This window comes from Streptomyces sp. NPDC028298 (assembly GCF_055565895.1).
The window spans coordinates 78,484-130,378 of the sequence record NZ_JBVHTL010000001.1 but is presented as its reverse complement, the minus strand read 5'-3'; the positions used below and the strand labels follow the sequence as shown (position 1 = coordinate 130,378).

50 protein-coding genes and 1 tRNA gene (1 of these 51 cut by a window edge) are annotated in these 51,895 nt (G+C 71.6%); 30 read left to right on the top strand and 21 right to left on the bottom strand.

Annotated features, from left to right (window positions below; genetic code table 11):
- Positions 1-235: 235 nt before the first annotated feature.
- Positions 236-961: a siderophore-interacting protein gene (locus tag ACZ4TO_RS00595; RefSeq protein ID WP_385037409.1), complete on the bottom strand. Its 726-nt coding sequence runs from the start codon at positions 959-961 to the stop codon at positions 236-238.
- A 134-nt stretch (positions 962-1,095) separates the two neighbouring features.
- On the opposite strand from ACZ4TO_RS00595, the gene ACZ4TO_RS00590 reads away from it, so the two are divergent.
- Entirely contained in the window at positions 1,096-1,725 is a 630-nt protein-coding gene (locus ACZ4TO_RS00590; RefSeq protein ID WP_468022973.1) for a GNAT family N-acetyltransferase, read from the top strand.
- 93 nt (positions 1,726-1,818) lie between these two features.
- A complete protein-coding gene (locus ACZ4TO_RS00585) occupies positions 1,819-3,204 on the top strand; it encodes a DUF3500 domain-containing protein (RefSeq protein ID WP_468022972.1) in 1,386 nt (461 codons plus the stop codon).
- A 108-nt stretch (positions 3,205-3,312) separates the two neighbouring features.
- Here the strand turns inward: ACZ4TO_RS00585 and ACZ4TO_RS00580 are convergent, their stop codons facing one another.
- Positions 3,313-4,629, bottom strand: coding sequence for a cytochrome P450 (locus ACZ4TO_RS00580; protein WP_382784595.1), 1,317 nt, complete (start codon positions 4,627-4,629; stop codon positions 3,313-3,315).
- A 30-nt stretch (positions 4,630-4,659) separates the two neighbouring features.
- Positions 4,660-6,015 carry a glutamine synthetase family protein gene (locus ACZ4TO_RS00575; RefSeq protein ID WP_382784598.1) on the bottom strand — a complete coding sequence of 452 codons (1,356 nt, stop codon included), beginning with the start codon at positions 6,013-6,015 and terminating at the stop codon, positions 4,660-4,662.
- Positions 6,016-6,379: 364 nt separating this feature from the next.
- Between ACZ4TO_RS00575 and ACZ4TO_RS00570 the strand changes: the two genes are divergently transcribed.
- The 8 genes from ACZ4TO_RS00570 to ACZ4TO_RS00535 all read left to right on the top strand — a co-directional run bounded on the left by ACZ4TO_RS00570 (position 6,380) and on the right by ACZ4TO_RS00535 (position 14,355).
- A complete protein-coding gene (locus tag ACZ4TO_RS00570) occupies positions 6,380-6,568 on the top strand; it encodes a ferredoxin (protein WP_326783586.1) in 189 nt (62 codons plus the stop codon).
- 5 nt (positions 6,569-6,573) lie between these two features.
- Positions 6,574-7,782: an NAD(P)/FAD-dependent oxidoreductase gene (locus tag ACZ4TO_RS00565; protein WP_468022971.1), complete on the top strand. Its 1,209-nt coding sequence runs from the start codon at positions 6,574-6,576 to the stop codon at positions 7,780-7,782.
- A gap of 22 nt (positions 7,783-7,804) precedes the next feature.
- On the top strand, positions 7,805-8,611 hold the full coding sequence (locus ACZ4TO_RS00560; RefSeq protein ID WP_385037426.1) for an acetoacetate decarboxylase family protein: 807 nt from the start codon (positions 7,805-7,807) through the stop codon (positions 8,609-8,611).
- A 40-nt stretch (positions 8,612-8,651) separates the two neighbouring features.
- Positions 8,652-10,115, top strand: coding sequence for an aldehyde dehydrogenase (locus tag ACZ4TO_RS00555; RefSeq protein ID WP_451075222.1), 1,464 nt, complete (start codon positions 8,652-8,654; stop codon positions 10,113-10,115).
- Entirely contained in the window at positions 10,108-11,043 is a 936-nt protein-coding gene (locus tag ACZ4TO_RS00550) for a 3,4-dihydroxyphenylacetate 2,3-dioxygenase (RefSeq protein WP_468022970.1), read from the top strand. Before ACZ4TO_RS00555 ends, ACZ4TO_RS00550 begins: the two co-directional genes overlap by 8 nt.
- A 9-nt stretch (positions 11,044-11,052) precedes the next feature.
- On the top strand, positions 11,053-11,898 hold the full coding sequence (locus ACZ4TO_RS00545) for a fumarylacetoacetate hydrolase family protein (RefSeq protein ID WP_451075224.1): 846 nt from the start codon (positions 11,053-11,055) through the stop codon (positions 11,896-11,898).
- A 202-nt stretch (positions 11,899-12,100) separates the two neighbouring features.
- Positions 12,101-12,724, top strand: a complete 624-nt coding sequence (locus ACZ4TO_RS00540; protein ID WP_382784615.1) for a TetR/AcrR family transcriptional regulator — start codon at positions 12,101-12,103, stop codon at positions 12,722-12,724.
- Between the two features lie 170 nt (positions 12,725-12,894).
- Positions 12,895-14,355, top strand: coding sequence for an APC family permease (locus ACZ4TO_RS00535; protein WP_382784617.1), 1,461 nt, complete (start codon positions 12,895-12,897; stop codon positions 14,353-14,355).
- Positions 14,356-14,472: 117 nt separating this feature from the next.
- Here ACZ4TO_RS00535 and ACZ4TO_RS00530 read toward each other — a convergent pair whose 3' ends face one another.
- On the bottom strand, positions 14,473-15,183 hold the full coding sequence (locus tag ACZ4TO_RS00530) for a type 1 glutamine amidotransferase (RefSeq protein ID WP_468022969.1): 711 nt from the start codon (positions 15,181-15,183) through the stop codon (positions 14,473-14,475).
- Positions 15,184-15,301: 118 nt separating this feature from the next.
- Between ACZ4TO_RS00530 and ACZ4TO_RS00525 the strand changes: the two genes are divergently transcribed.
- Both ACZ4TO_RS00525 and ACZ4TO_RS00520 read left to right on the top strand, forming a co-directional pair.
- Positions 15,302-16,792 (top strand): aldehyde dehydrogenase, encoded by a 1,491-nt coding sequence (locus ACZ4TO_RS00525; RefSeq protein WP_468022968.1) that lies wholly within the window; start codon positions 15,302-15,304, stop codon positions 16,790-16,792.
- Positions 16,789-17,499 carry a gamma-glutamyl-gamma-aminobutyrate hydrolase family protein gene (locus ACZ4TO_RS00520; protein WP_468022967.1) on the top strand — a complete coding sequence of 237 codons (711 nt, stop codon included), beginning with the start codon at positions 16,789-16,791 and terminating at the stop codon, positions 17,497-17,499. The genes ACZ4TO_RS00525 and ACZ4TO_RS00520 overlap by 4 nt, the downstream gene beginning before the upstream one ends.
- Positions 17,500-17,624: 125 nt before the next feature.
- On the opposite strand, the gene ACZ4TO_RS00515 is transcribed toward ACZ4TO_RS00520, so the two are convergent.
- Complete coding sequence (locus ACZ4TO_RS00515) at positions 17,625-18,197, bottom strand: MarR family winged helix-turn-helix transcriptional regulator (RefSeq protein ID WP_382784628.1); 573 nt, start codon at positions 18,195-18,197, stop codon at positions 17,625-17,627.
- A gap of 119 nt (positions 18,198-18,316) precedes the next feature.
- On the opposite strand from ACZ4TO_RS00515, the gene ACZ4TO_RS00510 reads away from it, so the two are divergent.
- The 4 genes from ACZ4TO_RS00510 (at position 18,317) to ACZ4TO_RS00495 (ending at position 21,184) form a co-directional block, all read left to right on the top strand.
- Positions 18,317-18,389, top strand: a tRNA-Trp gene (locus ACZ4TO_RS00510).
- Positions 18,390-18,494: 105 nt separating this feature from the next.
- Positions 18,495-18,896, top strand: a complete 402-nt coding sequence (locus tag ACZ4TO_RS00505) for a YciI family protein (RefSeq protein ID WP_385037440.1) — start codon at positions 18,495-18,497, stop codon at positions 18,894-18,896.
- Positions 18,893-20,170 carry an RNA polymerase sigma factor gene (locus ACZ4TO_RS00500; protein ID WP_468022966.1) on the top strand — a complete coding sequence of 426 codons (1,278 nt, stop codon included), beginning with the start codon at positions 18,893-18,895 and terminating at the stop codon, positions 20,168-20,170. The genes ACZ4TO_RS00505 and ACZ4TO_RS00500 overlap by 4 nt, the downstream gene beginning before the upstream one ends.
- Before the next feature lie 93 nt (positions 20,171-20,263).
- Entirely contained in the window at positions 20,264-21,184 is a 921-nt protein-coding gene (locus ACZ4TO_RS00495) for a phytoene/squalene synthase family protein (RefSeq protein ID WP_468022965.1), read from the top strand.
- A 42-nt stretch (positions 21,185-21,226) separates the two neighbouring features.
- On the opposite strand, the gene ACZ4TO_RS00490 is transcribed toward ACZ4TO_RS00495, so the two are convergent.
- Complete coding sequence (locus ACZ4TO_RS00490; RefSeq protein WP_468022964.1) at positions 21,227-21,787, bottom strand: DUF6817 domain-containing protein; 561 nt, start codon at positions 21,785-21,787, stop codon at positions 21,227-21,229.
- A 123-nt stretch (positions 21,788-21,910) separates the two neighbouring features.
- Here ACZ4TO_RS00490 and ACZ4TO_RS00485 point away from each other — a divergent pair, with 123 nt between their 5' ends.
- From ACZ4TO_RS00485 to ACZ4TO_RS00470, 4 genes are all read left to right on the top strand, one after another.
- The gene (locus tag ACZ4TO_RS00485; RefSeq protein ID WP_385037453.1) at positions 21,911-22,489 is read left to right on the top strand and encodes a DUF4240 domain-containing protein; all 579 of its coding nucleotides are present in this window, start codon (positions 21,911-21,913) and stop codon (positions 22,487-22,489) included.
- A 191-nt stretch (positions 22,490-22,680) separates the two neighbouring features.
- Complete coding sequence (locus ACZ4TO_RS00480; protein ID WP_468022963.1) at positions 22,681-23,727, top strand: hypothetical protein; 1,047 nt, start codon at positions 22,681-22,683, stop codon at positions 23,725-23,727.
- A 22-nt stretch (positions 23,728-23,749) separates the two neighbouring features.
- Positions 23,750-24,955 (top strand): hypothetical protein, encoded by a 1,206-nt coding sequence (locus ACZ4TO_RS00475; protein ID WP_468022962.1) that lies wholly within the window; start codon positions 23,750-23,752, stop codon positions 24,953-24,955.
- 271 nt (positions 24,956-25,226) lie between these two features.
- Complete coding sequence (locus ACZ4TO_RS00470; RefSeq protein ID WP_468022961.1) at positions 25,227-26,588, top strand: beta-1,3-glucanase family protein; 1,362 nt, start codon at positions 25,227-25,229, stop codon at positions 26,586-26,588.
- A 58-nt stretch (positions 26,589-26,646) separates the two neighbouring features.
- Here the strand turns inward: ACZ4TO_RS00470 and ACZ4TO_RS00465 are convergent, their stop codons facing one another.
- Positions 26,647-28,254: an FAD-binding oxidoreductase gene (locus ACZ4TO_RS00465; RefSeq protein ID WP_468022960.1), complete on the bottom strand. Its 1,608-nt coding sequence runs from the start codon at positions 28,252-28,254 to the stop codon at positions 26,647-26,649.
- Positions 28,255-28,324: 70 nt separating this feature from the next.
- On the opposite strand from ACZ4TO_RS00465, the gene ACZ4TO_RS00460 reads away from it, so the two are divergent.
- The 4 genes from ACZ4TO_RS00460 (at position 28,325) to ACZ4TO_RS00445 (ending at position 33,989) form a co-directional block, all read left to right on the top strand.
- Positions 28,325-28,999 carry a TetR/AcrR family transcriptional regulator gene (locus ACZ4TO_RS00460; protein WP_468022959.1) on the top strand — a complete coding sequence of 225 codons (675 nt, stop codon included), beginning with the start codon at positions 28,325-28,327 and terminating at the stop codon, positions 28,997-28,999.
- 235 nt (positions 29,000-29,234) lie between these two features.
- Positions 29,235-30,716: an extracellular catalytic domain type 1 short-chain-length polyhydroxyalkanoate depolymerase gene (locus ACZ4TO_RS00455; RefSeq protein ID WP_451075238.1), complete on the top strand. Its 1,482-nt coding sequence runs from the start codon at positions 29,235-29,237 to the stop codon at positions 30,714-30,716.
- A gap of 186 nt (positions 30,717-30,902) precedes the next feature.
- On the top strand, positions 30,903-32,348 hold the full coding sequence (locus tag ACZ4TO_RS00450; protein ID WP_468022958.1) for a 3-hydroxybutyrate oligomer hydrolase family protein: 1,446 nt from the start codon (positions 30,903-30,905) through the stop codon (positions 32,346-32,348).
- Positions 32,349-32,477: 129 nt separating this feature from the next.
- Positions 32,478-33,989 carry a serine/threonine-protein kinase gene (locus ACZ4TO_RS00445; protein ID WP_468022957.1) on the top strand — a complete coding sequence of 504 codons (1,512 nt, stop codon included), beginning with the start codon at positions 32,478-32,480 and terminating at the stop codon, positions 33,987-33,989.
- Between the two features lie 12 nt (positions 33,990-34,001).
- Here the strand turns inward: ACZ4TO_RS00445 and ACZ4TO_RS00440 are convergent, their stop codons facing one another.
- The gene (locus tag ACZ4TO_RS00440) at positions 34,002-35,246 is read right to left on the bottom strand and encodes an MFS transporter (protein ID WP_468022956.1); all 1,245 of its coding nucleotides are present in this window, start codon (positions 35,244-35,246) and stop codon (positions 34,002-34,004) included.
- Positions 35,247-35,406: 160 nt separating this feature from the next.
- Between ACZ4TO_RS00440 and ACZ4TO_RS00435 the strand changes: the two genes are divergently transcribed.
- A complete protein-coding gene (locus ACZ4TO_RS00435) occupies positions 35,407-36,369 on the top strand; it encodes a LysR family transcriptional regulator (RefSeq protein WP_468022955.1) in 963 nt (320 codons plus the stop codon).
- A 20-nt stretch (positions 36,370-36,389) separates the two neighbouring features.
- On the opposite strand, the gene ACZ4TO_RS00430 is transcribed toward ACZ4TO_RS00435, so the two are convergent.
- On the bottom strand, positions 36,390-37,259 hold the full coding sequence (locus tag ACZ4TO_RS00430; RefSeq protein WP_382784669.1) for an SDR family oxidoreductase: 870 nt from the start codon (positions 37,257-37,259) through the stop codon (positions 36,390-36,392).
- 148 nt (positions 37,260-37,407) lie between these two features.
- Positions 37,408-37,938 carry a hypothetical protein gene (locus ACZ4TO_RS00425; RefSeq protein ID WP_468022954.1) on the bottom strand — a complete coding sequence of 177 codons (531 nt, stop codon included), beginning with the start codon at positions 37,936-37,938 and terminating at the stop codon, positions 37,408-37,410.
- 156 nt (positions 37,939-38,094) lie between these two features.
- On the opposite strand from ACZ4TO_RS00425, the gene ACZ4TO_RS00420 reads away from it, so the two are divergent.
- On the top strand, positions 38,095-38,616 hold the full coding sequence (locus ACZ4TO_RS00420) for a hypothetical protein (protein WP_468022953.1): 522 nt from the start codon (positions 38,095-38,097) through the stop codon (positions 38,614-38,616).
- A gap of 147 nt (positions 38,617-38,763) precedes the next feature.
- On the opposite strand, the gene rph is transcribed toward ACZ4TO_RS00420, so the two are convergent.
- A complete protein-coding gene (gene rph / locus ACZ4TO_RS00415) occupies positions 38,764-41,400 on the bottom strand; it encodes a rifamycin-inactivating phosphotransferase (protein WP_468022952.1) in 2,637 nt (878 codons plus the stop codon).
- A 298-nt stretch (positions 41,401-41,698) separates the two neighbouring features.
- The gene (locus ACZ4TO_RS00410; RefSeq protein WP_451075245.1) at positions 41,699-42,826 is read right to left on the bottom strand and encodes a MerR family transcriptional regulator; all 1,128 of its coding nucleotides are present in this window, start codon (positions 42,824-42,826) and stop codon (positions 41,699-41,701) included.
- Positions 42,827-43,047: 221 nt separating this feature from the next.
- Here ACZ4TO_RS00410 and ACZ4TO_RS00405 point away from each other — a divergent pair, with 221 nt between their 5' ends.
- Together ACZ4TO_RS00405 and ACZ4TO_RS00400 are read left to right on the top strand one after the other, a co-directional pair.
- Positions 43,048-43,488, top strand: coding sequence for a hypothetical protein (locus ACZ4TO_RS00405; RefSeq protein WP_382784685.1), 441 nt, complete (start codon positions 43,048-43,050; stop codon positions 43,486-43,488).
- A 28-nt stretch (positions 43,489-43,516) separates the two neighbouring features.
- Positions 43,517-44,020: a hypothetical protein gene (locus ACZ4TO_RS00400; RefSeq protein ID WP_468022951.1), complete on the top strand. Its 504-nt coding sequence runs from the start codon at positions 43,517-43,519 to the stop codon at positions 44,018-44,020.
- 40 nt (positions 44,021-44,060) lie between these two features.
- Here the strand turns inward: ACZ4TO_RS00400 and ACZ4TO_RS00395 are convergent, their stop codons facing one another.
- The 3 genes from ACZ4TO_RS00395 to ACZ4TO_RS00385 are packed head-to-tail and all read right to left on the bottom strand — an operon-like array spanning position 44,061 to position 45,698.
- Positions 44,061-44,366 carry a hypothetical protein gene (locus tag ACZ4TO_RS00395; protein WP_451075247.1) on the bottom strand — a complete coding sequence of 102 codons (306 nt, stop codon included), beginning with the start codon at positions 44,364-44,366 and terminating at the stop codon, positions 44,061-44,063.
- Positions 44,367-44,406: 40 nt separating this feature from the next.
- Positions 44,407-45,105, bottom strand: coding sequence for a VOC family protein (locus ACZ4TO_RS00390; protein ID WP_468022950.1), 699 nt, complete (start codon positions 45,103-45,105; stop codon positions 44,407-44,409).
- A 50-nt stretch (positions 45,106-45,155) separates the two neighbouring features.
- Positions 45,156-45,698 carry a MarR family winged helix-turn-helix transcriptional regulator gene (locus tag ACZ4TO_RS00385; protein WP_468022949.1) on the bottom strand — a complete coding sequence of 181 codons (543 nt, stop codon included), beginning with the start codon at positions 45,696-45,698 and terminating at the stop codon, positions 45,156-45,158.
- A gap of 39 nt (positions 45,699-45,737) precedes the next feature.
- Between ACZ4TO_RS00385 and ACZ4TO_RS00380 the strand changes: the two genes are divergently transcribed.
- Positions 45,738-46,661 (top strand): EamA family transporter, encoded by a 924-nt coding sequence (locus tag ACZ4TO_RS00380; protein ID WP_468022948.1) that lies wholly within the window; start codon positions 45,738-45,740, stop codon positions 46,659-46,661.
- A 136-nt stretch (positions 46,662-46,797) separates the two neighbouring features.
- On the opposite strand, the gene ACZ4TO_RS00375 is transcribed toward ACZ4TO_RS00380, so the two are convergent.
- Complete coding sequence (locus ACZ4TO_RS00375) at positions 46,798-47,514, bottom strand: VOC family protein (protein ID WP_468022947.1); 717 nt, start codon at positions 47,512-47,514, stop codon at positions 46,798-46,800.
- A gap of 155 nt (positions 47,515-47,669) precedes the next feature.
- Between ACZ4TO_RS00375 and ACZ4TO_RS00370 the strand changes: the two genes are divergently transcribed.
- On the top strand, positions 47,670-48,575 hold the full coding sequence (locus ACZ4TO_RS00370) for a hypothetical protein (protein WP_468022946.1): 906 nt from the start codon (positions 47,670-47,672) through the stop codon (positions 48,573-48,575).
- On the opposite strand, the gene ACZ4TO_RS00365 is transcribed toward ACZ4TO_RS00370, so the two are convergent.
- The 5 genes from ACZ4TO_RS00365 to ACZ4TO_RS00345 all read right to left on the bottom strand — a co-directional run.
- Positions 48,553-49,470: a phosphotransferase gene (locus tag ACZ4TO_RS00365; RefSeq protein ID WP_468022945.1), complete on the bottom strand. Its 918-nt coding sequence runs from the start codon at positions 49,468-49,470 to the stop codon at positions 48,553-48,555. The two genes, ACZ4TO_RS00370 and ACZ4TO_RS00365, sit on opposite strands and share 23 nt — an antisense overlap.
- Before the next feature lie 47 nt (positions 49,471-49,517).
- The gene (locus ACZ4TO_RS00360; protein WP_468022944.1) at positions 49,518-49,835 is read right to left on the bottom strand and encodes a DUF6221 family protein; all 318 of its coding nucleotides are present in this window, start codon (positions 49,833-49,835) and stop codon (positions 49,518-49,520) included.
- A gap of 68 nt (positions 49,836-49,903) precedes the next feature.
- Positions 49,904-50,347 (bottom strand): hypothetical protein, encoded by a 444-nt coding sequence (locus tag ACZ4TO_RS00355; RefSeq protein WP_468022943.1) that lies wholly within the window; start codon positions 50,345-50,347, stop codon positions 49,904-49,906.
- Complete coding sequence (locus tag ACZ4TO_RS00350; protein ID WP_382784712.1) at positions 50,344-51,159, bottom strand: bestrophin-like domain; 816 nt, start codon at positions 51,157-51,159, stop codon at positions 50,344-50,346. Before ACZ4TO_RS00350 ends, ACZ4TO_RS00355 begins: the two co-directional genes overlap by 4 nt.
- 207 nt (positions 51,160-51,366) lie before the next feature.
- A protein-coding gene (locus tag ACZ4TO_RS00345; RefSeq protein WP_468022942.1) for a hypothetical protein crosses the window boundary here: on the bottom strand, positions 51,367-51,895 show its 3' portion. It continues 233 nt past the right edge of the window; only the last 529 of its 762 coding nucleotides appear in the window; the start codon falls outside the window, past its right edge; it ends in the stop codon at positions 51,367-51,369.

The following is a 51,895-nucleotide window of genomic DNA, read 5'->3' as shown; positions in this document are numbered from 1 at the left end:
CGGAACGGGTGGCCCGCGCCGCCCGCGCCGAGCCTGCTGCGCCCCCGCCGCCCGCGCCACACCTGCTGCGCCCCCGCTGCCCGCGCCGCGCCTGCTGCGCCCGAGCCTGCTGCGCCCCCGCTGCCCGCGCCGAGCCTGCTGCGCCGACTGCGTCTGCTGCGCCCGCTGCGCCCGCGCCCGCTGCCCCCGCCCCGCGCCCGCGCCGCACCGGCCGCCCCCCGTCCCCCGCCTGGACTCAGCCCGCCCGCCAATACCCCAACGCGTTCACCCGCTGCTTCGGTACGGACAGCTCCTTGCGGACGTGTGCCGACAGCGCGCGGGTGGTCGCCGTGTCGCACGCGATCCACACGTACGGCTGCGGGCTCTCCTTCAGCACCTCGGGCAGGGCCGCCTTCACCTCGTCGACCAGATGGCGTCCGGCATCCCTGCGCGCCACCTGTCGTACGTCGTGGTGCGGGGCGGCCCGGTAGGGCAGCCCCTCCAGGCTGCCCTCGAACCAGATCGTCGCGGGAACCGGGCCGAGCGCCGTGAGCAGGGAGTTCAGGGCCGGCAGCGAGGCGGGATCGGCCACGGCGACGACATGCGAGGGCGCGGGTTCGGGATGTTCGAATCCCGTGCCCTGCACCGTCGCCTCGATGGTGTCCCCCGGCTTCGCCGCCCTGGCCCAGTCGCTCGCGCAACCCTCGTGCAGGGCGAACTCCAGACTGAAGGTGCCGGCCGCCGGATCGGCGTCGACGAGGGTGTACGCCCGCTGGTGCGGCTTGCCCGCGTTGTCGAACCACAGCCGCACCCACATCGTCGGGTGGACGCCGGTCACCGCCAGCATGCCGCCGTCGGTGAAGCGGACCCGGCGGTACTCCGCGGTGACGTCCTCGGCGCCCGTCACGGTGAACACGTAGTCCTTCGCCCGCAGCAGTTTGAGAACCGCGCCTTCCCAACCCCGCCCCTGCGCCTGCCCCATCGCGTCCTCACCCTTCGTACGACCGCACCCTGTCCATCAGTTAGGTGAGCCTAACCTAATATGACCGCGTGACGCACAGGGTGATCACAGGAAAGCGCCGGGCGCACCCGTGGCCGGCTGAACGAGGGAGACCGATGTCCGACACATACGCCACGCGTGCCGCCCTGCACGAGCAGATCGTCGACGGCTACGGCACCGTCCGCGTCCTGCCCATGGACGCGGAGTTCGACGGTCCCGTGGTCCACGACTGGGTCGATTCGGACCGGGCCGCGTTCTGGGGCATGAGAGGCCTGACGAGAGATCAGGTGACCGCGATATACGCCCACATGGAGACTCTCGACACCCATCACGCCTACCTCCTCGTGAAGGACGGTGAGCCGGTCGCGCTGCTCCAGACGTACGAGCCGGCGGCCGACCGGGTCGGCGAATGCTATCCGGCCGAACCCGGTGACATCGGCGTCCACCTGCTGCTCGCGCCGGCCGGACCCGGCGGCGGGCGTCCCGGCTGGACCACGGCACTGCTGAGCGCGGCCGCGTCGTACGTCCTGCTGGGCCTGGGACGCGACCGCGTCGTGGTCGACCCCGACGTGCGCAACGAGCGGGCCATCGCCCGTTTCCACCGCCAGGGATTCACCCCGGGCCCCGTGGTCGTACTGCCGGAGGTCGACCTCCCGGACGTCCGGCTCCCCGAGAAGCACGCCCAACTCGCCTTCCTCGCACGGGAGACGGTCTTCCCCGGAAGCGTTCTGGACCGGTCGGCCTGAGCGCGTGCCGTCGCACAGGGCCGTCCCCGATTCCTATGTCATGCACAGGCCGTTGCTACGGAGTGGCAAAGTGTTGACGAAATCGTTGGGGGCATGGTCAACGAAACCCACGGACACAAGCCGCGTACTGAGGCGGCCCATCGGTCGCGCCGCTGGTTCATGAACAAGGCCCTGCTCACGGGGGGCGTCTCCGCCGTCGCGGTCATGGGCGGCTGGGCCGCCTCCTCGGCCGGTGCCGAAGAGACCGGCGACGAGGCGGCGGCCGCGGACGCCACGGCGAGCGCGTCCCCGTCGGGCCCGCCGCCCGGCGGCGGCTTCGGCCGGACGATCGCGTACGACGACTTCGTCGGCGTCACCACGGACGGCACGGTCCTCGGCGACCTGTACGCCGTCCACTCCACCGGCGTCTCCACCGTCCCGGTGGTCCGCGCCGCGCAGGCCTTCGTCGCCTCCCTCACGGCCGAGCAGAAGGCGGCCACCCTCTTCGACGTCGACTCCGACCAATGGCTCGACTGGACGAACGTCGACTCCAACGACCGCGACGGGGTCGCCCTGCGCGATCTGACCGAGAAGCAGTACGCGCTCGGCATCGGACTGCTCAGGGCGTCCCTGTCGGCCCGCGGTCTCCGGCAGGCCGACAACATCCGCAAGCTCAACCAGTTCCTCGGCGAGTACGAGGGGGACACGTCGAAGGCGCTCAACGAGGACGCCTACTGGTTCACCGTCATGGGCACCCCCTCGGCGACCGGGGCCTGGGGCTTCCAGTTCGAGGGCCACCACCTCGTCATCAACTACTTCGTCCTGGGCGACCAGGTCGTGATGACCCCGACGTTCATGGGCTCCGAGCCGACGAAGATCACGTACGAGGGGAAGAAGTACCACCTGTTCCGGGAGGAGACCGTCGCGGGCCTCGAACTCCTCCGCTCCCTGGACGACACCCAGCTCGCCCAGGCACTGTCCACGGCCGAGAAGTCCGGCACCGACCTCCTCGCGGGCGCGGGCCAGGACAACGCGGTCATCCCCTACGCCGGGGTCAGGGGCACGGCCCTGAACCGCCGGCAGCGGCGTCTGCTGCTCGACCTGGCCGAGGTGTACGTCGGCTATCAGGACGAAGGGCACGCGCGGGTGCGGCTGCGCGAGATCGAGAAGCACCTCGACGACACGTACTTCCACTGGATCGGCGCGTACGACGACGACTCGGCGTTCTACTACCGCGTGCACAGCCCCGTCGTGCTGATCGAGTACGACGCCGAGTCCCCGCTCGGCTACCACGAGAGCGACGGCGCCGGCTCGGCTTCGCCCTCGGCCTCCGAGTCCGCCTCGGCCTCGGCGTCCGCCTCCGCGAGCGCGGGGCCCGGCGGACCGGGCGGACCCCAGGGCACCCCGACCCAGCAGCACATCCACACCATCGTCCGCACACCCAACGGCAACGACTACGGAGTGGACCTGCTCAGGCTCCACCTGGACACGGATCACTGACGACGGCTTCCCGCACGGCTGTCCCCCGGCCCGTGGGGCGGGGGGACAGCCGTGTCATGTGCGTCGTGCGGAGTGGGGATCGCGGAGCGCGGTCTGCGGGCGGCTTCGTCAGGCGAGCGTGACCTCGACCGGGAGCTTCTTGATGCCGTTGACGAAGTTGGACAGGACGCGGGGCGCGTCGCCGGCCAGCCTGATGTCGGCGATCCTCGGGATCAGCTCCTCGAACATGATGCGGATCTCGGTGCGGGCGAGCAGGTTGCCCAGGCACAGGTGAGGGCTGCCCTTGCCGAAGGTGATGTGGTCGTTGTTGGTACGCGTCACGTCGAAGTCGTACGGGTTGCCGAAGACCTCCTCGTCACGGTTGCCGGAGGCGAACCACATGACCACCTTGTCGCCCTCCTTGACCTGCTTGCCGCCGAGTTCGACGTCGCGGGTGGCGGTGCGGCGGAAGTGGTAGACGGGGGAGGCCCAGCGCAGGAACTCCTCGACGGCGCCCGGGATCAGGGACGGGTCGTCCTTGAGGCGGGCGAGCTGCTCGGGGTGCTGGAGGAGCGCCAGCATCGAGTGCGAGATGGTGTGGCGGGTGGTCTCGTTGCCCGCGACGACCAGGAGCAGGAAGTAGTTGTCGAAGTCCTGCTCGGTCAGCGGGATCCCGTCGCGCGGAACGGTGTTGACCAGCTTGGAGACCAGGTCCGTACCGTTGCCGCCGCGGCGCTGCCGGGCCAGTTCCCGTCCGTACTCGAAGACTTCGAGCGAGGCGGGCGAACGGAACGGCAGGTCGCGGTACTTGTCGCTCTCCGCGCTGTGCAGCAGCACGTCCGCGTAGTCGGGGTCGGTGTTGCCGATGATGCGGTTGCCCCAGTCGATGAGCTGCTGGTTGTCCTCCGGCGGCACGTCGAGGAGACGGGCGAGGACGTTGATGGGGAAGTCGGCTGAGACGTCGGCGACGAAGTCGAAGGAGCCCTTGGCCAGGGCCGCGTCCAGGGTCTGCGCCGTCAGACCGCGCAGGAAGTCGCTGTAGCTGTTGATGACGCTCGCGCCGAACTGGCGCTGGATGACGCTGCGCATGGCGCGGTGGCGGACCCCGTCGAGCTCCAGGATGGACGCCCGCTTCTTGATCTGGTCGTCGTCCAGCTCTTCGAGGTTGACGAACTTCGAGGAGGTGAACGTCTCCGCGTCACGGTCCACGGTGGCGATGTCCGCGTGCCGGGTGACCGCCCAGAAACCGGAGTTGGGGGCCTCCTCGGGCTGCCAGTGCACCGGGTCCTCGTGGCGCAGCGTGTGGAACATGCGCCACGGCTTGATGCCGTCGGCGAAGTTGTCGAGATTCGCCAGGTCGACCTCTTCGAGCGGCAGCGGCTCGGCGAGGGCGGCGCGCAGTTCGGCCTGGGTGGTGGGCGTGGCGGGAACGGTGGGGCTGGTCATGGTGGTTCTCCTGGGCCGGGCTTCGAAGGGTCAGAGGTGGTAGGCGTACTCGGTGAACTCCCAGTCGGTGACGTGCCGCCCGAAGCGCTCGACCTCGTCCCGCTTGTAGGTGAGGAAGGACGCGACGAAGTCCTTGCCGAGGATGTCGGTCAGTGCGGTGTCCGCCTCCAGGGCGTCCAGCGCGGCGGCCAGGTTCGTGGGCAGCAGGGCGGAGCGGGCGGTGTCGTAGCCGTAGCCCTCCAGCGGCGCCTCGGGCTCCTCTCCGGCCTGCACGCCGAGCAGCGCGGCGGCGATGGTTCCGGCGATCAGCAGGTACGGGTTGGCGCTGGCGTCCCCGAGCCGCAGTTCGAGGCGGGCCCCCGAGCCGCGCTCCGGCGGGATGCGGACCATGGCGCTGCGGTTGTCGAGCCCCCAGTCGATCAGCCAGGGCGCGAGGGTGTCGGGTCCGAAGCGCTTGTACGAGTTCACGGTGGGGTTCGCGAGGGCGGCGAGCGCGGGCGCGTGGGCGAGGATGCCCGCGATGGCGTGGCGGGCCGTCGCCGAGAGACCGTGGGCGCCCGACGGGTCGTCGAAGGCGTTGTGGCCCTCGGTGTCCTCGCAGGACAGGTGGAGGTGGAAGCCGGAGCCGCCGGCGTCGCCGAAGGGCTTGGCCATGAAGGTGGCGAGGTTGCCCTCCTGGCGGGCGAGCTCCTTGACGGCGGCCTTGAAGCGGAAGGCGCGGTCGGCCGCGTCCAGGGCCGCCGAGTGGGTCAGGTTGATCTCGTACTGGCCGCCGTCGAACTCGTGGTTGCCGGTGACTACGCCGAGGCCGAGATCGCGCAGCATGCGCAGGGTGCGCAGCAGATGGTTGCCGGGGTCCGCGCGCAGTCCGGCGGTGTAGACGGCGCCGGTGGTCTCCGGGGCGCGGCGCCAGCCGGTGGGCCTGTCGGGCGCGGGCTCCAGCAGGAAGTACTCCAGCTCGGGTCCGACGACCGGACGCAGCCCGTGCTCGGCGCACCGGGCCAGCACGGTCCGCAGCAGGTCGCGCGGTGATTCCGGCGCGGGGGCCGAGGTCGCCGGGTCGGTGACCTCGCCGAGGCAGGTCGCGACGCCGGGCTCCCACGGCAGCACGGCTGCGGTGGACAGGTCGGGGCGTACGGTCACGTCGGGCAGTCCGGCGTCCAGGCCGCCCGCGACGGGGACCACGTCGCCCTGCGGTGTCGTGTGGTAGACGGCGCGGCAGAAGGCCAGTCCGTGCTCGCCGGCCGACGGCAGGTGGTCGAGCAGGACGTCACGGGCGCGGTCGGTGCCGATCAGGTCGGGATAGACGACCCGGACCACGTCGACGCCCTCGGCGGCGAGCCGCTCCATGTGCCGGCGGATCTCTGGGGTGTCGGATGCGCTCACCGTTGTCTCCTTGGCGGAAGGGTGGGGTGTCCCCGTGGTCTGAGGCCGGGGACGCGTGGTGTGCAGAGAAACGGAAGCCGGGGTGCGGGGGAGGAGAGTCGAACCCCGAGTCGGTCGTTTGAATCCGAACGGTATGAGTCGCATTCAGGTCCCGCAAGGGGTCGGCGGTAAGAATTTATCCACCTGGACAGGTATTGACCAGGGTCGAACGGCTTCCTATGTTGTTTGAAGCCAAACGAGTCGGGGATGCGGTTCCGCGAGGTCCCGCATCCCCTTGGCCGAGGGGCCCGGTCCGACATCGGTCGGGCCCCTCTCTTCCCCTTCCCTCCCTGCTCCGACGCCCGTATCCACAGGAGGACCGGCCATGAAGGTCGTCGTCGACATGATCAAGTGCCAGGACCACGGCCAGTGCGTCTTCGCCGCCCCCGACGTCTTCTCGATGGACGACGACGGCCACCTCGCCTACGTCTCCGACGTGGACGAGGCGCTGCGCGACGAGGTCGAGGAAGCCGCCGACGTGTGCCCGCTCCAGGCCATCCGGATCGAGGGCTGATCCCGATGACGGGACACGTCGTCGTCGCCGGCGCCTCGATGGGCGGTCTGCGCGCCGCCGAGCAACTGCGCGCGGCGGGCTGGACCGGCGCCGTCACGGTCGTCGGCGACGAGCCGCACATGCCGTACAACCGGCCCCCGCTCTCCAAGGAAGTCCTCGCGGGCAAAGCCTCGTTCGAGTCCCTCGCCTTCACCCCGAAGGCGGCCGCCGCCGACGTCGCATGGCGGCTCGGGACGCGGATCACCTCGGCCCGCCTGGACGAACGCGTCGTCGAACTCGCCGACGGCGAGGTGATCCCGTACGACGGACTGGTCGTCGCCACCGGCATGCGCCCCCGCCGGCTCCGGTGCCCCGGCCCGCTCGTCGGACGCCACACCGTACGCACCCTCGCCGACGCCCAGATCCTGCGCGACGCGCTGATCCGGCCCGGAGCGCGGGTGGTCGTCGTCGGCGCCGGATTCATCGGCTGCGAGGTCGCCGCCACCGCCGTGGGACTCGGCGCGGCAGAGGTCACGGTCGTCGACCCGCTGCCCCTGCCCATGGTGGGACCGCTCGGCGAACTGCTCGGCGGCGCGCTGCTCAAACGGCACGAGGAGCGCGGAGTGCGCTTCGCGCTCGGAGCGGGGGTCGCCGGGTTCGAGGGCGGACAGCGCGTCACCGGAGTCGTCCTCGGCGACGGCACGGTCCTCCCGGCCGACGTGGTCGTGGAGTCGGTCGGCTCGGTCGCCAACACCGAGTGGCTGGACGGCAACGGCCTCGACCTGACCGACGGCGTCCTCACTGACGAGCACCTGCGCGTCGGCGGCCGCCCCGAGGTCGTCGCGGTCGGCGACGTCGCCCGCTTCCCCAACGCCCGCTACGACGGCGCGCCCCGCCGGGTCGAGCACTGGTCCATCCCCACCGACACCGCCAAGCACGCCGCGAAGGTCCTCGCCGCCCATCTCGACCGCAGGGAGGCCGAGTTGGCTCCCTTCGCGCCGCTGCCCACCTTCTGGAGCGACCAGCACGAGTTCCGGCTCCAGTCCTTCGGCTCGCCCCTGCTCGGCAAGGACGACGTGCGGATCCTCGAAGGCGACCCGGACGGCGACGTCGTGGTCGGCTACCACGCCGGCGACCTGCTGGTCGGCGTGGTGGCCCTCGGCGGCCAGGCCGCCGCGCAGCGCGCGGCCCGCTACCGCGCCCACCTGCTGAAGCAGCCCGCCCTCACCGCGTAACGAAGCGTAAGGAATCCCCGCTATGTCCCCTGTCCGTGGCTTCTTCCACCCCAAGACGGCCGGCGGCACCTCGTCGCTCGTCCCGTCCCCGCCGTGGCGCTACTCGGGCGACCTGCTCACCGTCGAGTACCGCACGGACCCCGCCCGCGTGCGTGAACTCCTGCCCGAACCGCTGGAGTTGGCCGACGAGGACCCGGGCGCGGTCGCGCTGATCTGGGCCGACTGGCAGTCCTGCTCCGGCTCCGGCGAGGAACTGCTCGACCCCGTCCTCGCCCAGTACAAGGAGGCCTTCGCGGTCGTCCGCTGCAAGTACCGGGGCCAGACCTACACCCGCTGCGTGTACATCTGGGTCGACAAGGACTTCGCCATCGCCCGCGGACTGCACCAGGGCTACCCGAAGAAGCTCGGGTCGATCCACCAGACCCGCCCGCACCCCTACGGCCCGGCCCCGCGCATCGAGGCCGGCGCCCGCTTCGGCGCCACCCTCGCCGCCGCCGACCGGCGCCTGGCCCAGGCCGTCGTCACCCTGCGTGAACCGTCCGAGACCAACGGCTTCGTCAACAGCCACCCCATGGCCCACCACCGCTGGCTGCCCTCCATCGAGAAGGGCAAGGGCCTCGCGCTCGACGAACTGATCGAGTCCGGCGCCGCCTCCTTCGAGGGCGGACAGGCCTGGACCGGCGACGCCGAGCTGGAACTGTTCGAGGCGCCCACCGAGGAACTGGCCCGGCTGGAGATCCGCGAGCCGATCGCCGCCTACTACCGGCAGGTCGGCGTCGTCTGGGACGGCGGACGCCTTCTGGAGTCCGGCACCTCCGGCGCCGAGTGACCGCGACCACCGTACCCACCACAGGACTTGGAGTCCGGACATGACCGAGCACACCCTCACGGTGGCCGGGGTCGCCGTCGACACCCGGCACTGGATCGGCGGCGAACGCGTCGCCTCCGCCGAGACGTTCACCGACGTCTCACCGATCGACGGCAGCGTCCTCGGCGAGATCTCCCGGGGCACCGCGGCGGAGGCCGAAGCCGCCGTCGCCGCCGCGAAGGCCGCCTTCCCCGCCTGGGCCGCCACCCCCCGCGCCGAGCGGGCCCGCATCCTGCACGCCGTCGCCGACGGCGTGGAGAAGCGGATCGAGGACCTGGCGATCGTCGAGACCACCGACAACGGTGCCCTCCTGCGCTCGCACCGCCGAGGCGTGATGCCGCGCGTGGCCCACAACTTCCGCTTCTTCGCCGACTGGCTCCTCAGCCTGGACCACGAGGACTTCGAGACCCGCGGCCACACCAACCACGTGAGCTGGGACCCGGCGGGCCCCTCGGTGCTCATCACCCCCTGGAACGCCCCGCTGATGCTGTCGACCTGGAAGGTCGCCCCGGCCCTCGCCGCCGGCAACACGGTCGTCCTCAAGCCCGCCGAATGGACCCCGCTGACCGCGTCCCTGCTCGCGGACATCGCCGCCGAGGCCGGACTGCCCGCCGGCGTCCTCAACATCGTCCAGGGGTACGGCTCCGAGATCGGCGACGCCCTCACCTCGCACCCCGACGTGCGCCGCATCAGCTTCACCGGTTCCGTGCCGACGGCCCAGCGGATCACCGCGTCGGCGGCCGCGAACCTCACCCCGCTCAGCCTCGAACTCGGCGGCAAGTCACCGCTGCTGGTCTTCGCGGACGCCGACCTCGACCTCGCCGTCGACCTCGCCGTGGAGCAGTACGACAACGCGGGCCAGGTCTGTCTCGCCGCCACCCGCATCCTGGTCGAGGTGTCCGTCGCGGAGGAGTTCACCCGCCGCTTCGCGGAGAAGGCCGCCACGATCGTGCAGGGCGACCCGCGCGACGAGGCCACCGACATCGGCCCGAACATCCACGAGCGCCAGCTCGAGAAGATCGACGGATTCGTGCGGCGGGCGATCGACGCCGGCGCCCGCGCGGTCGTCGGCGGCCACCGGGGCGAGGGCCAGTACTACGCGCCGACCCTCCTCACCGACGTCGCCCAGGACTCCGAGATCGTCCAGGAAGAGGTCTTCGGACCCGTCCTGACCCTCCAGACCTTCACCACCGAGGACGAGGCGGTCCGCCTCGCCAACGACACCCGCTTCGGGCTCGCCGCCACCCTCGCCACCGGCGACCGGGACCGCGCCGAACGCGTCACCCGGCAGCTCGTCGCCGGGACGGTCTGGGTCAACTGCTTCTTCGTACGCGACCTCCAGGCACCCTTCGGCGGCTCCCGGCACTCCGGCGTCGGCCGAGAGGGCGGCACCTGGAGCTTCGACTTCTACTGCGACCTGAAGAACACCGTGACCGCGCCGAAGGGATGGAAGGACCATGGGTGAGATCGTCGGGGCGGGACTGCTCGCACACGTCCCCACCATCGTGCTCCCCGAGGAGACCCGGCTGGAGCTGAACGAGGGCAAGGAGATCACCCTCGTCACCGGTCTGGAACAGCTCCGCGGGGACGTCTTCGACCGCGACGACTACGACACCGTCGTCGTCCTCGACTCGCACTGGGCCACCACCGTCGAGTTCGTCGCCGCCGCCCAGCACCGCAGGGCCGGCCTGTTCACCTCCGAGGAACTGCCGCGCGGCATGAGCCGCATGCCGTACGACTATCCCGGAGACCCCGAACTCGCCCACAACATCGCGAAGTTCGCGGACAAGCACGGCACCTGGATCACCGCGATCGACGACGACTACCTGCCCGTCTACTACGCCACCATCAACCTCTGGAAGTTCCTCGGAGAGGGACTGCCCGACAAGCGGTGGGTGACCATCGGGGTGTGCCAGACCGGCGACATGGAGGACCACCTGCGCCTCGGCCGGGCCCTCGCCGACGGCATCGCCGCCACCCCCGGCCGCCGGGTGCTGATCATCGCCTCGGGCGCCCTGTCGCACACCTTCTGGCCGCTGCGTGAACTGCGCGACCACGAGTCCAGCGACCCGGCGCACATCTTCACCCCCGAGGCGCGCGAGGCCGACCTGGAGCGCATCGCCTGGTTCAAGGAGGGCCGCCACGACAAGGTCCTCGACACCATGGACGAGTTCTGGAAGTACAAGCCCGAGGCCAGGTTCTTCCACTACCTGATGATGGCCGGCGCCCTCGGCGAACAGGCCTGCGTCGCGAAGGCCCGCCAGTACGGCTCGTACGAGAACTCGATCGGCACCGGCCAGGTCCACCTCTGGTTCGACCGCCCCGCCGACGGCTGGACCGGCGCGGGATCCCCCGCTGCCGCCGCACCCCACAACCCGCACCGACGTTCCTAGGAAGCCGCCATGCCCGAATACCGCCGCATCCTCCTCGACGGCGCCGCCGTCCAGGTCACCGTCGACGGGGACGAACTCGTCGCCGGGGACGGCCGCCGCGTCAAGACCGAGGAGGCGCAGCACCTTCCGCCGGTGGTGCCCTCCAAGGTGATCGCCGTCCACCTCAACCACCGCAGCCGCGTCGACGAGTTCGGGATCACCCTGCCCGACACCCCGACGTACTTCCACAAGCCCACCTCCTCCCTCAACTCCCACAAGGGCGCCATCGTGCGTCCCGAGGGCTGCAAGTGGCTCAACTACGAGGGCGAGGTCGCCATCGTCATCGGGCGGACGGCACGCAACATCTCGCCGGCCGAGGCGGGGGAGTACATCGCGGGCTACACCGTCGCCAACGACTACGGCCTGCACGACTTCCGGGACACCGACGCCGGCTCCATGCTCCGCGTCAAGGGCTCCGACACCCTGTGCCCGCTCGGCCCCGGCCTGGTCACCGACTGGGACTTCCGCGGCAAGAGCCTGCGGACGTACGTCAACGGCGAGGTGGTGCAGGACGGTTCGACCGACGAGATGCAGTGGGACATGCACTACCTCGTCGCCGACATCGCCCGCACGATCACGCTGTACCCCGGCGACGTCCTGCTCTCGGGCACCCCGGCCAACTCCCGCCCCGTGCAGCCCGGTGACGTCGTCGAGGTCGAGGTCGAGGGCCTGGGTCGGCTCACCAACCACATCGTGACCGGCCCGACCGCGATCCGCGCCGACGTCGGCGCCCAGCCCACCGAGTCCGAAGAGGTCCTGTCCACCGCGCTCGGCGGGGACTGGGAGTTCCGCGGAATCCGCCCGCCCCGGCGCTGATGCGGGCGACGCGACCGCGCCGTACCGGGTGTCACGGAGAAGGACGCCCGGTACGGCGCCCCAGCCCCAGCCCCAGCCCGGGCCCTCGGGGCGGGTACGCCGACACGGGCGGGAGCGGGTTCGCCGGCGGGCCCGCGGACCGGTTCCCGGCCCCGGTCTGGCCTGTGCCGGGCCCCGTGAACAGGCGGGTAGGGTCGCAGCCATGACCGAATCCGCCGAGACCCCCGAGGCCCGCAAGCCGCGCCGGCGCATGAACTACGGAGAGGGCCGCGAGGCCCTGCTCAACGCCGCCGTGCGCGTCGTGGCCAGGGGCGGGCTGCGCAGGCTCACCTACCGGGCCGTGGCGGAGGAGGCCGGCACCACGCACGGACTGGTCGTCCACCACTTCGGCTCCCGCGACGCGCTCATCGAGGAGGCCGTCGCGCACGCGATCCGCACCTCCCTCGACACCAGCGCGCTGGAGCCCGGCACCGGCAAGGTCGAGGACTTCTCGGTCGGAGTGTCCGACATGGTCACCGCCGACCCGGACATACAGTCCTTCCAGTACGAACTCCTGCTGGAGGCCAGGCGCCGCCCCGAACTGCTCCCGCACCTGCGCGCGTTGTACGACCAGTACTTCGACGCCACCGGACGCGAGCTGTCCCGCATGCTGCCCGACGGATCCGGGCAGCCGCTCACCCGCCTCGTCTTCGCCGCCCTCGACGGCCTGGTGCTGCACCAGCTCGTCTTCGGCGGCCCCGAGATCACCGACGCCGCCATCGAGGAACTGCGCTCGCTGCTCCGGCTGGTGCAGGAGCGGCACACCGACGCCGAGGGCCGCGACTGAGGCTCCGGACGGCGCGTTGCGAGGCCCTGGACGCCGGTCGTCCGGGGCCTGTCGCGTTCCCGGGAGGGAAACCGGGCCCAGCCCCTTGTCAAACGGATAGTTCCAGCCCAGTATGAGGCAACTCGTTTGGCCTGAAACGAATCCCTCTTCCTCCCTGGCAGGTGATCCGAGTGGACAGTCAGACAGCGGTCGTGAACCAGACCGCGCCCGACGCCCCCACGGCAGGCAAGCTCAAGCCCAACTCGCTCGGCGTTCTGGGCATCCTTTTCTTCGTCCTCTCCGCACAGGCGCCGCTGACCGGCGTCGCGGGAGCGGTCCCGATCGCCGTCGGCGTCGGCAACGGCGCGGGGGCGCCCGCCGCCTACGTGGTGGCGGGTCTGATCACCCTGCTCTTCTCCGTGGGCTTCGTGGCCATGGGCCGGCACGTCGTCGACGCCGGCGCCTTCTACACGTACATCGGCAAGGGCCTCGGCCGGACCGTCGGCACCGGCTCGGCTGGCGTCGCCCTGTTCGCGTACTGCGCGATCCAGGCCGCCATGTACGGCCTGTACGGCGCGACCGTCAACGGACTGCTCGCGCACTACACCGGCCTGGACGTGCCCTGGTGGGCGTGCGCGCTGGTCACGATGGTGATCGTCCAGGTGCTCGGCAGCGCCGGCATCGAGATGGGCGCGAAGGTGCTGGCGGTCTTCGTCCTGGCGGAGTTCAGCATCCTGAGCGTCTTCGCGCTGGTCACCTTCTTCAAGGGCGGCGGGCCCGAGGGGCTGGCCTTCACGGAGTCCTTCTCGCCGAGCGCGGCCTTCGACGGCGCCCCGGGTGTGGCGCTCATGTTCGCCGTGGCGTCGATGATCGGCTTCGAGGCCACAGCGATCTACGGCGAGGAGGCGCGCGAACCCCGCAAGACGGTCCCGCGGGCCACCTACGCGGCCGTCGCCTTCGTCACCGGCTTCTTCGGCTTCGCCTCCTGGATGCTGGTCTCCTCCTACGGCCCCTCGAAGGTGTCCGCGGCCGCGGGCAAGGCCCTGGAGAGCGGCGACTCGACGAGCTTCGTGTTCGCGCCCATCGCCGACCTGCTCGGCACCTGGGTCAACGACGTCCTGCCCGTCCTGCTGGCCACCTCCCTCTTCGCCGGCATCCTCGCCTTCCACAACTCCGCCAACCGCTACCTGTTCTCGCTCAGCCGCGACGGACTGCTGCCCGGCAAGCTGTCGTCGATCAACCGCCGGCACTCGCCCAGCGTGGCCGGCTGGGTCCAGACGGCCGTCGCGGTCCTCCTGGTGGTCCCGTTCGCGCTGGCCGGCAAGGACCCGGTGCTCACCCTGTTCTCGTGGGGCAGCGGCGTCGCCGTCCTCGGCATCATGGCGCTGTACCTGCTGACCTCGGTCTCGGTGGTGGCCTTCTTCCGTCGCGAGCGCCTGGACACCCGGCCGTGGAACACCCTGATCGCCCCGTCCCTGGGGGCCCTCGGCGTGGCCGGGGCGATCTGGCTGATCGTCCAGAACTTCACCACCCTCATCGGCGGTGAGGGGAGCACGGCCCTCGTGCTTGAACTGACCGTCCCGGTGGTCCTGTTGCTGGGCGTCTTGGCGGCACGGTTCACCCGCGACAAGGCGGGTGCCGCCCGAGGCTGACACAGGCCGGGCCGGGTGACCGGCCCGGCCCGTTCCGTCGTATGCCGGTCGCCCGGCCCGGCCCGTCGCATTCCGGGCGCCCGGACCGGTCCGCCGTACGCTCGTCAGCCGCTCCGGTCAGCCGACCGGGCCCGCCATCCGGTCGAGGAACCCGTCGACCAGGCGGCGGGCGTTCGTCCGGGCCAGGGGTTCCATGGCCCGGCTCCGCGCCAGCAACGCGCCGGGGTCCACACCGTGGCGTACGCACTGCTCCGCACCACCGGACTCGATCCAGCCCCGCACCATCGCCGTGGTGATCTCCGGATGGAACTGCACCCCCAGGGCGTGGTCCGTCCGGAACGCCTGGACGCACACCTCGTTGCGGGCCACCACCTCGGCGCCCGGCGGCAGGACGCAGCGGTCGAAGTGCCACTGGAACCAAGGACCCGGCACCACCAGGGACGGATCGTCCGTGGCGACCTCGACCCAGCCGATCTCCGGACGCCGCGACGCCTCCACGTGGCCGCCGAGCGCGGTGGTCAGCGCCTGGGCGCCGAAACAGACGCCGAGCACCGGGACGCCGAGATGGTGCGCCTTGCGCAGGAGTGCCAGTTCGCCGTCGATCCACGTACCGACAGCCGTCCGGTCGTAGACCGACCACGGGGCGCCGAGCGACACGATCACGTCCCAGTCGCCGGCGTCGGGGAAGTCGAACGCGACGTCCGGCGTCCGGTGGCGGTGCTCGGGGACGACCGTCACGACCGTGAGGTCGTACCCGCGCTCCTCCAGCCGGGCGCCGACCAGCCCCGGCTCCGTCACGTGGTCGTGCTGGACGACGAGTGCGCGCACCTGGCGCTCCCCTCCCCGACGGGTCCCAGGACCTGTCGGCAATCGAATCCTCGAGCCCTTGTGATGGCTCCGCCCCGACTCTATCGTTTGGGTTCAAATAACATTTGGGAGGTCTCGCATGACGGACGTCACCCACGAGGAGTGGCTGCTCCGAGCCAAGTCCCTGGAGCATTCCGGCGCCCATCACATCGACGGCGCCGACGAGGGCGGCTCGGGAGCCGCCTTCGCCGCCGTCTCGCCCCGTGACGGCCAGGTGCTCACCCAGATCGCCGACGCCGGCACCGCCGAGGTGGACGCGGCCGTCGCCGCCGCCCGCCGCGCCTTCGACAGCGGCCCGTGGCCACGCCTCGCGCCCGCCGAGCGCGGCGCGACGCTGCTGCGCATCGCCGACCTCCTCCAGGAACGCCGCGCCGACCTCGCGCTCACCGTCAGCCTGGAGATGGGCAAGCCCGTCACCGACGCCCACGACATCGAACTGCGCGCCCTGATCAACACCTTCCGCTGGTACGGGCAACTCGCCGACAAGGTCACCGACGAGTCCCCGCACACCGCCGCGGACGCGCTCGCCCTTGTCACCCGGGAACCGGCCGGAGTCGTCGGCGCCGTCGTGCCGTGGAACTTCCCCCTCACGCTCGCCGGCTGGAAGATCGCCCCCGCGCTCGCCGCCGGCTGCACGGTCGTCCTCAAGCCCTCGGAGAACTCGCCCCTGTCCGCGCTCCTCCTGGGCAGGATCGCCACCGAGGCCGGACTGCCGCCGGGCGTCCTCAACGTCGTGGGCGGCACCGGCCCCGTGGCCGGCCGGGCGATCGGCCTGCACCCGGACGTCGACGTCCTCGCCTTCACCGGCTCCACCGCCGTCGGCCGCCACTTCCTGCACTACGCCGCCGACTCCAACCTCAAGCGCGTATGGCTCGAACTGGGCGGCAAATCACCGAACATCATCCTTCCCGACGCACCCGACCTGGAGAAGGCGGCCGCCACCGCCGCCTGGGGCATCTTCTTCAACCAGGGCGAGATGTGCACGGCACCCTCCCGGCTGCTCGTGCACACCTCGATCGCGGAACAGGTCACCGAGTCCGTCGTACGACGCGCACGAGAGCTGCGGATCGGCGACCCCCTCGACCCGGCCACCGAGATGGGCGCCCTGGTCGGCGAAGCGCACCTGGGACGGGTACAGGACCACATCGCCACCGGCCTCGCCGACGGCGCCCGGCTGCGCACCGGCGGCTCCCGCACCCTGACCGACACCGGGGGCAGCTACCTGGAACCGACCGTCTTCGACCGCGTGGACCCCGGCATGAGGCTCGCCCGCGAGGAGATCTTCGGCCCGGTCCTGTCGGTCCTCACGTTCGACGACGTCGACGAGGCCGTACGACTGGCCAACGACACCGAGTACGGCCTCGCCGCCGGCCTCTGGACCTCCGACCTCTCCACCGCGCACCGGGTCTCCCGCGCCCTGAGGGCCGGCACGGTCTGGGTCAACTGCTACGAGGAGGGCGACCTGACCGTCCCCTTCGGAGGCATGAAGCAGTCGGGCAACGGCCGCGACAAGTCGGCCCACGCCCTGGAGAAGTACACCGAACTCAAGACCACCTGGATCCAGTTGTGACGCGCCCCCTGATCGCCGTACCGGCCCGCTTCTCCGCGACGACCTCCGCCCTGCGATACGCCGCCGAGGTCAACGCCCGTGCCCTGATCGAGGCGGTGTGGCGGGCCGGCGGCGAACCGGCGACCATCCACCCGGCCGATCCCTCCGCCACGGACGTGACCGCGCGCCTCGCCCGCTTCGACGGTGTCCTGCTCCCGGGAGGCGGCGACCTCGCGCCCCACCGCTACGGAGCCGCCGACACCCACGACAGCGTCTACGACGTGGACGACCTCCAGGACGCCTTCGACCTCGAAGTCGCGCGGCGGACCCTCGACTTGGGTCTTCCGTTGCTGGCCGTCTGCCGAGGTCTCCAGGTCGTCAACGTTGCTCTCGGCGGCACCCTGGAACAGGACATGGGCGGCCCCGAGCGCGAACACCGGCACGTCGTGCACCCGGTGGCCGTCGAGCGGGGAACCCTGCTGGAACGGGCCACCGGAGCGCAGAAGATGGAGGCGTCCTGCTACCACCACCAGCGCGTCGAGCGCCTCGGCTCGGGCCTGACGGCCACCGCGCGCGCCGCGGACGGGACCGTGGAGGGCCTTGAACTCCCGGATACCGAAGGGTGGTTCACGGCCGTGCAGTGGCACCCCGAGGACACGGCCCACGAGGACTCCGCCCAGCAGGCGCTGTTCGACGCGCTCGTCCGGGCGGCCGGCGGGGGGCGTTGAGCCGGAGAGGGGCCTTGATCCGGTTGCGGGGTTGCGGGGTTGCGGGGTTGCGCCCGGGGCTACGGGCGCCGGGCTGGTGGTCTGCGGGGGAGATCCCGCAGCCGTCAGCCGTCAGCCGTCAGCCGTCAGCCCTTCGCCCGGCGGCCGCTGCGGCGGGGTGCCGGTTCGGCGCCGTCGAGCAGGGTGAGGCGGCGTTCCTCGCCCTCCTCCTCGACCTGGCGTACGACCTGCCGCAGTCCTTCGGCGACGCTGTGGCAGTCCTCTTCGCTGAGCCGGGAGGCGACGAACGCCTCCTCCTCGTTGAACCGCGGGAACAGGCGCTGCATCAGCGCCTCGCCCTCGTCGGTGAGATCGAGCAGCTTCAGCCGGCCGTCGGAGGGATGACCCGACCGCGTCATCAGCCCCCGCCCCTCCAGGGTCCGCGAGACACCGGTGAGCGTGCCCTTGGAGATCCCGGCCTCCTCGGCGACGTGCCGGGTCTCGGACTCGCCCCAGATCCAGACCACCCAGAGCACGACGAAGGACGTCCAGGTCAGATCCGCGTCGCGCAGGACCGAGTTCTCCAGGTGCTGGCGGACCGCGGAGGCGGCCCGGTAGATGTTCGCGACGACCGCCATCTGCTCGCGGTGTACCGGTAGGCCGCCCAGCTTCGCAGCCGCCAGCTTTTCCGCTTCGGTGATGGACCGCTGGCCGGGCACGGGCACGCTCCCTTTGATCGTTCGGACCCAAATTGTACGGGACGTACCCCACCGGTCCCGAGGAGGCGGAAAACCGGTGGAGGGGGACCGGGCGGGTCGTGCAGGCCGGCACGTGTCGAAGGGGTGTAGCTCAGAGGCCAGAGCGCCGGCTTCCACATCCGGACGTCGCAGGTTCGACTCCTGCCTCCCCTGCCGTGGATTCCCGGAATTTCCTTCCGGCGATGTAGAGAACCCGTAGGTGGCTCCGTTCGTAGGGGAGTGCGTCACACTGGGCGCGCCGAAGATCGAGGAGTTCACGTGCCGAAGTTCCTGCTGATGGTCAACCACGACGGTGGAGAGTTCGAGCAGCCCATGGACGAGTGGGCTCCCGACGACATCACGGCGCACTTCGACTACTACGAGGCGCTGACCGGGGAACTGGTCGAGAGCGGTGAGATGGTGCAGTTCACCGGGCTGGCCGACCCGCGTCTGGCCAGGATCGTGCGCTCGGACGGAGCCTCGGCGCCGGTGGTGACCGACGGTCCGTTCCCCGAGTCCAAGGAGGTCCTGGCCGGGTTCAACGTCGTCGACGTGGAGTCCGAGGCCCGGGCCCTGGAGATCGCCGCCAGGATCTCGGCGGTGCCCGGCCCCGGCGGCGTGCCGACGCGGCAGCCGGTCGAGGTGCGCCGGGTCATGAACGACGTCGCGTTCGACCTGTGACCGACGCTCCGACCGTCGAGGACCTGCTGCGCGAGCTGGCGCCGCAGGTCCTGGGCACGCTCGCGCAGCGGCTGGGGGACTTCGACATGTGTGAGGACGCCGTCCAGGAAGCCCTGATCGCCGCCGCCCGGCACTGGCCCGCGCACGGGGTGCCGGAGAACCCGCGCGGCTGGCTGCTGCGCACCGCGACGCACCGGTACACCGACCGGATGCGCAGCGAGACGGCACGACGGCGTCGTGAGGAACGCGTCGCGAGGGAGCCGTTCCCGGCCGTAGGTCCGGCCGACGACGACACGCTCGCGGTGCTGTTCATGTGCTGCCACCCCGCGCTCACGCCCGCCTCGGCGATCGCCCTGACCCTGCGGGCCGTGGGCGGACTGACCACCGCCCAGATCGCGGCCGCCCACCTGGTGCCCGAGGCGACGATGGCGCAGCGCATCAGCCGGGCCAAGCAGCGGCTGAAGGTGTCATCCGTGCGGTTCGAGGTGCCCGTACCGGGTGCACCGGACTGGCCCGCGCGGCTCGGCTCCGTCCTGCACGTGCTGTATCTCCTGTTCAACGAGGGTTACACCGCCTCGGGCGGTCCGGTCCTGCACCGGGCGGACCTGTCCGGTGAGGCGGTCCGGCTGGCCCGGCAGGTGCACCGTCTCCTGCCGGCCGAGGGCGAGGTGGCCGGGTTGCTGGCCCTGATGCTGCTGACGGAGGCCCGCCGCCCGGCGCGCACCGGCCCGCACGGCGAGCTGATCCCGTTGACCGACCAGGACCGCACACTGTGGGACCGCCGCTTGATCCAGGAGGGTTCGGCGCTGCTGATGGGCACGTTCGCGAAGCGAGGCAGGCCCGGCACCGGCGCGAAGCCGGGGCGGCCCGGCGCGTACCGGTTGCAGGCGGCCATCGCGGCCGTGCACGCCGCCGCCGTTCGCGCGCGGGACACCGACTGGCGGCAGATCCACGGTCTGTACGAGTTGCTCGAACACGTGACGGGCAATCCGCTGGTGACGCTCAACCGCGCCGTAGCCCTCGCGATGGTCGACGGTCCGGCCGCCGCCCTGGCGCTGCTCGACCGACTCGCCACCGAAGGACGCGGTGCCCTCGTGGACCACCACCGGATGCACGCGGTGCGGGCCCACCTGCTGGAGATGGCCGGGGATCCGACACCGGCGACGCACCACTACCGCCTGGCGGCAGCCCTCACCACCAGCACCCCAGAGCAGCGCTACCTCACGACCAAGGCGGCCCGCCTGCACGAGAGTTCACGCCCGACGACCGGATGACCCCTGCGCGCGCGGGTGCTCGGCGGGGCGAACTCGTACGCTTCACCAGCACACCTCCGCCCCGGAAGTCACCGGCAGAGTAAGGAACGCGACATGCCCACGTGGACCCGCACGCTGCGCGAGGCCGGCATCACCGAGCCGGACCTGCGGACCGCGTACGACCGACAGCGGAGGTTCGTACGGCGGTTCAGGACCGCGGAGTATCTGACCGTCCGGCTCCTGCTCCCGGCGCGCCTGCATCCACCGGTCATCGCCGCTGTCGCCTTCATGCACGAGACGGACGAGCGCATCGACACCGGGACACGCGCGGCGCGCGGTGCGGCGCTGGAGTCGTGGGCCTCCGCCACCCGTGCGGCACTCGACGGCCCGACCGCCACCGATCCGACGCTTCGCGCGCTCGTCGACGCGGCGGACCGACACCCCCAACTGAGGCAATCCGTCGAGGACTTCCTACGGGGAGCGCGACACGAGGTCGACTACACGGGCTTCGACACCGAGGACGAGCTCCAGTCCTACGTCGACGGATACTCCCTGCCCGCCTTCATGCTCCTGGTCTGTCTGCTGGAGCGAGCGGACACTGGGAAGGACGAAGTGTTCGTACGGCGTTGCCGTGATCTCATCGAGGCGATGCAGCGCATCGACTTCCTCGACGATCTCGCCGAGGACGCGGGGGAGCGGCAGGTCGGCATCCCGGGCAAGGATCTGGAACGTCACGGCCTGTCCGTCGAGGTTCTGCGGAGCCCCACGGACGCCGTCCGCGCGCGTCTGGGGCAACTGGTCCGGGAACAGGTCGACTTGGCGCGCCCGGGACTGTCCGCGAGCCGTGAGTTGGCCGACTTGGTGCCACCAGGGACGCGCCCCTTCATCACCGCGCTCCTCCAGGTGCAGGAACTCCGACTGGACGCGGTCAGCCGGAAGGGCGGGGGCCTGGCCGACGGCGGCGCGCGTCCTTCCGTGCCGGCGCTGTTGGGCGTACTGGCGCGTCAGTACCGCGCCGCACGGCGGACGAGGTAACGGGCGGCTCGGTGATCCATCGCCCGGCCCGGGTTCAGTGGCTCAGTCCTGGGGAGCCGCGGCGAGCACCGCTCGGCAGTCCGACCAGGCCGCCCGGCTCAGCAGGGGGCGGAATCGGGTGAACAGGGCGAGGAGTTCGGCTCCCCACTTCCGGCGGAAGTCCGGGTCGATGCGGGCGAGGTCGAGTTCGTTGGCGGCGGACAGCTCGGCGAAGTCCCGTAGGAGGTGGGGCTCCGGGGTCTCCGTACGTCCGGTGAACCGATTCCGGAAGCCCCCGTCGGCGTCCGCGAGCGTCGGATAGGTGGCCGTGCGGTCGCATGAGGCGTAGAGGTACACGATGGCTTCGGCCTCGGCGCCGATGACGTCGGTGAGTTCGGAGCGCCTGTCCGGAGACAGCAAGGCGGTGGCGAACCCGTCGGTACCGTAGAAGGCGTGGCAAAGACCCGCCAGTTGAAGCGCGGGACGAGCTCCCCACAAGGCGAGTCTGTCCTGGACACGTTGGCAGTGCGCCAAGAGCGTGCCGCCCGGATGCGCGATGTCCGCGGCGCCGAGCTCGCGCAGCAGGGCGACGGCCTGGTCGGCGGAGGCGGGAGAAGGAGGCATGCGGCGGTGCCCTTCGGTCTCGGGGAATCCACAGGTCGCGCCACCACCGTAGTCCCGGACATCAGGGCATGGGCGCGACCGTCGAGACGCTGTTGTCAGACCCGGGTGACACAGTGCCGGGCCATGGACATCTCCGAGTTCTGGACCACGATCGAGGCCGCGCGGTCGGCCGCCACGGCGGACAGGTCGTTCGCCGAAGTGCTGACCGACGAACTGGCCACCCGTACCAAGGAAGACATCCTGAGCTATCAGGAGCGCTTCGACGAGGCGAGCGGCGCGGTGTACCGATGGGAGGTGTGGGCCGCCGCCTATCTGATCGGCGGAGGCTGTTCGGACGACAGCTTCATGGACTTCCGCGCGGGCCTCATCGCCCAGGGACGCGACTGGTACGAGAAGGCGGCAGCGGCCCCTGACCGACTCGCCGAGCACCCTTCGGTGATCGCCGCGGCCGGGGCGCACCGCGACGAAGCGCTCTTCGACGAGGACGTCAACTACGTCGCCGCCCGGGCGTTCGGGCGCATCACCGGCGACGAAGACGACTTCTACCAAGCGTGGACCGCATACGAGGCCTCACGCGCCCGCTCTCTCCAGGGCGACGACGACATGGGCGAGGACTTCGACTTCGACGACGCGGCCGAGATGCACAGCCGCCTCCCACGCCTGGCGGCCCTGTGCCTGGGCGACATCGCGCACCAGCGGTAGCCGGAACGAGGCACCCGCGGGGCACACCTGAGCGGGCGCGGCATCCGCGCGGTGATCCCCGTGCCGACGGATCATCGTCGCCGTCGGCCGCGGAGGGGCAACCGGGCGGGAGCCGGCCTGCGTTGGAGCACGCGGCCTGGAGGCGTGGAGGGACACGCCCATTGTCAGACTCGGCTGGCAGCATCACCGCCATGACCGCCCACTTCACCACCCCACCGCGGCCGTTCGACATCACCGCGCTCTTCCCTCAACTGGCCCCGCTGGCACGGACGGCGACCCGGCTGCATCCGCGCCCCGGATCCCCGACCGTGCACGACAGTTCCGTCGGCGGGCCGCTCCTGTGGCCCGCCGACGAGCCGTGGCCGTACTGCGACGAGCCGCACGACAGCCGCGCGTCGCTGAGGGTCCTCTCCCCGGGCGACATCCGGTTCTTCCGCCGTGACCGCGCCGCGGCGGCCGGGCGGCTCCGCCATGACCCGGAGGCTCCCCAGTGGACCCCCGAGGAACGCGAGACCTGGAAGCGGATCGGTGCGGGCCGCCCGTGGTTCGACGGCCCGATCCCCCTCGTGTCCGTCGCGCAGCTCTACGCCCGCGACGTCCCCTTCCCCTGCCCGCCCGACGCGGACCTCCTCCAGGTCCTGTGGTGCCCCTTCGACCACGAGATGGCCCACCCGAAGACCGCGCTCTTCTGGCGTTCCTCCGCCACCGTCACCGACGTCCTCGACGCGCCGCCCGAGCCGCCGATCGTCCAGTCGGCGTCCTACCTCCCGGAGCCGTGCCTGTTCTCACCCGAGCAGGTCACCGAGTTCCCCAACCCCTCGGAGCTGAGCCAGGACCTTCAGGACCAACTGGACGACATGAGCCGCTGGGAGACGATCGATCCCGCGCGGTACGACGCGTACGCGGACGACCCCGGCGAGCTCTACCTGAACAACCTCTGCCACGCCCCCGGTTGGAAGACCGGCGGCTGGACCCGCTGGAGTCCCACCGACCCCGTCGACCGCTCCTGCCCCGAGTGCGGCATCGAGAGGGTTCCGCTCCTGACCATCGCCTCCTCGGAATGGGACGGCGGCAGCGAGACCTGGATCCCCGACGAGGAACGGGCGAACCCGACCCCGGTTCCCCTGGGCACCCAGGCCGGCGACTTCACCGAGATCGACATCACCGGCGGCAACAACCTCCAGCTCCATGTGTGCCCGGCGTGCCCGGACCATCCGCACATCGAACTGGTCCAGTGAGCCCTCGCGGACATGCGACCTCGTGCCCGCCGACTCCGCCGACTCCGTCACCGCGGCCGGGCCCGGCCGCGTCGGACCCGACCCGCCGGGCACCGACGTCACCGGCGCCGATCGAGGCGGCAGGGGACTGTCAGTGGCCGGTGGCAGGATCATCGACATGGTCTTCGTACGTACGACTCCGCCGCGGCCCGCCGATGTGGCCGCGGTCTTTCCCGAGCTGGCTTCGTCCGCGCGTCCTGCGATGCGGCTGCATCCCCGCCCGGGGTCGCCCTCGGTCAGGGAGAGCTCGGTCGGCGGGCCGTTGTTGTGGCCGGCCGACGAGCCGTGGCCGCACTGCGAGGACGCGCACCTGCACTTCGACAGTTGGTTCCGCGAGTCGCCTGCCATAGTGCGGCTCGAACGACGTCAGCGGGCCCGGTGGCGCCCCGATGCCGGTGATGTCGAGCCGACGCCCGAGGAGGAGGCGCTCAAGGAACGAAGCGCCGCGAGGCTCGCGGAGCGCCTCGCCGTCAGCCCTCCGCCCGCGGACTGCCCCGTCCCCATGCTGCCCGTGGCCCAGCTCTATCTGCGTGACATACCCCTGCTGCGGCCGCCCGGCGAGGCCGATCTGCTCCAGATCCTCTGGTGCCCCTACGACCACGAACCGGACAACAAGCCGTCGACCGCGCTGTTCTGGCGGTCCGCCGCCGAGGTCGTCGACATCCTCGCCACACCGCCGGAGCCGTTCGAGGCGAACTATCCGGGCTATGTGCCGGAGCCGTGCCTGCTGGCACCGGAAGCGATCACCGAATACCCCGACAGCCTCGATCTGAGCCCGGAGATGCGGCTGATGGTGGAGGACATGAGCAGATGGGAGGCAGCCGGTGTCAGCGTCGACAGCGCCTACGGGGACTATCCGCGGGACTTCTACGACTGCGAGCTCGCCGACGCTCCCGGCTGGAAGGTCGGCGGCTGGCCTCCGTGGGGCCGCACCGACCCGTATCGCCGCCACTGCACTGTCTGCGAGGCGCAGATGGTCCCGCTGCTGACCATCGCTTCCTTCGAATGGAGCGGCGGTGAGGGATGCAGTTGGGCACCGCGCGAAGACCAGGCCGCCGCCCACGCCGCCCGTCGCGGGGGCCAACGCCTCTCGCAGCCGACCGCGGTCGAAGTGGGGAGCACGGACAACATGCAGCTCTACGTCTGCCCGACGTCCCCCGAGCATCCGCACACCGACCTGATCCAATGAGCCGTGGGGGCGGCAGCGGATTCGTCTTCGTCTCTTGAAGACGAGGTCCGGCGCGGGGCCGGTCGCGTCGTCGGGGTTCGAACGCGGTGGCTCGCGGACGGGGCGGAAGCGGTGACGGATCGGGCTCCGGGAGGCCCGGCACGGGAACTCCCTTTATTTCAGCTTCAGTTGTTGACGTCTGGAACGTCCGGGGATACAACCCGGAGAGAGCGCTCTCCGTCTGCTGTTGCTCCGCCCCCACGCACGCCGACCCGGCATGAGGAGATCCCGCATGCAGTCCTTAGCCAGCGCCAGCGCCCTTCCCCGGCGATCGTCGAGCAGAACCGCACGGGCCCGTACCGCCCTCGGTCTCGTCGTCGTCCTGCTCGCCGCCTGCGTCGCCTTCCTGAGCCCGGCACCCGCGCACGCCGCCGATCAACTGCTGTCCCAGGGACGGCCCGCCACGGCCTCCTCGGTCGAGAACGGCTCCTTCCCCGCGGGAGCCGCGGTCGACGGCAACACCGGCACCCGGTGGTCCTCGGCCTTCTCCGACCCCCAGTGGCTGCGCGTCGATCTCGGGTCGGTCCAGCAGATCACCCGCGTCACCCTGAACTGGGAGGCCGCCTACGGCAAGTCCTTCCAGATCCAGACCTCCACCGACGCGAACTCCTGGGCCACCGTCCACTCCACGACGACCGGCACCGGTGGCACGCAGAACATCAACGTCACCGGCAGCGGCCGCTACGTCCGTGTCCTCGGGACGACGCGCGCCACCCCGTACGGCTACTCCCTGTGGGAGTTCCAGGTGTACGGGCCCGGAAGCACCACCCCGCCGGACGACTTCTGGGGCAGCACGAGCGACATTCCCGCCGCGAACAACGCCGTCGAGGTCAAGGTCCTCAACCGCACGAACGGCAAGTACCCCGACAGTCAGGTGTACTGGAGCTTCAACGGCCAGGTCCACTCCATCGCCGAGCAGCCCTACCTCGACATGCCGGCCAACTCCGCGGGCCGCATGTACTTCTACCTCGGCTCACCGGCGAGCTCGTACTACGACTTCATCGAATTCACCGTCGGCAACAACGTGTTCAACGGCAACACCACACGCGTCGACGCCTTCGGGCTGAAGATCGCCATGCGGCTGCACTCCAAGGACGGGTACGACGTCGAGGTCGGTGAGAACCGGCAGACCTTCGCCGAGGACCGCGCCACGACCTTCCAGCGGTTCACGGCCGCCGTCCCCGACCCGTTCAAGGTGCTGGCCCAGACCCAGTCCCCGTACCGGATCATCGCGCCCGGCAGCGACCCGAGCTTCCGCGCGGGCGGCGCCAACGCCAACTACTTCACCGCCTACGCCCAGTCCGTGGGCGTGAACGCGGCGACCTCCGACATCTTCGGCTGCGCGGCGGCCCTCGCGAGCAACCCGAACATGTGCGCCGCGCTCAACCGTCACGTGGCGACCCTGCCGGCCTCCCAACAGGGCGACCCCGCCCAGTACTACAAGGCCGCGCCCGCCAATTACTACGCCAAGTTCTGGCACGACAACGCGATCAACAACCTCGCCTACGGCTTCCCCTACGACGACGTGGCGGGCCAGTCCTCGTTCGTCTCCCACGGCAGCCCGCAGTGGCTCCTGGTCGCCGTCGGCTGGTAGCCGGGGGCCCGCGGTCACGGGGCGGCTCGGCCCCGTGACCGCGGTGAAGGGAACCGGTTCAGCGAAGGGGGTCGATCACGACTCCGGGATTGAGGATCCCGGACGGGTCCAGCACGGCCTTGCCCGCCCGCAGGGCCGCGGCGAACAGGTCCGGGCGCTGCCGGTCGTACCACGGCCGGTGGTCCCGGCCCACCGCGTGATGGTGGGTGATGGTGGCGCCGTTCGCGATGAGCGCCTCGGAGACCGCCTGTTTGATCTCGTCCCACTGCTCTACGGTCCTGCCCCACGTGCCCGCGGCGTAGACCCCGAAGTACGGGGCGGGGCCGTCGGGGTAGACGTGGGTGAACCGGCAGGTCACGACACCCGTGGCGCCGACCTGGCGCATGGCGTCCCGGGCCGCGGCGTCGACGGCCGCGCGGAGTTCGGAGAACCGGTCCCAGGTGCAGGCCGTCTCGAACGTCTCCACGATCATGCCCTGAGCCGCGAGGGCGTCCCGCTGGTAGGGCATCCGCAGGAAGGAGGCGCGCCAGGTGTCGGCGGCCGCGGTCCGCGCGGCCGTGTCCGCGGTGTCGGTGTGGCGCGGCGGCTCCGGCAGGGTGCCCCCGTGATCGCGGCACAGTTCCAGGGCACGTTCCATCCAGGCGGTGACGGGATGATCGGCGGACTCGAAGCCGAGCACGAGGACCGCGCTCGGACTGCCCGCGTTGATGAACGCCTCCATCGGGTCCAGCAGACGGCAGTTGGCCGGATCGAGTCCGGACTGCGCCAGCGCCCGTACGGCCCGGACTCCCGCTTCGTAGTCCTTGAAGGCGACCGACGCCCCCGCCCGCCAACGTGGCCGGTCCTGAAGTCGTACCCAGGCCTGGGTGATGACACCGAGGCTTCCCTCGGAGCCGAGGAACATCCGGTCGGGCGAGGGGCCGGCACCGGAGCCCGGGAGGCGGCGGCTCTCCACGACACCGGCGGGGGTGACCACCCTCAACGACTCGGTGAGGTCGTCGATGTGGGTGAGGCGCGTCGCGAAGTGACCGCCGGCCCGGGTGGCCAGCCAGCCGCCGAGCGTGGAGAACTCGAAGGACTGCGGGAAGAAGCGGAGCGTGTAGCCGTGGGGCCTGAGCTGCTCCTCCAGGTGCGGGCCGAGGGCACCGGCCTGCACCAGCGCGGCCCGGCTGGTCCCGTCGACCTCCAGAACCCGGTTCATGGAGCCGAGGTCCAGGCTGACCACTCCGGCGTACTCCGCACCCGTACGGGCTTCGACGCCTCCCACGACCGAGGTGCCGCCGCCGAACGGCACGACCGCGATGCCGGCGCCGTCGCACCACTCCAAGGTCCGCACCACCTCGGCCTCCGACGTGGGCCGCACCACGAGGTCCGGCACATGGGGCAGCTTTCCGAGCAACGCCCGGACGACGTCACGGAACGCCTGGCCGTGACTGTGCGCCAGCCGGTCGCGGATGTCGTACGACGCCGAGGCGGCCAGCGCCGGGGGAGCCGTGACCCGGCTCGGTGCCACCTCGAACGACTCCACCGGAGGCGCCGGGTTCACGGTCAGGTCCGCGTCCGGAAGCAACTCGGCCGTGCGCCGGGTGAGTTCCGCCCGCTCCGCGCCGGTCACCGCGTCCTCGACGTTTCCCCAGCCCCACCACGAACGCGTCTTGCCGCTCATCGTCTCCCCAGGCGCTTGAATTGAACGTTGGGTAACTTACCGCCCGGTCACTTTGGCATAGGGTGGAGACATGAGCAAGCAGCCGAGGGCGACGCAGGGCGTGGGAACCAAGGGGATGCCGCGCAAGGACCGGGAACGGCTGATCCTGGAGGCCGCCGCCGAGGAGTTCGGCGCGAAGGGCTACGCGCGCGGGTCGACCGCGCACGTGGCGGCGCGGGCCGGCATCACCAAGCCGATGATCTACGAGTACTTCGGATCGAAGGACAGCCTCTATCTGACCTGCCTCGACCAGGCGGGCACCCGCCTCGTCGAAGCCGTCGGGTCCGCCCAGCGGGGGCCCTCCGACCTCTCGCGCGCCGTACGCACCCTGGAGGCCGTCTTCCGCGCGCTCGAATCGCGACTGCACGACTGGGAACTCGTCTACGACGGGACGCTCCCGGCCGAGGGCCGGCTGCACGATGCCGCGGCCGTGTACCGGAGGGAACTCAACCGGATGGGCGCCGTCGGTGTGTCCGAGTTCCTGCACACCTCCCCGGCCGTGGAACCCCTCGACGCCGACCTCGTCACCCATCTCTGGTACGGGACCGTGAGCGCCGCCGTCGCCTGGTGGCGGCACCACCCCGAGCAGACGGCCGACGAGATGGCCGCCCGCTTCGAACGCATCGTCGCCGTGCTCTGCCCGGATCTGTGGGCGACCCCGGAGAGCCCGGAGAGCCCGGAGAGCCCGGAGAGCCGTACGAGGTGACACCCGGGGCATCCGGCACGCCCGGGGGATCATCGGACAACCGCTCGGCCTAGCAGACCGGGCGGCGCTCCCGCAATCCGCGCGATGCCGACTGACGTGCCGACGGTTGTGGTGTCGGACGCCATGTCACGGCGGTCACAGGCGGTCGACTCTGGGGTTCCGCAAAGCCCCGCGCGACGGAGTCAGGGACGGCTCCGTACGTGCGGGGGCCGGACACCCCAGACAAGGAGCCGCCGTGCAACGCCCCACTCCGCCCCGAACGCGCCGGAACAGGCCGGCCCCGCTGCTGAGCCGCCTCCTCACCGTCGTGGCCCTCGTCCTGGGGGTGGCCCTGACCGGCCCGGCGCCCGCAGCGCAGGCCGCCGTGCCGGTCACCCGGGTCACCGACTTCGGCTCGAATCCGGGCCAGTTGAACATGTACGTGTACCGTCCGGCGTCCCTGCCCGCGAAGCCGCCCGTGGTCGTCGCCCTGCACGGGTGCACACAGAGCGCTCAGGTCTACGCCGACAACTCCGGACTGCCCGCGCTCGCCGACCGGGACGGCTTCGTCCTCGTGCTCGCCGAGACGACCTCCTCGAACAACGTCAACAAATGCTTCAACTGGTTCCAGACGACGGACAACCGACGCGGACAGGGCGAGGCCCTCTCCATCAGCCAGATGGTGAGCCACGCCGTCGCCGCCTACGGGGCCGACCCCGGTCGGGTGTACGTCACCGGCCTCTCCGCGGGCGGCGCCATGACCTCCGTGATGCTGGCCGCCTACCCCGATGTCTTCGCCGCCGGCGCGGTCGTCGCCGGTCTGCCCTACGACTGCACCCGCGACAACAGCCCGTACACCTGCATGAACCCCGGAGTCGACCTCGCCCCGAGCGCCTGGGCCCAGCGGGTCCGCGACGCCTACCCCTCGTACGGCGGTCCCTGGCCCCGTACGGCGATCTGGTACGGCGAGCAGGACACCACCGTCGTGCCGCGCAACGCCACCGAGCTCCGCGACCAGTGGACGGCGGTCCAGGGGCTGTCCCAGACCCCCACCCGCAGCTCCGTGATCGGGCCCGACTCCACCCGGCACGACGAGTATCTGGCGGCGGACGGCACGGTCGCCGTCGAGGTCGACGCGGTACCGGGCATCGGGCACGGCACCCCGGTCGAACCGGGCAGCGGTGCCCAGCAGTGCGGAGCCACCGGCGCCCCCTACTTCCTTGACTCGATCTGCTCCGGCTACTGGATCGCCCGCTTCTTCGGCCTCGAAGGCTCCGGATCCGGCGGCGGCTCGCTGCCCGCACCGACGGGACTGGCCACGACCGCGGTCACCGACACCGGCGTCGGCCTGACCTGGGGCGCGGTGAGCGGCGCCGCCGACTACGCCGTGTTCCGCGACGGCGACCCGGTCGCAACGGTGAGCGGTACGTCGTACACGGACAGCGGACTGAAGGCGGGCACGACGCACACCTACGCGGTCGCCGCGCGCGACAACACCGGTGCTGCGGGCCCCCGTTCGGGGACGGTCACCGTCACGACCACCGGCGGCGCCACCGCCGCCTGCTGGACGAGCAGCAACTACGCCCACGTCCAGGCCGGCCGGGCCGTCACCAGCGGCGGCTACACGTACGCCAAGGGCTCCCAACAGAACATGGGTCTGTACAACACCTTCGTCACCCACACCCTGAAGGAGTCACCCGTCGGCACCTACACCATCGCCGACGGCGGCTGTCCCTGACCGGACCTCAGGTTGCTTGAAGACGACCGAATGCGGACCGCCATGGTGGCCGACCCCGCTCCCGCCCCCGCCATCATGGCGGCCCCGCACATGTCCCCACCGGGCCTCCCCTCACTGGCCTCCGGCGCGTCCACCCCACTTCTCCCGCCCCACTTCACCCCACCCCACTCGGATGCGAGGTCCCTGATGCCGCACCCCCGTACGGACGCCACCTCACCCGGCGGACGACCGCCCCGATGGCGGGCCGCGCTCTGCGCGCTCGTGCTCGCGACCGCCGGTTCGGGCGTCCTCGCGTCAGCCAGCCTGTCGCCCGCCGTCGGCGGCCACGGCCCGCACACCGAGCCCTGTTCCACCGGCGGCCATCCGCGGGTCCCCGGCGCCGCCCACCAAGAGACCTTCTGCCTGGACGAGTTGACCACCGCCGGGACCGTGGCCTCAGGCCACACCGACCCCGCCGACTACGCGGGTCTGACACCCAAGGACCTGCCGACGCCCAGCGGCGTGCCCGGGACCCAGATCGACGGCTACTTCCCCGACACGTCCACCACCAACACCAACCACGGCTGGAACCACGACGCCCAGTTCGTGATCCGGCTGCCCGACCACTGGAACGGCGGACTCGTCGTCGCCGGGACACCGGGCAACCGCGAGCAGTACGCCAACGACCGCGCGATCTCCGACTGGGTGCTCGCACGCGGCTACGCCTACGCCGCCACCGACAAGGGCAACACCGGTCTCGCCTTCCACCGCGACGGCCGCCGCCCCGGTGACGCCGTGAGCGAGTGGAACACCCGGCTCACCCAGCTCACCCGGGCAGCCCGCACGGTCGTCAAGGAGCGCTACGGGAAGGCCCCGTCCCGCACCATCGCCACCGGCATCTCCAACGGCGGCTACCTGGTCCGCTGGCAACTGGAGAACCACCCCGAGCTCTACGACGGGGGAGTCGACTGGGAGGGCACGCTCTGGAACTCCGACGGCGGCCTGCTCGGCTTCCTGCCGGCCGCCCTGCGCGCGTACCCGGACTACGCGGCCGGCGGACCCGGCGCCGACGCGGCCCGGGACGCCCTGCACGCGGCCGGCTATCCGGCCGGGTCGGAGTTCCTGTGGCCGTACCACTACAAGACCTACTGGGACCTGACCCAGCGCATCTACCGCGAGGAACTGGACCCCGGCTACGACGGGGCGACCGAGGCCGGAACCCCCTTCTGCGCCTCCGGAACCCCCGGCTGCGACGCCGACTACGACTACGGCACGCGACCGCGGTCCGTGCACCGGGCCGTCGACCGCATCGCGCTGACCGGACGCATCGGCAAGCCCCTGATCACCCTTCAGGGAACGCTCGACGTGCTGCTGCCGATCAGCCGTGACGGTGACGTCTACGCCCGCATGGTGCGCGAGGCCGGGCGGGGCTCGTTGTTGCGGTACTACCGCATCGCGGACGGGACCCACACCGACTCGCTCGTCGACGCCTTCCCGGACGAGCTCCGCCCGATGACCCCCTGCCACCGCTCCGCCTTCGTGGCACTGGAACGCTGGCTGACCGGCGAGGAACGCCCTCCGGCCGGCCACACCGTGCCGCGTCCGGCCGACGCGGACGCCTCGGCGCTGCTGACCGAATGCCCCTTGGAATAGCCGCGTCGGGCCCGGTGGTGCCGTACCGCCTCACGGGGAGCCTCGGCACCGGCGTCCCCATACGCCGTCGGGCGTACCGGTGACGGGAACCGGGTCTCGGCCTTCGTCTCCTGCCTTAACCTGACGCGTATGAACGCACCGGGGGACATGATCGACGAGCGCTTCGAGTTAATCGATCGGCTGGGCAGCGGGGGTATGGGCACGGTGTGGCGGGCCCGCGACACCGTGCTGGACCGGGACGTCGCCCTCAAAGCCGTACATCCGGAGGCGGAGGCGTCCCAGGCGGTCCGCGAACGGGTCATGCGCGAGGCGAAGGCCCTGGCACGGCTCAGCAATCCGCACGTGGTGACCGTCCACCAGATCGTCGACACACAGCCCCACCCGTGGATCGTGATGGAGCTGGTGCCCGGCCGGTCGTTGCAAGAACGCCTGTCCGACGGGTTGTTGAGCCCGGTGGAGAGCGCGCGCATCGGCCGGCAGGTGCTCGCCGCCCTGCGAGTCGCCCACGCGGCGGGCATTCAGCACCGGGACGTCAAGCCGGCCAACGTCCTGCTCCGTCCCGACGGCCAGGCCGTGCTCACGGACTTCGGCATCGCCGCGCTCCAGGGCGCGACCGCCCTCACGGTCACCGGTGAACTCGTCGGCTCTCCCGAGTACATGGCCCCCGAGCGCATCCGCGGCCACGGCGACGACCCGGCCTCCGACCTGTGGTCCCTCGGGCTGCTCCTGTACGTGTGCGTGGAGGGTGTCAGCCCGCTCCGCCGAGTGAGCACGCTCGCCACCCTGGCCGCCGTCCTCGACGACCCGGTTCCGCCGCCCGTGCGCTCCGGCCCCCTCTCCGAGGTCCTGCAGTCCCTCCTCGTACGCGACCCGGCCGCCCGCCCCGACGGCGCGCGCCTGGACGCGATGCTGGCGCAGGTCGAGTCGGGCGCCTCACCGCGGTGGGACCCGCCGACCCTGACCGCGGCGTCGATCCCGGCCCCGCCCGTCCTGACACCGCCCGTCCCCGCCCCATCCTTTCCGGCCCCGTCCTTCCCGGCTCCGCTCACCCTGCCGGATTCCCCGGTCCCCGGACCTCCGCACCGGAATCGCGGAGCCGTCATCGCCGTCGCGCTCACCCTGACCGTCGTCGCGATCACCGCTCTGGTGCTCACCCTCGGCCCGTTCGGCGGCGACAAGCCCTCCGACCGGGCAGCGGGCTCCACGCCGAGCACGTCCGCCGCACCCGCCACCACACCGCAGAGTTCGCAGCCGCAGCGGAGTCCGAGTCCCGTCGCCGCGCCCAGTGACGTGGTGGCGTCGAGTCCCGCCCGTGGTGACGTGGTGGCGTCCACCCCCGCACGTCCCGAGGTGTCGTCGCCCGCTCCGGCGGCGTCCGGTCGCTGGATCGCCCAGCTCTCCTCCGAACCCTTCTCCGCGGGTACCGCGTCCCGCGACCGGCATCTCGCGGACATCCGCCTCTCGGTACCGGAAGCGCTCGTGCTGCGCAGCGACGACTACGCGCCCCTGCGCCCGGGCTACTGGGTGATCTACGCGCCCGGTCCGTTCGCCGACAACAGCGCGGCCCTCGCGTTCTGCGCGGAACGCGGCCGCACGACCACCAACAGCTGCATCGGCCGCTACATCAAGGGGCGTGGCTGAGCCGACACCGTTTCAGACGTGCCCCGGTGCCGCCTCCGTGGTCGCCGGGTTCGCCCGCGTGTGCCGGGGGAGGAGCAGCGGGGTCGCCAGCAGGAGCACGCCGGCCAGGGCGATGGCCGTGCGCGGGCCGAGCAGGGCGCCCAGTACGCCCCACAGGGCCGTCAGGAGCGCGGTCGCGCCCTTGGTCGTGACCGCCCAGGCGGTCAGCGTGCGGGCGACCCGGTCCGTCGCGGTGCGTTCGAGGCGGTAGGTGGAGCACACGGGGTTGAAGACCCCGCAGCAGAAGATGAGCCCGAGCTCGACGCCCGTCACCAGCAGCAGTCCGCCGGTGCCCGGTCCCAGGAAGGCCAGGCCGAGCGGCCAGACGGCGCGCAGCGCCCCGGACGTGACCAGGACCCGAGTCTGTCCGAACCGGGTGACCAGCGGCCGGGCCAGCCGTGATCCGAGCAGGCCGCCGATCGAGGGAGCGGCGAAGGCGAGGCCGTACTGCCAGGGCGCGAACCCGAGCCGGCCGAGCATCAGGACGGCCAGCAGCGGCTGGGCGGCCATCACCAGGCCGTTGAACAGGGCCGTGTTGAAGAACAGCGGACGCAGGGTGGGGTCGGCGAGGATGTACCGCCAGCCGTCGAGCAGGTCCGAGGCCCGCGGTCGCGCGGCCGCCCGGCGTTCGGGCCGCGGCTCGTGGCCGCCCGTCGCGCGGACGCCCAGGGCGGAGAGCAGGTAGCTGACCCCGTCGGCCACCACCGTCGCCACCGGACCGAGAAGCCCGATCGCCGCGCCGCCCAGGGGTGGTCCCACGATCGTGGTCGTCCAGGCCGTCGACTCGAACCGGGCGCCCGCGACCAGCAGGTCCTCCGCCGCCACCAGCGTCTTCAGATAGGCGCCGGAGGCGGCACGGAAGGCGATGTCGGCCGCGGCGACGACGATCGAGACGAGCAGGAGCTGTACGAAGGTGAGCACACCGAGCGCGAACGCGGCGGGGATCGTCAGCAGCGCCGCGAACCGCACCAGGTCCATCGCCACGAGCACCGGCCGCTTGCGCCGGAACTCCATCCACGGGCCCAGCGGAACCGCCATGGCCGCGCCCACGGCCGCCCCCAGGGAGGCGAGCAGGGCGACCTCGGCCGCGCTCGCGTTCAGCACCCGGATGGCGATCAGCTCGAACGAGCCGAAGGCGAGCCAGGTGCCGAGCGCGCTCGTCCCGTACGCGGCCCAGAGCCACCCGAACGGCCGCCCCAGCCGATGCCCGCTCCTCATGCCCGACAGCCCTCGCACCGCGTCCCTCTCACCTCGCCCCTCGTCCCGCGCCGCACGACCGGTCCGCGTGCGAGGACATCAAAGCGAGCGCCGTGACCGGGGATCAAACAACCGCGTGACCGCGCGCCACAACCAACGGTTGTAGGGCTAGGGTGGGCCCGTGGACCTCGACACCGTCCGGACGTTCGTCGCCGTCGCCGACGCGGGGCAGTTCCAGGAGGCAGCCGCCGAGCTGGCGGTCACCCAGCAGGCCGTCTCCAAACGCGTCGCCGTGCTGGAGCGGACCCTCGGGGTGCGCCTGTTCACGCGCACCCCGCGAGGCGCCGAGCTCACCATCGACGGCCAGGCGTTCCTGCCCCACGCGCGTGAGCTGCTGCGTGTCTCCGAACGCGCTGTCGCGTCCGTGCGCACCGGCCGCCGTCCCCTGCGCGTCGACATCATCGCCTCACGCGGGGCGGGCTCCGGCCTGATGCGCGGCTTCCACCGCACGCACCCCGAGGTCGACCTCGACGTGGTGATGCTGTTCGAGATCGACACGGCCGTCGCCGCCATCCGGTCCGGTGCGATCGACGCGTCCTTCCGCGCCGTCTCCGTGCCGGGCCGGCCCCTGCCCGAGGACATCGAGTCGGTACGCGTGCTCGACGAGCCGCTCCACCTGCTCACCGGCCCCGCCCACGCGCTGGCCGGGGCCCCTTCGGTCACCGTCGCCGAGCTCGCCGGTCACCGGATCTGGATGCCGGGCATCGTCCCCGGGACCGAGTGGGCCGCGTACTACGACGACCTCGCCGCCGAGTTCGGGCTCACCATCGAGGCGACCGGTCCCAACTTCGGCTCCGACGCGCTCCTCGACACCGTCGCCGACACCCCGGCGCTCGCCACGTTCATGGGCGAGCGCACCCTGCCCGGGCTGTCGCCGGGAGGTGCCCCCGGCACCTGGCGCGACGAGCGCGGCCTGCGGCTGATCCCGGTGACCGATCCGACCCCCGTCTACCCGCACTCGCTCCTATGGCACCGGGACAATCCGAACCCGGCGCTCGCCACGCTCCGCGCCCACCTCGCCGCGCAGACGGCCCGCCACGACGCGGCCGGGACCTGGACGCCGGGCTGGGTGCTCCGGCGCTGAGCGCGGCGGCCGCGCTCGCCTCAAGCGGCAGGGGGTCCGTCGCCCGCCGCCCGCAGGACCTCGTCCAGCGATGTCGCCCGGTGCCCGGTCAGGTCCTCCACGGCGGTGGTCACGGTGGCGAGGGAGCCGTCGGCGATCGCCGTGTAGGTGGACACCCATGCGTCGAGCTGCCAGTCGGGTGCCCCGTACGCCGCCCGGGAGGCGTACGCCTCCTCGGTCGTCTCCGGGACGTAGGTGACCGGGCGGCCGCCGACGGCGGTGAGGACGCGGGCGACGTCCGTGAGGGTGAGTGCCTCAGGTCCCGTGAGCTCGTAGGCGCGGCCGGTGTGCGGACGCGGATCGCGCAGCACCGCCACCGCGGCGTCGGCGATGTCGTCCTGGGCGATCAGGGCCGCTCGGCCGTCACCGGCCGGTCCGCGGATCGCGCCGTCGGCGCCCACGAGAGCGGGCATGAAGTCGGCGTACAGGTTGTCGCGCAGGAAGGTGAAGGGGATCCCGGCGGCGCGGATGTGCTGTTCGGTGTGCCAGTGGTCCCGGGCCAGCGTGAAGGTCGCGTCGGGCGCGGCCCCGTAGAAGGAGATGTACACCAGGTGGGCGACCCCGGCCTGGGCCGCGGCGTCGATGAAGGTGCGGTGGTCCCGCAGCCGGTCGGGGGCCTCCGAGGCCGAGACCATCAGCACCCGGTCGGTGCCACGAAGGGCGGCCATGAGGGCTTCGCGGTCGTCGTAGGAACCCGGTACCGCGACCGCGCCGGGGAGCTGCGGCGCGCGGGAGGGGGTGCGGGACGGCAGGGTCTGGGCGATGCCGGCGGCGGCCAGCCGACGCGCGATACGCCCGCCCAGGCGGCCGGAGGCTCCGGTGATCGCGTAGGTGGCATCGGTGGGAGCCAACGTTCTCCTCCTGGAGCGGGTACGGGGCGCCTGCCGCGCCGGGGGCGCCGACCGCGCCGAGACGGTGGAAGGGGGCGAAGCGGTACGAGACGAGTGTGACGCCGGAGGCCGGCGGACGCGTACGACCCGGCGCACGAGTCGCCTCAGGTCACGCCTCCGGCATGCTCAGCCATCGGCCCGGGTGTCCCGGGGGCAGTTGGAGATCCTCGCGTACGGCCGCGTAGAAGCCCTCGCGGCCGACGCGTTGACGCTCCAGGAGCGCCTGCCACGCCTGTGGGTCGCGGGTGCCCGCGCGCTGGAACCGTTCCATCTCCATCACCACGGTCACCCATTCCCGGGCCCGGTCCACCACTGCGCGGCTGCCCAGCATGAGCAGGGCCTCGCCCGGCGGATCGCGGTCGTCGGTGGCCCGGGCGAGCAGCGGTTCGGCCTCGTCCAGGGGCAACGGGTGCGGATGCGGGTCGTTGCCCAGGTGGGCGGCGACCCGGTAGGTGAGCGTCACCGACTTCTTCAACGACCGCGCGTACTCCGAGTACACGGCGAGGCGCCGCTCCTCCCACCGGCTCGCCCGGTCGCGCTTGAACCGGTCGCGATCGCTGCGCACCAGGGCCAGATAGGAGCCGAGCGCGCCGATCACGACGCCTATGAGAGCCGGGAGTTGCTGAAGAAACGCGGACATGATCGAACCGTACCGAGCGCGGAGTCCGGGTGAGCGACGAGCGGCCGATGAGCTCCTTCATTTTCTCCGTCCTCGGCCCGGGGCCGTCCCGACGGGGGTTCGCTCCCGGGGAGTACACCTGGTGCGGCCGGGGCGGGATGGCCCAAGCTGGCCCGCATGGACTGGTTGCCACTGCTCTCCACCCTGGCCGGGGCCGCGATCGGGATCGGCTCCACCCTCATCGCCGACCGGAACCGGTGGAAGCGCGAGGACGTCAAGGACGGAGTCCGCCTCCGGCTCGACGTCTACACGCAGTACACCACCACCGTGAAAGTCCTCGGTGAGACCCTGCGGGCCCTGGCCGAGCGTCAGCACGCCTCCGACGACGAGCGGGCGCTCGCGCTGCGCGAGGCGTTCAGGGACTCCGGCATAGCCGTCGCGTCGGAACGGATGTGGCTCACGGCGCCCGAACCCGTCGTCAAGGCCTCCAACAGCGTGTTCCACTGCCTGCGCCACATCTGCGACGGCTACATCGACGGCACCGCCGTCAGCAGTCCGCAGGACCGCGCCCGCTGGGAGGCACGCGGCAAAGCGGCCGCGAGGATGCGCAAGCTGATGCGTGAGGACCTCGGAGTCGGCCCCCTCACCGAACGCCACAGCCCCCTGCTCGACGACTACACCGACCCCGTCGCGCCGTGACGCCGACGGTGGCGCCGACGCCGTGAGGTGACACGCCGGGAAGTGTGCCGTGGTCGCTGACCGGGACCACGGCCTCCTGCGGGGAGAGCCGGCGAGGCCGGTGTTCCCCGCAGGGGCTCGGGTGGATGCACCCGCCGGCGACGTCGGTCAGGACAGGAGCTCGACGTATCCGTCGGTCCCGTGCACACGGATCCGCTGCCCGTCCCGGATCCGCCGGGTGGCCCCCTCCACGCCCACGACGGCCGGCAGCCCGTACTCCCGGGCGATCACCGCGCCGTGGGTCATCAGACCGCCCACCTCCGTCACCAGGCCCGCGACCGCGACGAACAGCGGTGACCAACTGGGGTCGGTGAAGGGGGTGACCAGGATGTCGCCCGGTTCGAGAACGGCGTCCGCCATGTCGAGGATGACGCGGGCCCTGCCCTCGATCGTCCCGGCGGACACGGGCAGGCCGACCAAGGAGCCGTCGGGTGCGTCGTCGCGCCGGTAGGCCCCGTTGAGTGCCTCACCGTCCGAGGTGAGCACCCGGGGCGGGGTGAGCGCCTGGTACGAGCGGAACGCCTCCTTGCGCCGCTGGACGAGCCGGTCGTCCACCCGGTTCGTCCGGACGACCTCGTGCACCTCCTGGAACGTGAGGTAGAAGACGTCCTCCCGCTCGGCGAGCACGCCCGCCCGTACGAGGCGCTCCGCCTCCTCCAGCAGGGCCCGCTTGTAGACGAAGGAGCGGCTGACGATGCCGTACTTCGGGTACTCCCGGTATCCGGCGAAGGCCCGGACCTGGTCGATCATCCGCTTGGTCGCGTCGGCCCTCCGGTCCCCGTCCGGCAGGGCCCGCAGGCGTGAAAGTACGTCCTGTTCCTTTTCCCGCGCCCGGTGCCGCCCCTGCTCGAAACGCCGTTCGGCGGCGCCCTGTTCGAAGTTCCTGACGTTGTCGAGGATCACGGGTACGAGCGTGGCGGGGCGCTCGCGCCAGCGTGGCCGCGTGATGTCGATCTCGCCGACGCAGCGCATGCCGTACCGGTCGAGGTAGGTCTCGATGGCGTCGCGGGCCTCGGTCCCGCCGGGGAGCTTCGGCAGCTCGTCCAGGAAGCCGTCGTCCTCGACGCCTTCCAGGAACGCCACCACCTCCGGCCGTGCGCGGATCACGTCGGCGACGTCGAGCAGGTCCAGGCCCATCTCGGAGGTGATGTTGTCGGGAGCGGACAGGGTGAGCGTGTCGGCCGCGTTCTTCTCGCCCAGCCACTCCAGCAGCTTGTCGTTGAGCCACCAGGTGGCCTCCATCCCCGCCATGATGGCCCGGATGTTCAGCGGATCACCGAGGACCCGCTTGTGCTCCTCGAAGGCCTCCAGCAGGAAGTCGAACAGCGCCGGTCCGGTCTTCGCGCGGATGTCGCGCTCCAGAGCGGCGACGGACGCCCGGCTCCGCTCGACGAGTTCGGTGACGATCGCGGGATCGGCCTCGGCCGGGGTGGACTCGGCGGCCGCCGGGGGCCCGCCGGGAGTCGTGTCGGGGAGCGAGGGAACGAAGTCGTCACGTTCGAGGACGGTCTCCAACGCGCTTCTGACCAGTGGGTCCCCCTTCCCCATGAGGTCCAGGAGGGCGGTCCGGCCGGCGGGTGAGGCCAGGCGCGGGGTCACGTCGACGAAGAGTCTCCCGCCGGCCTCGTGCATGGGCACCATGGCGGTGAGCTGCCACATGGAGTACCCCAGCGGCTTCATGGCGTCGGTCATCATCTGCTGATGGCCGACGGAGACGTAGACGTGGTTCTCCCGGTCGTCGGCCTTCGGGACGGGGAACAGCGTCGTGACGGGCCGGCTCTGCACGATCAGGAAGTCGTCGTCGGCCAGGCACCATTCGATGTCCTGGGGGCAGCCGAAGTGTGCCTCGATCCGCCGTCCCAGGCGTACGAGCCGTACGACCTGCTCATCCGTCAGCGCCGGTCGCTCCTGCCGCCGTGCGTCGATCGCCACTTCCCGCGTACCACCGGCGGGCAGCGCCTCGACGGCACGCTGTTTGGCGCCGATCGTCCTCTCGACGACCTCGTCGTCCCGCACCTTGAAGACATCCGGGTTCACCAGTCCCGAGACCAGTGCCTCGCCGAGACCGAACCCGGCGTCCACGGTGGAGACCTTCCGGTCGCCGGTGACGGGGTCGGCCGTGAACAGGATCCCGGACGCGTCGGGGAACACCATCCGCTGGACGACCAGGGCCATGCGGACCGCGCGGTGGTCGATGCCGTTCCGCCGGCGGTAGGTCACCGCCCGCTCGGTGAACAGGGACGCCCAGCAACGGCTGATGTGCCGCAGGATCTCCGCCGGTCCCACCACATTCAGATACGTGTCCTGCTGACCGGCGAAGGAGGCCGTCGGCAGGTCCTCCGCCGTCGCGCTGGACCGGACGGCGTACGCGGCCCGCTCGTCGCCGTGCCGGGCCAGCGCGCGGGTGATCTCCGCCGCGAGGTCACCCGGGACGGCGATCTCCTCGACGGTCCGGCGGATCCGCGCGCTGAGCGTACGGATCGCCTCCCGGTCGTCCGGTTCCACACCCGACAACGCGTCGAGCTGGTCGTCGAGCGACGGCTCCGCCGCCATGATCCGGCGGAACGCGTCCGTCGTCACACAGAAACCGGCCGGCACACGGACGCCTTCGATCTCCCACAGCCCGCCCAGATGCGCGCCCTTGCCGCCGACGACCGCGATGCTTGTCCGGTCCGCCTCTCGAAGATCCAGCACGTACCGCTCGTGCCGTTCGTACCGCTCGTGTCGTCCGAGCTGCTCTGTCATCGTGATGCCTCCGGGGCGGCCGTGCCGTGTCGTCCTGCGTCGTCCGGTCACTGGCGCCCCCGCTCTGTCGAACCTCTTGCCGAACACGTCGTCATCCCTCGTTGCCTTCCCGCTGACGCGGCGTCCGGCCGCTCCGCCAGTCGGGCGGCGCGCGCCCCGCGCCTTCGCGGGCCGGGGCACAGAGCGACGATTGTGCGCGCCGACCGGGGCCTTGCGGCAAGCCCCCCAGTGCGCTATACCTTGAGACAGGCAAGGAGAGGGCTCTCCTTGCCTTTGTCGTTTCCGCGCTCCCGTCGTCTCAGGCCACGAGCAGGCGGAGTCCGAGTTCCGCCGCGTCGAGGGCGACGAGGTCGCGGTTGCGTTCGGCCCACCGGCCCGAGGACAGGTCGTCGCGCAGTCGTGTCACGGCCCGCCGCTCGGCCTCCGGCCCGACCCTGGTCCATACGGACACCGCGCGGCGCACGGACTCCTCCAGATACGCCTCGGGCCTGCGCCAATACGCCTCGAAGAATCCGTCGGCACAGTCCCACGGGATGAGCACCGGCTCCGCCCGGCCCCCGATCGCGTCGGTCAGGTCGGCCAGCGAGGGCCAGTCGGTCAGCAGGTCGGCGAACTCGGGCAGATAGTCGCGGATGAGCCAGAACCGCTCGCGCCAGGCCGGGCTCCCGGCGTCGTACGTGACCACCACCACGCGCCGGGCCACGCGCCGCATCTCGCGCAGCCCGGCGATCGGGTCCCGCCAGTGATGGACGGTGCTGAACGCCATCGCCGCGTCGAAGGATCGGTCCTCGAACGGGAGGTTCTCCGCGCTCGCGGCCACACAGCGCGCGGCGTCCGCGGGGCGCTGGGCCCGCATGACCGCCGACGGTTCCACGGCGGTCACCTCGCGGTCCGAGGGTTCGTACGAGCCGGTGCCGGCGCCGACGTTCAGCACCGTCCGGGCGTCCCCGAGCGCCTCCCAGACCCGTGCGGCGATCCGCGGCTCGGTCCGCCGGGTCGCCGGGTACGCGGACCCGATGACGTCGTACAACGTGGCTCCGAACATGGTCAGTTGGTCCTCCGGTGTCGTCCTGATCCCCATGGCCCGTGCCTCCAGTTCCCTGTCTATCGCCGTCACCATGGCCGCCGCGCGGTCCCGTTGGTCCAGCAGCAGGCCGCGCAACCGGTGCAGGTGCGCGACCGTGTCGGTGGCCGGGTCGTCGACCAGATCCGCGATCTCCCGCAGTCCGAAGCCCAGCCGCCGGTAGGCGAGCACCTCGCGCAGCCGCTCCACGTCGGCCGCCGCGTAGGCCCGGTATCCGACCGCGGTCCGCGCGGACGGCCGTACGAGGCCGATCTCGTCGTAGTGATGCAGCGTGCGGACGCTCACGCCGGCCAGCTCCGCCACGCGTCCCACGGTCAGGTGTTCCTCCACGCCACCGACCATGCGGCATCACGTCGCGTGAGGGTCAAGACCGGGGCGACGGATACGGTCTTGTCAACGCGGGTGCGGAGCTTGATAGTTGACCCGTTCCACGGTGATCCGCTCCATCGGGGTGGTACCGATGACCGTGGGAGTGGTAGCGACGACCGGGGGGCAGCATGACGCGGGGTGCCGGGATCACGGCGGAACTCGGTGACAGACGGGGGAGTTACCCGATAGCCGGTGTGACGGGCGCTGTTCTGCAGATGTTCCGGCGCCTGACCGTGCTGTTCGTTCTCGTCTTTCTGGGATTCCTGATCTTCAAGAGGCCTCATGGTGGGCTCTCCAAGGGGCTGATCGCGACAGCCGTGATCCTGGGCCTGATCGGGCTGCGGATCGCCTGGGGCCGGCTGTCCGCGCGGGCCGGGTTGCGCCTGTGCCACATCCACACCGGCGGTCTCGCCGTCACGGGACTGTTCGGCCAGGTGAAGCACGTCGTTCCCTGGGACCGGGTCACCGTGCTGACGCACATGTCGAACCTGTCGCCCCTGCTCACCTTCCACCGGTTCGAACTGGTGCGGCGCGACGCCAGGACCGTGGCGATCCTTGTCCTCCAGGCGAATCCGGAGTTCGTCCCGGCCCTGAAGCGAGCCTCCGAGCTGGGCGGCCTGCGCCAGGGCCGATGAGCCGGTCATGGAAGTGGGAGTCGGGCGCATGGAAACCATCCCGCTGAGCCGAGGCGACCTGCGGTGGGTCTTTCCGGAGGTGCCGGAACCCGAAGCGGTCCGCGGAGCCCTGGCCGAGGCCGACGCACGTGTCCGGGACCTGGCCCGGCACCTCGGTGCGCGCGAGGGCGGGACCGGCGACGGCCTCGTGTTCCGGCGGACCGGGGGCGTCGTGGCGGCGGGGCTCTTCGCAGCCGCCGAGGCGGAGGGAGTCGGATTCACCGCCGACCTGTGCTTTCCGCGCCGGTGCCTCTGGGACCTGACATGGGGTCCGCCGTGGGAGGTCGAGGCGGAGATCATGGTCCTGTGCGACCAGGTGCCGGACTGCGGCGGCCATACGCTCGCCGCGAGGGCGGAGACCTTCACGACGCCGCTCGAAGCCGCCCGAGGCCTGGCGGAGGCGACCGCCTGGCTCCTCGAACACGGACGCGCCGCGTCCCCGGCCTCCTGGCGGTCCCGGGACGACGCCCGTTGCCAGGAGGTCGGGCCCTAGCCTGCGGGCCGACGGTCGGGTCGATCCCGGCTGGTCCGTGTCAGGAACGCGTCGGCAGCGAGGCGTCGGGCGTCCGGTCGACGAGGAAGAGTCTGAGGCGGCACTCGTCCTCCGCCTCGACGCCCACCCGCAGGCCCCAGTGGGCGGAGAGGCGCTGCGCCACGTCGACCAGCCGACGGCGGTCCTGACGGGTATGGGCGGGGTATCTGGCCCATCCCACGTCGGCGATCCTGTTGCCGAGCTCGGTGAACAGCAGGGCCCGGAAGCGCGCCTCCTCCTCGGCGGAGAGCGGTTCGGGCGCGTCCTTGGCGGGCCGCGTCCGGACGTTGTACAGGTCTCGTATCACCGCTGGGCTCGCCCTTCGCTCCGGATCCGTTCGCGCGAGACTATCGCTGTCCGGCGGCCGGCTCGGGGGGACCGGCCACGCCGACGCAGGCCTCGTTGCCCTCGGGGTCGGCCAGTACCCGGTTCGAGGGGGCGTCGACGTCGCTCACCAGGCGCCCGCCCGCCGCCAGGGCCGCGGCGATCCGTGCCTCGGCCTCGTCGTACGGCAGCCATACGTCGACGTGGACCCGGTTGCGCTGCGGCCTCGGGGCGTCCATCGCCTGGAAGTAGAACGGCGCTCCGCGGCCGCCCGGGTCGACCAGGTCCTCGCCGCTGCCCGCGCGATCCCGGTAACCGAGCAGGGCACGCCAGAACGGCACCACGCCGGGAACGGAGAGCGCGTCCACGGTGACCTGCACGGTCTGGACGGCGGAGGGGTCGGCCGTGATGTCCAGCGAGCGCGCGAGCGCGGAGATCTGCCCGGCGAGGTCGATGTGCCGCTCGGTCAGTCCGTAGTAGTCGTCCGTGAGCGTGATCAGCCGTACGGTCACCCCCTCCCGGCGCAGGTCGACGTCCGGGTGGTCGTCAAGGACTCCCGGCAACTCGCCGATGGCCCGTACGAGTTGGGCGCCGACCGCGAACGACCCGGTCCGGAAGTAGGCGCACGCCCCCTCGCCGAGCACACGCCAGTCCTCGAGGCCGGCGGTCTCGTGGAAGCGCTGCGGCCTGATGGGTCCGGTCCTGTTCTCACCCTCGATCATGCCGCCAACGTAGCGTGCGGCGCCGACAGTCCCCGCCCGGCGGCCTCCCCTCACTCGCCGACAGGAGCGCGCGGATCGTCCATGCGGGCGAGCCAGGTGGCGAGCAGGGTCTCCAGCGACGCGGCCTCGGTCGCCGTGAGCGCGTCCAGCAGATGCCGTTCGTTGCGCATGTGGTCGGTGAAGGCCTGGTCGATCAGGTCGCGTCCGGGTCCGGTGAGGGCGACGATCCGGCCGCGCTGGTCGTCGTCGGAACGGCGGCGGGTGACGAGCCCGGCCCGCTCCAGGCGGTCGATCCGCTTCGTCATCGCGCCGGTGGTGACCATGGTGTGGGCGGCGAGTTCCCCGGGCGCCCGTTCGTAGGGCTCACCGGCCCGGCGCAGTGCGCACAGGACGTCGAACTCGCCCTCGCTCAATCCGTAGCGGTCGTACACGAGACGCAGCTCCTCGGTGAGCCGGCCGGCCAGGCGGTGCAACCGGCCGATCACTCCCTGTGGCGTGATGTCGAGGTCGGGTCGCTCGCGGCGCCATTCCGCCTGGATGTGGGCCACGCGGTCCCGGGATCCACCGTGCTCGTGGGATTCACCATGCTCCATGGCTTCATATTAGCTTCCCAGGAAGTTATATTAGCTTCCATGGAAGCTAATATGCGGTGGGTGGCCCTGACCGCGGTCGCACCGGTGGCCTGGGGAGCCAATTACTTCGTGACGCACGAGTTCCTGCCGGCCGACCGGCCCCTCTACGGGGCCGCCCTGCGGGCTCTGCCGGCAGGCCTCGTCCTGCTCGCCCTGTGCCGACGACTGCCGCACGGCGCGTGGTGGTGGCGGTCCGCGGTGCTCGGGCTGCTCAACATGAGCGTGTTCTTCGTCCTCGTCTACGCCGCTTCCCAGCTCCTGCCGACGAGCGTGGCCTCGACCGTCATGGCGGTGGCCCCGCTGACGATGATGCTCATGGCCTGGCCCCTGGTGTCCGAGCGGCCCCGGGGCGCCCATCTGGCCGGCGCCGCGATCGGACTCGGAGGGGTCTGCCTCATGCTGCTCTCCGGCGTGGGCGCGGTGAGCGTCCCGGGAGTCCTCGCCTCGGGCGCCGCGATGCTGGTGTCCTCCTTCGGGTTCATCCTGGCCAAGCGGTGGAGCGCCGGTGTCGACGTGCTCGCCTCCACCGCCTGGCAGCTCACCGCCGGAGGCCTGTTCCTGCTCCCCGTCGCCGCGGTCGTGGAAGGCACCCCGCCCGCGCTCTCCGCACCGACGGCCCTCGCGTACGGCTACGTCACCCTGATAGCCACCGCGCTGGCCTTCGCCGCCTGGTTCACCGGGCTGCGGCATCTGCCCACCGGGACGGTCGGACTCGTCGGACTGCTCAATCCCGTCACCGGCGTCCTGCTCGGCACGGTGGTCGCGAACGAGGCGATGACCGTGCAGCAACTGGGCGGACTGGTCCTGGTCCTGGCCGGCGTCGTCCTCGGCCGGCCCCGGCGCGCCGCCCGGCAGGTCGCGGTTCAGGGGTCACCACAGGCGAGCCCCGCGAGGGAGCCGCGACCGGGGGCAGCACGCCGGTGAGCCGGCCGGAACGCTGAGGGGCGTACGCCGCGCGGTGCGGGGTCGGCGAACGCCCTGCGCGGGGAGCCGGAAGACGAACAGCGGCTCCGGGTCGTTCCTGTTGCCGTTGCCGTTGCCGTTGCCGTTGCCGTTGCCGCTACCGACGTACGACGAACTCGTTCCCGTCGGGGTCGAGCAGCAGGACGCGGTCGCCGGGGCCCTCGCCGGTGGACGTCCGTGTCGCGCCGAGCGAGACGAGACGGGCGACCTCGCCTTCCAGGTCGGTGCCCGCGGGGAGCGCGAGCTCGAAGAACAGCCTGTTCGTGCCCGTCTTCGGTGCCACCGGGGGACCGCCCCAGGTGATCTTCGTACCACCGTCCGGCGACTGGATCGCGGTCTCCTGGTCCTGGTCCCAGACCAGGGGCCACTGCAGCACCTCGCTCCAGAAGTAGCCGACCTCCTGGGTGCCGTCGCCGGCGAGCGCGCCGATGACTCCGGTGTCGGCGAGGAACTTGTTGCCCGCCTCGATCACGCAGAACTCGTTGCCGTCGGGATCGGCCAGCACCACGTGTCCCTCTTCAGGGAGTTGGCCCACGTCGAGGTGATCGCCACCGAGTTCCAGAGCCCGAGCGACCGTCCGCCGCTGATCCTCCGGGGTGGCGCTCGTCAGGTCGAAGTGCGCCCGGTTCCGGCCGGTCCTGGGTTCCTGGCTCGGCAGGAAGCGGATACGGAACCCGGTTCCCTCGGGCGGCAGGATCGCGACGTCGTCGTCCTGGCCGTCGGCCGGCCGCCAGCCCAGGACACCGGACCAGAACCGCGCCAGGTCCGAGGGCCGGGTGGCGTTGAAGCAGATCGCGAACAGTCGACTGGTCATACGTGGGCAACTCCGATTCGCTGACGGTCGATTGGACGCGCTGCGCTCCGCGCGCGTGCAGCATAGGGAGGACCGTGCGGGAACCGCATCCGAGTTTTCCGTACGTCGTGGCCGGCCGAAGCGGGCCGGTCGCGACGGTGTGACACCATCCCACCGTGGCCGATCACCTGGAAGACGTGGACTGGTCCGGGCTCTTCCATGCCGAGGGGCGGGCCTCCGACACCCCGCGCCGCCTGTCCGCACTCCTCGCCGACGACGCGGACGCGTTCGTCGACGGGTACACGCACCTGTGGTCGACGACGCTCCGCCGGGAGGGCAAGGCCTGGCCCGCGACGGCGCCCACCGCGCTGCTGGTCGCCGAACTCCTGGACGATCCGCGCCTGGGGGCCGACGACCCCTCCATGCCGGACGCGATGCTCGCCTACCTGTACGCGGTCGGCGTCGCGGCCGACCTCGGCGAGCGGGCGCCGCGGATCCGTGCCCGGACGGAGGAGCGTGCGGCGGAGCTGCGGGCCTGGACCGACGCCTATCTCGCGGCCGACGCCGACGCGCGGGCCCGCATGTGGCGGGACGGCACGGGCCGGGGCGAACTCGTCCTCGACCGGGCGGCGCTCGCCTGCTTCGACCTCGTGCCCATGCTCCTGCCGCGCATGTTGCCGCACCTGGCCTCGGAACGTGTCCATCGCAGAACGTGTGCCGCCGCGGCGGTCGGGTCGCTGGCCGCACACCCTGCGGTTGCGGCACAACGCCCTTCCCTGCGGGCCCGGTTGTTGTCGATGGCCCGGGCCGCCGCATCCTCGTACGAGGTGGCGACTCTCTTGATCGCCATCGGCCGGCTCGGCGGCGACACGCGCCCCTGGCTCACCGACCCGCACCCGGGCGTACGTGTCTGCGCGGCCCTCGCTCCCGGCCTCGGCGGCGACGAGACGGCGGAGCGGCTACGGCGCGAACTGGCGGACGAACCGGGCGAGTTCGGCGCGTCCTTCGGCGACATGGCTCCGCCCCTGCAGTTCCAGTCCAAGCCGTACCAGGACCTGCTCAGCCCCGCGGCCGGGCGGTGAGGCGTCGCAGGGAGGCCTGGGCGGGCGGGCCCCAACCTGGCTTGCCTCCGGGGAGCCCGCGGACGCCCGCGTCGGCGATGTGAAGACAGGCGAGAGCCCGCAGCACCGCCCAGCCACGGGCGCGGCGGAGGGTCGCGGGGTCCGGGCTCGGTTCGTAGGCCTCGTGGAAGCGGTCGACGGCTCCGTCCGGCAGCAGGATCCACGCGGCGGCGAGGTCGAAGGCGGGATCGCCGGCGAAGAGGTCGCCGAAGTCGATGACGCCGGACAGGACGCCGTTCGTCGTCACGACGTTGGCCGGGTGCAGGTCGCCGTGGAGCCAGAGACGCGGGCCGGCCCAGTCGGGTGCGGCGGCCGCGTCTTCCCAGACCGCGCGGACGGCGGCCGGGTCGTGGACCAGCCCGAGTTCGGCGGCCGAGGCGAGCGCCCTGGCGAAGGGTTCCGCGGTACCGGCCAACGGGCCCCCGCGGTCCCGGCCCGTCGGGGCCCCCTCGGGAGCGGGCCGATGCAGGGCCGTCAGGAACGCGGCCAGGGCGACGGCGGCCTCCGCCGGGCGTGTCGCCGGGGCGCGGTCGGCGGGTTCGCCGGGCACCCAGGTGGTGACCAGCCAGGGCCGGGGGAACAGTTTGCCGGGCTCACCGAGGTACTGCGGGACGGGCACCGGCAGCGGAAGGCGCGGGGCGAGGAGGGGTACCCAGGCGTGCTCCTTGCGCAGCAGCGCGTCCGCAGATCCTGTCGCCCAGGGCAGCCGCACGGCGAGGTCGTCACCGAGCCGCCACACCTGATTGTCCCAGCCGAGCGCGCCGAGCTTCAGCGGAAGATCCGCCAGACCGGGCCGCTGCTCGCGCAGCAGCGCCCGGATCAAGTCCTCCGTGATGTCCGACTCGGTGAAGGTCATGCGGGCAACGGTAGTTGGGGTGCGGGGGAGGCAGGGCCGCGCCGGTCCTACGGGCGGGCTTCGGGACGCCATTCGTCTCGGTATTCGGGAGCGTCGTGGTAGGCCTGCGCGAGGAGCCTGACCGCTGCTTCGAGGCCGGCCGCCCGACCTGCTTCGAAGGCCTCGGTGTCGTCGGCTCCGGCCGGCCGGTCGACGTGTGCGACGGACGTGTAGAGGTCCGTGACGGCGCGCACCATGTCGAGCATGGGGATCGTGCTGTCGAGCGTCACCTCGGTGCCGGCGGGCGCGAGGGAGGTGAGTGTCACGGTGTTGTGCTCGTCCTCGTCGAGCTTGCTCCGTACGAACCGGATGAGGTCGTCATTCATGACCGTCATCGTGGCGGATGGCCGCGTGACGCGTGAAGCCCTGCCGTCCAGAGCCGGGGGGCTGTCGCTCAGGCCTGGTGTGGGCTCTCGACGATCCGGGCGATGACGGCCGCGGCCTGTTCCGGGTGGCGCTCCAGCCATGTGCCGAGGTGCGCCTGGACAGCGTCCCGGACGCAGGCGTGTACGGCGCCCGTGTCTCGTACGTCGGGGTGTACCGCGTCGCCGTCGCCGCCCAGACGAGTGCGGGTGGCTCCGTAGAACTCGGGGGCGTCCAGCTTGACGGACACGACGGCCGTCAGGCCCTCGCCGACGTCCTCGAAGGCCGGTCGGGGATCACTGGCCGACAGCAGGCGGCTCGCGGGCGTATGGCCGGCGGAGGGCCGTCGCGCCGCGTCGGCGACCCCGTCGAGGCCGTGGACGGCACCGTTCGAGGCAACGCCGAGGCCTCTATTTGCGAAACTCGGCGTACGGCGGGCGCTGTTCAGCACCTCGTGCCCACGGAGTCGCCTCACCGGGCCCAGTACTGGGCGAGAGCGCCCTCTCTGAACGGGGCCGGGGTCACGCTGAGTTCGCCGGCGAACGGGCGGTCCAGGACGAAGACCAGGAGCAGGCTGAAGCCGACGAGTCCCGCGACCGAGGCGACGAAGAGGATCTGGACCCTCAGCTTGCGCATGCCGTACAGGAACGTCAGCGGGACCAGGACGAGTGCGCCGCCGAAGGCCAGGACCTGGAGGAGCGGGGGGAGTTCCTGGCGCGCCATGGTGATGCGGGCGCGGCGCTGGGAGGCGACGTCGTTGAGATGGTTGACGGCCTCCTCGTAGAAGACCTGCTCGCTCTGGCTCTTCGGGTCGTATCGCTGGAGTGTCTCGAAGGCGGACCGGAGGTGGGTCTCGGTGGCTCCGTAGCTGGGGTTTCCCTCGCGCATCCGGGGCCACTGGTCCTCGACGACCGCGTGGACGTATCGGTCCATCGTGGCGTCGAGCCGAGCGCGGACCGGCGCCGGGAACGCGGCGGCGTCCCGGGTGATGAGCGCCGCGTCGGTGGCCTCGGAGGCGACGATGGTCTGGGTGTCCTCCAGTTGGGTCCAGAGCGTGACGATGACGAAGGCGAGGATGATCCCGTAGATCGCGCCGAACATGCCGAGCGTCACCCCGACCATCTCGTTGTGTTCGCCGCGGGCCACCGAGGGGTACCTGCGGCGCAGCAGCACGCTGCCGCCGACAGCGAGGAGGACGGTTCCCCCGACGATGACGACGGTCAGCGTGAAGGTGCTGTAGTGGTTGAGCAGCCAGAGCGAGACGTGCGGGGATTCCAGAGCGGACACGCCTGCCCAAACGCACGGAGTTGATCAGTCGCTACGGGTGCGACCGGCAAGTTCACACCACCGAGTGAGAGATCGTCGAGCGGGCGCGCGTCGACCGTGGCCCCTCCGCGCGCGTCGACCCGTGGCCCCTCCGCGCGCGGCGACCGTGGCCCCCCTCCGCGCGGGGTGGTTCGGCTCCCGTCCGCGCGAGGCCGTCGGCTCCCGGCCCTACGCGGAGGGCAGTTGGTCGTACGTCCGGAACGTGTAGGACGCGTCGTACGTCATCAGGTTCCCGCTCGGCGCGGGCAGCCCCAGCCGGCGGTTGAGCGGCCCTGCCAGGGGCCCGCAGTGTTCGGCCGCGGGAGCGGTGAAGGTGTCGTCGTAGGCAGAGAACTCGATGATCGGCGGATCCTGGGAGACCCACTTGGAGGGGCCCGACCGCTTGAGCTGGAAGTCGACCGGCGTGCTCGCCCCTACGGTGCAGCCGTGCGGCAGCAGCGGGCTCGACAGCCGGAAGCGCAGGCTGAACTGCCCGGTGTAGAAGTCGGATCGGCCCCCGTACTCCGGCTCGACGGCCAGGCGGAGCTGTCGTGCGCGCACACCCGCGGCGGTGCCGGTGAGCCCGCCCGGAACGGCGGTGGGAACGCTGTGCATCGCGCCCCAGACCTGCGCCTTGGAGCCGTCGGGCATCGGCCCCTCGGCGTGCGTCATGGTGATCGGAGCGAGCGTCACCTCGACCTTCCCCAACGTCAACCGG

Bases quoted from the DNA above. Each gene is read 5' to 3' on its own strand.
- ACZ4TO_RS00595 (WP_385037409.1), bottom strand. From the start codon at position 961: ATGGGGCAGGCGCAGGGGCGGGGTTGGGAAGGCGCGGTTCTCAAACTG.
- ACZ4TO_RS00590 (WP_468022973.1), top strand. From the start codon at position 1,096: ATGTCCGACACATACGCCACGCGTGCCGCCCTGCACGAGCAGATCGTC.
- ACZ4TO_RS00585 (WP_468022972.1), top strand. From the start codon at position 1,819: ATGGTCAACGAAACCCACGGACACAAGCCGCGTACTGAGGCGGCCCAT.
- ACZ4TO_RS00580 (WP_382784595.1), bottom strand. From the start codon at position 4,629: ATGACCAGCCCCACCGTTCCCGCCACGCCCACCACCCAGGCCGAACTG.
- ACZ4TO_RS00570 (WP_326783586.1), top strand. From the start codon at position 6,380: ATGAAGGTCGTCGTCGACATGATCAAGTGCCAGGACCACGGCCAGTGC.
- ACZ4TO_RS00565 (WP_468022971.1), top strand. From the start codon at position 6,574: ATGACGGGACACGTCGTCGTCGCCGGCGCCTCGATGGGCGGTCTGCGC.
- ACZ4TO_RS00560 (WP_385037426.1), top strand. From the start codon at position 7,805: ATGTCCCCTGTCCGTGGCTTCTTCCACCCCAAGACGGCCGGCGGCACC.
- ACZ4TO_RS00555 (WP_451075222.1), top strand. From the start codon at position 8,652: ATGACCGAGCACACCCTCACGGTGGCCGGGGTCGCCGTCGACACCCGG.
- ACZ4TO_RS00550 (WP_468022970.1), top strand. From the start codon at position 10,108: ATGGGTGAGATCGTCGGGGCGGGACTGCTCGCACACGTCCCCACCATC.
- ACZ4TO_RS00545 (WP_451075224.1), top strand. From the start codon at position 11,053: ATGCCCGAATACCGCCGCATCCTCCTCGACGGCGCCGCCGTCCAGGTC.
- ACZ4TO_RS00540 (WP_382784615.1), top strand. From the start codon at position 12,101: ATGACCGAATCCGCCGAGACCCCCGAGGCCCGCAAGCCGCGCCGGCGC.
- ACZ4TO_RS00525 (WP_468022968.1), top strand. From the start codon at position 15,302: ATGACGGACGTCACCCACGAGGAGTGGCTGCTCCGAGCCAAGTCCCTG.
- ACZ4TO_RS00495 (WP_468022965.1), top strand. From the start codon at position 20,264: ATGCCCACGTGGACCCGCACGCTGCGCGAGGCCGGCATCACCGAGCCG.
- ACZ4TO_RS00490 (WP_468022964.1), bottom strand. From the start codon at position 21,787: ATGCCTCCTTCTCCCGCCTCCGCCGACCAGGCCGTCGCCCTGCTGCGC.
- ACZ4TO_RS00485 (WP_385037453.1), top strand. From the start codon at position 21,911: ATGGACATCTCCGAGTTCTGGACCACGATCGAGGCCGCGCGGTCGGCC.
- ACZ4TO_RS00480 (WP_468022963.1), top strand. From the start codon at position 22,681: ATGACCGCCCACTTCACCACCCCACCGCGGCCGTTCGACATCACCGCG.
- ACZ4TO_RS00470 (WP_468022961.1), top strand. From the start codon at position 25,227: ATGCAGTCCTTAGCCAGCGCCAGCGCCCTTCCCCGGCGATCGTCGAGC.
- ACZ4TO_RS00465 (WP_468022960.1), bottom strand. From the start codon at position 28,254: ATGAGCGGCAAGACGCGTTCGTGGTGGGGCTGGGGAAACGTCGAGGAC.
- ACZ4TO_RS00460 (WP_468022959.1), top strand. From the start codon at position 28,325: ATGAGCAAGCAGCCGAGGGCGACGCAGGGCGTGGGAACCAAGGGGATG.
- ACZ4TO_RS00450 (WP_468022958.1), top strand. From the start codon at position 30,903: ATGCCGCACCCCCGTACGGACGCCACCTCACCCGGCGGACGACCGCCC.
- ACZ4TO_RS00445 (WP_468022957.1), top strand. From the start codon at position 32,478: ATGAACGCACCGGGGGACATGATCGACGAGCGCTTCGAGTTAATCGAT.
- ACZ4TO_RS00440 (WP_468022956.1), bottom strand. From the start codon at position 35,246: ATGAGGAGCGGGCATCGGCTGGGGCGGCCGTTCGGGTGGCTCTGGGCC.
- ACZ4TO_RS00425 (WP_468022954.1), bottom strand. From the start codon at position 37,938: ATGTCCGCGTTTCTTCAGCAACTCCCGGCTCTCATAGGCGTCGTGATC.
- ACZ4TO_RS00420 (WP_468022953.1), top strand. From the start codon at position 38,095: ATGGACTGGTTGCCACTGCTCTCCACCCTGGCCGGGGCCGCGATCGGG.
- rph (WP_468022952.1), bottom strand. From the start codon at position 41,400: ATGACAGAGCAGCTCGGACGACACGAGCGGTACGAACGGCACGAGCGG.
- ACZ4TO_RS00410 (WP_451075245.1), bottom strand. From the start codon at position 42,826: ATGGTCGGTGGCGTGGAGGAACACCTGACCGTGGGACGCGTGGCGGAG.
- ACZ4TO_RS00400 (WP_468022951.1), top strand. From the start codon at position 43,517: ATGGAAACCATCCCGCTGAGCCGAGGCGACCTGCGGTGGGTCTTTCCG.
- ACZ4TO_RS00390 (WP_468022950.1), bottom strand. From the start codon at position 45,105: ATGATCGAGGGTGAGAACAGGACCGGACCCATCAGGCCGCAGCGCTTC.
- ACZ4TO_RS00385 (WP_468022949.1), bottom strand. From the start codon at position 45,698: ATGGAGCATGGTGAATCCCACGAGCACGGTGGATCCCGGGACCGCGTG.
- ACZ4TO_RS00380 (WP_468022948.1), top strand. From the start codon at position 45,738: ATGGAAGCTAATATGCGGTGGGTGGCCCTGACCGCGGTCGCACCGGTG.
- ACZ4TO_RS00375 (WP_468022947.1), bottom strand. From the start codon at position 47,514: ATGACCAGTCGACTGTTCGCGATCTGCTTCAACGCCACCCGGCCCTCG.
- ACZ4TO_RS00365 (WP_468022945.1), bottom strand. From the start codon at position 49,470: ATGACCTTCACCGAGTCGGACATCACGGAGGACTTGATCCGGGCGCTG.
- ACZ4TO_RS00360 (WP_468022944.1), bottom strand. From the start codon at position 49,835: ATGAATGACGACCTCATCCGGTTCGTACGGAGCAAGCTCGACGAGGAC.